48 protein-coding genes and 2 pseudogenes (1 of these 50 running past the window's edge) are annotated in these 57671 nt (G+C 71.4%); 30 read left to right on the forward strand and 20 right to left on the reverse strand.

Features of this window, described 5'->3' with window-relative positions; translation table 11 throughout:
* A pseudogene (locus tag FK529_RS17410) lies at nucleotides 1-431 on the reverse strand (penicillin-binding protein); the annotation flags it as partial.
* 74 nt (nucleotides 432-505) lie between these two features.
* Entirely contained in the window at nucleotides 506-904 is a 399-nt protein-coding gene (locus FK529_RS17415) for a DUF5318 family protein (RefSeq protein ID WP_146563582.1), read from the reverse strand.
* Between the two features lie 235 nt (nucleotides 905-1139).
* Here FK529_RS17415 and FK529_RS17420 point away from each other — a divergent pair, with 235 nt between their 5' ends.
* From FK529_RS17420 to FK529_RS17430, 3 genes are all read left to right on the forward strand, one after another.
* Nucleotides 1140-1688 carry a PadR family transcriptional regulator gene (locus FK529_RS17420; protein ID WP_146563584.1) on the forward strand — a complete coding sequence of 183 codons (549 nt, stop codon included), beginning with the start codon at nucleotides 1140-1142 and terminating at the stop codon, nucleotides 1686-1688.
* Between the two features lie 11 nt (nucleotides 1689-1699).
* Nucleotides 1700-2797, forward strand: coding sequence for an inositol-3-phosphate synthase (locus FK529_RS17425; protein WP_146563586.1), 1098 nt, complete (start codon nucleotides 1700-1702; stop codon nucleotides 2795-2797).
* A 168-nt stretch (nucleotides 2798-2965) separates the two neighbouring features.
* Nucleotides 2966-3715: a DUF1542 domain-containing protein gene (locus tag FK529_RS17430; protein ID WP_146563596.1), complete on the forward strand. Its 750-nt coding sequence runs from the start codon at nucleotides 2966-2968 to the stop codon at nucleotides 3713-3715.
* Between the two features lie 8 nt (nucleotides 3716-3723).
* On the opposite strand, the gene FK529_RS21055 is transcribed toward FK529_RS17430, so the two are convergent.
* Nucleotides 3724-4392 (reverse strand): TerD family protein, encoded by a 669-nt coding sequence (locus tag FK529_RS21055; protein ID WP_438947212.1) that lies wholly within the window; start codon nucleotides 4390-4392, stop codon nucleotides 3724-3726.
* A gap of 78 nt (nucleotides 4393-4470) precedes the next feature.
* Nucleotides 4471-5088 (reverse strand): annotated as a pseudogene (locus tag FK529_RS21060) (TerD family protein); the annotation flags it as partial.
* Nucleotides 5089-5107: 19 nt separating this feature from the next.
* Here FK529_RS21060 and FK529_RS17440 point away from each other — a divergent pair.
* The 8 genes from FK529_RS17440 (at nucleotide 5108) to FK529_RS17475 (ending at nucleotide 13911) form a co-directional block, all read left to right on the forward strand.
* Nucleotides 5108-5683: a TerD family protein gene (locus tag FK529_RS17440; RefSeq protein WP_146563600.1), complete on the forward strand. Its 576-nt coding sequence runs from the start codon at nucleotides 5108-5110 to the stop codon at nucleotides 5681-5683.
* Nucleotides 5684-5778: 95 nt separating this feature from the next.
* Nucleotides 5779-6924: a DUF475 domain-containing protein gene (locus tag FK529_RS17445; protein ID WP_146563602.1), complete on the forward strand. Its 1146-nt coding sequence runs from the start codon at nucleotides 5779-5781 to the stop codon at nucleotides 6922-6924.
* A 14-nt stretch (nucleotides 6925-6938) separates the two neighbouring features.
* Nucleotides 6939-8138, forward strand: coding sequence for a hypothetical protein (locus tag FK529_RS17450; protein ID WP_146563603.1), 1200 nt, complete (start codon nucleotides 6939-6941; stop codon nucleotides 8136-8138).
* Nucleotides 8135-9301: an HpcH/HpaI aldolase/citrate lyase family protein gene (locus FK529_RS17455; RefSeq protein WP_146563605.1), complete on the forward strand. Its 1167-nt coding sequence runs from the start codon at nucleotides 8135-8137 to the stop codon at nucleotides 9299-9301. The genes FK529_RS17450 and FK529_RS17455 overlap by 4 nt, the downstream gene beginning before the upstream one ends.
* A 77-nt stretch (nucleotides 9302-9378) precedes the next feature.
* Entirely contained in the window at nucleotides 9379-10584 is a 1206-nt protein-coding gene (locus FK529_RS17460; RefSeq protein WP_146563690.1) for a phosphoribosyltransferase family protein, read from the forward strand.
* A complete protein-coding gene (locus FK529_RS17465; protein ID WP_146563607.1) occupies nucleotides 10581-11705 on the forward strand; it encodes a cysteine protease StiP family protein in 1125 nt (374 codons plus the stop codon). The genes FK529_RS17460 and FK529_RS17465 overlap by 4 nt, the downstream gene beginning before the upstream one ends.
* Nucleotides 11702-12553, forward strand: a complete 852-nt coding sequence (locus FK529_RS17470) for an HAD family hydrolase (RefSeq protein WP_146563610.1) — start codon at nucleotides 11702-11704, stop codon at nucleotides 12551-12553. Before FK529_RS17465 ends, FK529_RS17470 begins: the two co-directional genes overlap by 4 nt.
* Entirely contained in the window at nucleotides 12550-13911 is a 1362-nt protein-coding gene (locus FK529_RS17475) for a TerD family protein (protein ID WP_146563612.1), read from the forward strand. The genes FK529_RS17470 and FK529_RS17475 overlap by 4 nt, the downstream gene beginning before the upstream one ends.
* A 64-nt stretch (nucleotides 13912-13975) precedes the next feature.
* Here FK529_RS17475 and FK529_RS17480 read toward each other — a convergent pair whose 3' ends face one another.
* Nucleotides 13976-15958 carry an OPT family oligopeptide transporter gene (locus FK529_RS17480; protein WP_146563613.1) on the reverse strand — a complete coding sequence of 661 codons (1983 nt, stop codon included), beginning with the start codon at nucleotides 15956-15958 and terminating at the stop codon, nucleotides 13976-13978.
* A 126-nt stretch (nucleotides 15959-16084) separates the two neighbouring features.
* On the opposite strand from FK529_RS17480, the gene FK529_RS17485 reads away from it, so the two are divergent.
* The 5 genes from FK529_RS17485 to FK529_RS17505 all read left to right on the forward strand — a co-directional run bounded on the left by FK529_RS17485 (nucleotide 16085) and on the right by FK529_RS17505 (nucleotide 21779).
* On the forward strand, nucleotides 16085-16960 hold the full coding sequence (locus tag FK529_RS17485) for an LLM class flavin-dependent oxidoreductase (RefSeq protein WP_146563615.1): 876 nt from the start codon (nucleotides 16085-16087) through the stop codon (nucleotides 16958-16960).
* 120 nt (nucleotides 16961-17080) lie between these two features.
* On the forward strand, nucleotides 17081-19144 hold the full coding sequence (locus FK529_RS17490) for a PhoX family protein (protein WP_146563617.1): 2064 nt from the start codon (nucleotides 17081-17083) through the stop codon (nucleotides 19142-19144).
* An 83-nt stretch (nucleotides 19145-19227) separates the two neighbouring features.
* Complete coding sequence (locus FK529_RS17495; RefSeq protein WP_146563619.1) at nucleotides 19228-19713, forward strand: MarR family winged helix-turn-helix transcriptional regulator; 486 nt, start codon at nucleotides 19228-19230, stop codon at nucleotides 19711-19713.
* 72 nt (nucleotides 19714-19785) lie between these two features.
* A complete protein-coding gene (locus tag FK529_RS17500; RefSeq protein WP_146563621.1) occupies nucleotides 19786-21057 on the forward strand; it encodes an MFS transporter in 1272 nt (423 codons plus the stop codon).
* 38 nt (nucleotides 21058-21095) lie between these two features.
* Nucleotides 21096-21779 carry an SDR family oxidoreductase gene (locus FK529_RS17505; protein WP_146563624.1) on the forward strand — a complete coding sequence of 228 codons (684 nt, stop codon included), beginning with the start codon at nucleotides 21096-21098 and terminating at the stop codon, nucleotides 21777-21779.
* Nucleotides 21780-21784: 5 nt separating this feature from the next.
* Here FK529_RS17505 and FK529_RS17510 read toward each other — a convergent pair whose 3' ends face one another.
* The gene (locus tag FK529_RS17510; protein WP_146563626.1) at nucleotides 21785-22993 is read right to left on the reverse strand and encodes a winged helix DNA-binding domain-containing protein; all 1209 of its coding nucleotides are present in this window, start codon (nucleotides 22991-22993) and stop codon (nucleotides 21785-21787) included.
* A gap of 123 nt (nucleotides 22994-23116) precedes the next feature.
* Between FK529_RS17510 and FK529_RS17515 the strand changes: the two genes are divergently transcribed.
* Nucleotides 23117-24754 carry an HNH endonuclease signature motif containing protein gene (locus tag FK529_RS17515; protein WP_146563628.1) on the forward strand — a complete coding sequence of 546 codons (1638 nt, stop codon included), beginning with the start codon at nucleotides 23117-23119 and terminating at the stop codon, nucleotides 24752-24754.
* A gap of 35 nt (nucleotides 24755-24789) precedes the next feature.
* Here the strand turns inward: FK529_RS17515 and leuS are convergent, their stop codons facing one another.
* Nucleotides 24790-27639, reverse strand: coding sequence for a leucine--tRNA ligase (gene leuS / locus FK529_RS17520; RefSeq protein ID WP_146563630.1), 2850 nt, complete (start codon nucleotides 27637-27639; stop codon nucleotides 24790-24792).
* Between the two features lie 61 nt (nucleotides 27640-27700).
* On the opposite strand from leuS, the gene FK529_RS17525 reads away from it, so the two are divergent.
* Together FK529_RS17525 and FK529_RS17530 are read left to right on the forward strand one after the other, a co-directional pair.
* Entirely contained in the window at nucleotides 27701-28171 is a 471-nt protein-coding gene (locus tag FK529_RS17525; protein ID WP_146563632.1) for an SdpI family protein, read from the forward strand.
* Nucleotides 28172-28174: 3 nt separating this feature from the next.
* Nucleotides 28175-29164 (forward strand): bile acid:sodium symporter family protein, encoded by a 990-nt coding sequence (locus FK529_RS17530; RefSeq protein ID WP_146563634.1) that lies wholly within the window; start codon nucleotides 28175-28177, stop codon nucleotides 29162-29164.
* Between the two features lie 49 nt (nucleotides 29165-29213).
* Here the strand turns inward: FK529_RS17530 and FK529_RS17535 are convergent, their stop codons facing one another.
* Both FK529_RS17535 and FK529_RS17540 read right to left on the reverse strand, forming a co-directional pair.
* Nucleotides 29214-29603, reverse strand: coding sequence for a hypothetical protein (locus FK529_RS17535; protein ID WP_146563636.1), 390 nt, complete (start codon nucleotides 29601-29603; stop codon nucleotides 29214-29216).
* 108 nt (nucleotides 29604-29711) lie between these two features.
* Nucleotides 29712-30341, reverse strand: a complete 630-nt coding sequence (locus FK529_RS17540; protein ID WP_146563638.1) for a YqgE/AlgH family protein — start codon at nucleotides 30339-30341, stop codon at nucleotides 29712-29714.
* A gap of 74 nt (nucleotides 30342-30415) precedes the next feature.
* Between FK529_RS17540 and FK529_RS17545 the strand changes: the two genes are divergently transcribed.
* A complete protein-coding gene (locus FK529_RS17545; RefSeq protein WP_193559725.1) occupies nucleotides 30416-31744 on the forward strand; it encodes an MFS transporter in 1329 nt (442 codons plus the stop codon).
* 1 nt (nucleotide 31745) lies between these two features.
* Nucleotides 31746-32264: a hypothetical protein gene (locus FK529_RS17550; protein WP_146563639.1), complete on the forward strand. Its 519-nt coding sequence runs from the start codon at nucleotides 31746-31748 to the stop codon at nucleotides 32262-32264.
* Between the two features lie 13 nt (nucleotides 32265-32277).
* On the opposite strand, the gene FK529_RS17555 is transcribed toward FK529_RS17550, so the two are convergent.
* Complete coding sequence (locus FK529_RS17555; protein ID WP_146563641.1) at nucleotides 32278-33747, reverse strand: CCA tRNA nucleotidyltransferase; 1470 nt, start codon at nucleotides 33745-33747, stop codon at nucleotides 32278-32280.
* Nucleotides 33748-33822: 75 nt separating this feature from the next.
* Here FK529_RS17555 and FK529_RS17560 point away from each other — a divergent pair, with 75 nt between their 5' ends.
* The 3 genes from FK529_RS17560 to FK529_RS17570 are packed head-to-tail and all read left to right on the forward strand — an operon-like array spanning nucleotide 33823 to nucleotide 40891.
* Nucleotides 33823-34731 carry an NUDIX hydrolase gene (locus tag FK529_RS17560; RefSeq protein WP_146563643.1) on the forward strand — a complete coding sequence of 303 codons (909 nt, stop codon included), beginning with the start codon at nucleotides 33823-33825 and terminating at the stop codon, nucleotides 34729-34731.
* A gap of 23 nt (nucleotides 34732-34754) precedes the next feature.
* Nucleotides 34755-37202: a glycoprotein gene (locus FK529_RS20655; RefSeq protein ID WP_158635144.1), complete on the forward strand. Its 2448-nt coding sequence runs from the start codon at nucleotides 34755-34757 to the stop codon at nucleotides 37200-37202.
* On the forward strand, nucleotides 37199-40891 hold the full coding sequence (locus tag FK529_RS17570) for a murein biosynthesis integral membrane protein MurJ (RefSeq protein WP_146563645.1): 3693 nt from the start codon (nucleotides 37199-37201) through the stop codon (nucleotides 40889-40891). Before FK529_RS20655 ends, FK529_RS17570 begins: the two co-directional genes overlap by 4 nt.
* Here the strand turns inward: FK529_RS17570 and FK529_RS17575 are convergent.
* Nucleotides 40863-41750, reverse strand: coding sequence for a hypothetical protein (locus FK529_RS17575; protein ID WP_146563647.1), 888 nt, complete (start codon nucleotides 41748-41750; stop codon nucleotides 40863-40865). The two genes, FK529_RS17570 and FK529_RS17575, sit on opposite strands and share 29 nt — an antisense overlap.
* 113 nt (nucleotides 41751-41863) lie before the next feature.
* On the opposite strand from FK529_RS17575, the gene FK529_RS17580 reads away from it, so the two are divergent.
* Nucleotides 41864-42466 (forward strand): DNA-3-methyladenine glycosylase I, encoded by a 603-nt coding sequence (locus FK529_RS17580; protein ID WP_438947211.1) that lies wholly within the window; start codon nucleotides 41864-41866, stop codon nucleotides 42464-42466.
* 21 nt (nucleotides 42467-42487) lie between these two features.
* Here FK529_RS17580 and FK529_RS17585 read toward each other — a convergent pair whose 3' ends face one another.
* Nucleotides 42488-45916 (reverse strand): bifunctional proline dehydrogenase/L-glutamate gamma-semialdehyde dehydrogenase, encoded by a 3429-nt coding sequence (locus FK529_RS17585; protein ID WP_146563649.1) that lies wholly within the window; start codon nucleotides 45914-45916, stop codon nucleotides 42488-42490.
* A gap of 268 nt (nucleotides 45917-46184) precedes the next feature.
* On the opposite strand from FK529_RS17585, the gene sigM reads away from it, so the two are divergent.
* The 5 genes from sigM (at nucleotide 46185) to FK529_RS17610 (ending at nucleotide 50284) form a co-directional block, all read left to right on the forward strand.
* A complete protein-coding gene (gene sigM / locus FK529_RS17590; RefSeq protein ID WP_146563650.1) occupies nucleotides 46185-46853 on the forward strand; it encodes an RNA polymerase sigma factor SigM in 669 nt (222 codons plus the stop codon).
* A gap of 105 nt (nucleotides 46854-46958) precedes the next feature.
* A complete protein-coding gene (locus tag FK529_RS17595) occupies nucleotides 46959-47576 on the forward strand; it encodes an RsmA family anti-sigma factor (RefSeq protein ID WP_146563652.1) in 618 nt (205 codons plus the stop codon).
* A 99-nt stretch (nucleotides 47577-47675) separates the two neighbouring features.
* A complete protein-coding gene (gene trxB, locus FK529_RS17600; RefSeq protein WP_146563654.1) occupies nucleotides 47676-48632 on the forward strand; it encodes a thioredoxin-disulfide reductase in 957 nt (318 codons plus the stop codon).
* A gap of 36 nt (nucleotides 48633-48668) precedes the next feature.
* Entirely contained in the window at nucleotides 48669-48992 is a 324-nt protein-coding gene (gene trxA, locus FK529_RS17605) for a thioredoxin (RefSeq protein ID WP_146563656.1), read from the forward strand.
* A gap of 98 nt (nucleotides 48993-49090) precedes the next feature.
* Complete coding sequence (locus tag FK529_RS17610) at nucleotides 49091-50284, forward strand: N-acetylmuramoyl-L-alanine amidase (protein ID WP_146563658.1); 1194 nt, start codon at nucleotides 49091-49093, stop codon at nucleotides 50282-50284.
* Between the two features lie 69 nt (nucleotides 50285-50353).
* On the opposite strand, the gene FK529_RS17615 is transcribed toward FK529_RS17610, so the two are convergent.
* From FK529_RS17615 to rnpA, 8 genes are all read right to left on the reverse strand, one after another.
* Nucleotides 50354-51076: a GNAT family N-acetyltransferase gene (locus tag FK529_RS17615; RefSeq protein ID WP_166436434.1), complete on the reverse strand. Its 723-nt coding sequence runs from the start codon at nucleotides 51074-51076 to the stop codon at nucleotides 50354-50356.
* A 6-nt stretch (nucleotides 51077-51082) separates the two neighbouring features.
* A complete protein-coding gene (locus tag FK529_RS17620; RefSeq protein ID WP_146563660.1) occupies nucleotides 51083-52108 on the reverse strand; it encodes a ParB/RepB/Spo0J family partition protein in 1026 nt (341 codons plus the stop codon).
* A gap of 2 nt (nucleotides 52109-52110) precedes the next feature.
* Nucleotides 52111-53025: a ParA family protein gene (locus FK529_RS17625; protein WP_146563662.1), complete on the reverse strand. Its 915-nt coding sequence runs from the start codon at nucleotides 53023-53025 to the stop codon at nucleotides 52111-52113.
* A 1334-nt stretch (nucleotides 53026-54359) separates the two neighbouring features.
* Entirely contained in the window at nucleotides 54360-55106 is a 747-nt protein-coding gene (gene rsmG, locus FK529_RS17630) for a 16S rRNA (guanine(527)-N(7))-methyltransferase RsmG (RefSeq protein ID WP_146563663.1), read from the reverse strand.
* A gap of 81 nt (nucleotides 55107-55187) precedes the next feature.
* Nucleotides 55188-55736: a Jag family protein gene (locus FK529_RS17635; RefSeq protein ID WP_146563665.1), complete on the reverse strand. Its 549-nt coding sequence runs from the start codon at nucleotides 55734-55736 to the stop codon at nucleotides 55188-55190.
* A 47-nt stretch (nucleotides 55737-55783) separates the two neighbouring features.
* On the reverse strand, nucleotides 55784-57022 hold the full coding sequence (gene yidC / locus FK529_RS17640) for a membrane protein insertase YidC (RefSeq protein ID WP_269432103.1): 1239 nt from the start codon (nucleotides 57020-57022) through the stop codon (nucleotides 55784-55786).
* An 88-nt stretch (nucleotides 57023-57110) separates the two neighbouring features.
* On the reverse strand, nucleotides 57111-57371 hold the full coding sequence (gene yidD / locus FK529_RS17645; protein WP_231703157.1) for a membrane protein insertion efficiency factor YidD: 261 nt from the start codon (nucleotides 57369-57371) through the stop codon (nucleotides 57111-57113).
* Nucleotides 57368-57671, reverse strand: the 3' portion of a protein-coding gene (gene rnpA, locus FK529_RS17650; protein WP_331456337.1) for a ribonuclease P protein component. It continues 140 nt past the right edge of the window; only the last 304 of its 444 coding nucleotides appear in the window; its start codon lies off the right edge, out of view — the gene reads right to left on this strand; its stop codon occupies nucleotides 57368-57370. Before rnpA ends, yidD begins: the two co-directional genes overlap by 4 nt.

The following is a 57671-nucleotide window of genomic DNA, read 5'->3' on the forward strand; positions in this document are numbered from 1 at the left end:
GGTGCCGGGGCGGGGGGGGCGGCCGTCTTGCGGATCCCGGCGGGCTGCTCGGCCGGGGCGGCCGGGCGGGCTGCGCCGCCCCGATCGGCCTCCGCAGCGAGCTCGGCATCGTCGACCGAGCGACCCGCGAGGGGCTGGTACGCGGGGCGCGGCGCGACCGGTTCCGACGGTCCGCGGCCCGCCGGGCCGGGGGCCGCCGGCGGGGTCGGGTTCGGGCCGGAGCGAGGAGCAGCGGTCGGATTCGGGCCGGAGCCCGGAGCCGGGGGCGGAGCCGACGGTCCCGCGCCGCTCGGCGGGACCACCGGGAACTGCGTGGTGGGCGCGGTCTCCGACGGCGCGGGACGCGGTGGAACCGGCGAGGCGGGGCCTCCGGCTCGCGGCGGCCCTCCGGCCGCCCCGTTCCGCTCGTCCTTGCCACCCGGATTCGTCACCGCTGGTTCTCCGCTCGTCTCTTCATCTTCTCGTACGTTCCGTGCCGGTCTCGGCCCTCGCCTGCCCGCGCCGCTCAGCCCGGGGCCGCGCGACGCCTGCGCCGCGGTCGCGGGGGGAGCCCCGCGACGTAGGACTGCACCAGATGATTCCAGTTGCACGACCTGCAGACTTCCACGACATGCACGGAGAACTCCACCCGCGTGGATTCCAGCTCGCTGAGCTCCGCATCCGTGCGGGCCGACCCCGAAGCGTCGCCCAGGGATTCGCCGAACACCCAGGACACCAGAGTCAGCTGCTCCTTCCGGCAGATCGGGCAGAGCACCTCGGACGGGCGGCCGTGGAACTTGGCCGCCCGCAGCAGGTACGGGTCGGCGTCGCACACCGCCTTGACGGCCGTGCGCCCGGCGTTGACCGACGCGAGCAGCGATCGCCGCTGCAGCGCGTAGTCCACCGTTTGCCTCTGCGTCCGCACGTATCCAATGTACGTGTCCGGGCAGGACGACGCCGCGACAAGGGCATACCGCCCATTGCCGTCCGCCCCCGGTCGCGAGCCCGGCGGCGGCCCCTCGCCGCCTGGCGTTCATCGCGGGTTCACCCTTGGGGTATGGTCCTATATATCGGCTCGATACAATTGCCGATCGATTGATGAGATAGATCCGCTCGCGTCGGCCGCCCGGCTCGGCGCCGTGCCAGGGAAGGAGGCGGCAGTGCTCGAACTCGCAGTTCTGGGACTGCTGCACGACTCCCCCATGCACGGCTACGAGATCCGCAAGCGTCTGACGGAACTGCTGGGCCCGTTCCGCGCGTTCTCCTACGGATCGCTGTACCCCGCCCTGCGCCGTGCGCAGGACGCCGGTTACATCGCCGAAGAAGAGGCCACCGGTCCCAGTGCAACCAACCGGAAGCGCCGCGCGCGCCGTGTCTACGGGCTGACCCCGGCGGGCAGGGAGCGGTTTTCCGCCCTGGTCGCCGATACCGGCCCGCAGAACTACACGGACGACGGGTTCGGCGTGCATCTCGCCTTCTTCACCGCCACTCCCGCCCAGGCTCGGCTGCGCATCCTCGAGGGTCGCCGCCGGCAGGTCGAGGAGCGTCGGGAGGAGCTTCGCCGGGCCCTCGCGGCCGGCGGGACCAGCGAGACGTACACGCGGCAGTTGCACGAGCTGGGACTGGAAACGACGGAGCGCGAGGTGCGGTGGCTCAATGAGCTGATCGCCGCCGAGTCCCGCTCCGACGTGAAGACCGACACCGACTGAAGGGAACAACGGTGACTGACAATTCCACCAAGGTGCGCGTCGCGATCGTCGGCGTGGGCAACTGCGCCTCGTCGCTCGTGCAGGGCGTGCACTACTACAAGGACGTGGCCGACGACGCAGAGGTGCCGGGCCTCATGCACGTGAAGTTCGGCCCGTACCACGTGCGCGACATCGAGTTCGTCGCCGCGTTCGACGTGGACGGCAAGAAGGTCGGCTTCGACCTCTCCGACGCGATCAACGCCTCCGAGAACAACACCATCAAGCTCGCCGACGTGCCGCCGAGCGGCGTCACCGTGCAGCGCGGCCACACCCTCGACGGCCTGGGCAAGTACTACCGCCTGACCATCGAGGAGGCGCCGGGCGAGGGTGTCGACGTCGTGCAGGCGCTCAAGGACAACGAGGTCGACGTCCTCGTCTCCTACCTGCCCGTGGGCTCCGAGGAGGCCGACAAGTTCTACGCGCAGTGCGCCATCGACGCGGGCGTGGCCTTCGTCAATGCGCTGCCCGTCTTCATCGCCTCCGACCCGGAGTGGGCCGCGAAGTTCCGCGACGCGGGCGTCCCGATCGTCGGCGACGACATCAAGAGCCAGGTCGGCGCCACCATCACCCACCGCGTGATGGCGAAGCTGTTCGAGGACCGCGGCGTCACGCTGGACCGTACGTACCAGCTCAACGTCGGCGGCAACATGGACTTCAAGAACATGCTCGAGCGCGATCGTCTCGAGTCCAAGAAGGTCTCCAAGACGCAGGCCGTCACGTCGAACCTCAACGGTCCGCTCTCGGGCAAGGTGCACGACAAGAACGTGCATATCGGCCCGTCGGACTACGTCGAGTGGCTCGACGACCGCAAGTGGGCGTACGTCCGCCTCGAGGGCCGCGCCTTCGGCGACGTGCCGCTGAACCTGGAGTACAAGCTCGAGGTCTGGGACTCCCCCAACTCGGCCGGCATCATCATCGACGCGGTGCGCGCCGCGAAGATCGCCAAGGACCGCGGCATCGGCGGCCCCGTGATCCCCGCTTCGGCGTACCTCATGAAGTCCCCGCCCGAGCAGATCGCCGACGACGTCGCGCGCAAGCAGCTCGAGGAGTTCATCATCGGCGCGGACTAGTTCCCGCCCGGCCGGCACGTCCGGCCACCGCACGAGGGGCCCGTCACCGCTCGGTGACGGGCCCCTCGTCGCGCCCGGGCCCGCTCGGGGACTACGCCCTGGGCGAAAAGTCCGAATCGCTCAGGTTTTCGTCAGCTTCGGCGAGGTCGTTCTCGGTACCGTCGGGTCATGGACCTCGTACTGATCCTCATCGTCGTCGCCGTCGTCGCGCTGGTCGTGATGCTGGTGGTCCGCGGGAACCGGAGCCGGTCGACCGCGCTCGCCGACGCTCAGGCCGACGCTCGTGCCACCATCGACCGGCTCGCGGGCCAGGTCAACAACCTCGTCGGCTCGAACGAGGCGGCGCGCCAGGCCATCGCCGACGCGGGCGAGCGGTACACCGCGGCCGGCTCCCAGGTCGGGAGTGCGAACACGCCCGCGCAGGCGCGACTCGCCAAGCAGACCGCGCTCGAAGGCCTCTACTACACGCGGGCCGCCCGCGTCGCGATGGACATGGATCCGGGCCCGCCCATCCCCGAGCTCGACGGCCAGCGCACCGCCGGCTCCGTCACCGAGAACCGGACCGTCGACGTCGACGGTCGCCCGCTCACGGCCTCGCCGTCGCCCTCCGACCAGACGCCGAACTACTACCCCGGCGGCACGGTGGCCGGGCGCCCGGTGCCCGCCGGCTGGTACAGCGAGCCCTGGTGGAAGCCCGCACTCGTCGCCGGCGCCTGGGGCGTGGGCAGCTACCTGCTGTTCAGCACGATGTTCGCCGGGATGGCCGGGGTCGGCCCCGCTGTCCTCGCCGATCCGGGGGCCGACGGTGCCGCCGACGCCGGTGGCGACGGGGGCTGGGATGGCGGCTCGGACGGCGGGGACTTCGGCGGCGGCGACTTCGGCGGCGGGGACTTCGGCGGGGGCGACTTCGGCTTCTGACCCGAGCGCTACTTCCGCCCCGGCGTGAAGTTCAGGCCCCAGTTGTAGGCCTCGGCCACGGCGCGCTGCGATCCGTGGATGTACTGCACCTCGCGCGTCACGGTGAGTTCCCCGTGCACCACGTGCAACTGCGCGATGGCGCAGGAGATGGCGCGCCGGTCCGGGTCGTCGAGCCGCACCTCCACCTCGGGCCCGCCGGGCGGGAACAGCGTGACGACACCGTTGGCGGACGCCCAATTCGGCGCACCCTCGTAGATGTAGGCGAAGATGAGGATCCGCACGAAGTCGTCGAGGTGCGCCAGGTTGATGCGCAGGTTCTCGCCACCCTGCGACTGTCCCGACCGGTCGTCGGCGTCCAGCTGGATGAACGGCGGCCGGTCGATGCTGCCGAAGGAGTTGCCCAGGGCCTGCACGCCGCCGCGGTCACCGTTGCGGAGCTCGTAGAAGCAGGCCAGGTCGAGGTCCACAGCGTTCCCGCCGCCGAAGAAGCCTTTCTTACCCTGCGTCCAGTTCAGGTTCACGCGCATCGTGCCGGTCGGCCGCTCGGAGGACTTGGCCAGCGAGACGGTGGGCGCGGACTTCGTCAGCGTGATCTTCGACAGGTTCACCTGCGGCTCCGTGGGCGCCGTGGGCGCCGGCGCGGCGGGGGGCTGCTGGTGAGCGGGCGGAGCCGGCAGGGGTGCGGGCGGCGCGACGGCGGGCGGCGCGACGGCGGGCGGCGGACCGTCGACGGTGACGCCGTGTTCGGTCAGCAGGGAGACGAGGCCGCGGTCCCACCCCGCGCTCACGTTGCGCACCTTCCACGCCCCACCCCGCCGGTAGACCTCGGCGAGCACGGCGGCGCGCTCGGACGTCAGTCCCGTGGCGGGGCAGTCGTCGCCGCCGACGCGGGCGCTGAGCCCCGGGATCGACGCGAGCGAGCCGGGGATCTGGTCGTCGAGCGCGACGGCGATCCGGACGGTGCTGATCGCGGCGGGGACCGCGCTCAACTCGACGGCGAGCGCGTCCGGTCCGGTGAGTCGCACCGCGCCCTCGGGCGACGTGGGACTGTTGAAGAAGACCAGGTCGGCGTCGCTGCGGACGCGGCCGTCCTCGGTCACTTGGAGGGCGAACAGGTCGACGGATCCGGGGGCGACCCCCGTGATCGAGATCGTGAGAGAGGTCTGGGGCAGGGCCGCGTTCTGACCGCGCGCGAGTGTTGTCACGGCCACGATTGTCGCAAGAATCGGGGCGTTCGGCGCGGGACGCCGCGAGACGTGAGTGACACGTCGTTCGGCCGGTTTCCGGGCGCCTGAACCCTGCGCCGAGCACCCCGCGTCGCGTACTGTGAAACCCGCCACCACGTCACCGGGCGGCGGTGCGCCGTTGCCCATTTTCTCGGGAGGAAATCACATGGGAGTCAGCCTCAGCAAGGGCGGAAACGTCTCGCTCACGAAGGAGGCCCCCGGACTCACGGCGGTCGCCGTCGGCCTCGGCTGGGACGCGCGCAGCACCACCGGCGTCGACTTCGACCTGGACGCCAGCGCGCTCGCGCTGGACACCGCCAAGCGCGTGCTCGACGACCGGCACTTCATCTTCTACAACAACCTGCGTTCGCCGGACGGCTCGATCGAGCACACCGGCGACAACCTCACGGGCGAGGGCGACGGCGACGACGAGGTCGTCAACGTCAACCTCGCGGGCGTGCCGCCGCAGATCGACGCCGTGGTCTTCCCCGTCTCGATCCACGACGCCGACAACCGCGGCCAGTCCTTCGGCCAGGTCCGCAACGCCTACATCCGCGTCGTGAACCAGGCCAACGGCCAGGAGATCGCGCGCTACGATCTGTCCGAGGACGCCTCCACCGAGACGGCCATGGTCTTCGGCGAGCTGTACCGCAGCGGCGCGGAGTGGAAGTTCCGGGCCGTCGGCCAGGGCTACGCCTCGGGCCTCGCGGGAATCGCCCGCGACTACGGCGTCAACATCTAGGACCCGTACCTCTCGAGCAGAGCGTGTAGACCCGGCGAGCGGATCCCCGCACGCCGGGTTCTCGCGCTCCGCACCTCCTCCATCGAAAGGTCGACGTGTTCCGCATCTTCGGACTGTCTTTCGTCGTCACGATCGCCGCCCTCGTGGCCGCGTTCCTCTACGGCGGCCCCGAGGCCCTGATCCTCACGATGATCCTCGGCATCCTCGAGGTCAGCCTCTCTTTCGACAACGCGGTCATCAACGCGACCGTGCTCCAGCGCATGAGCCGGTTCTGGGTGCGCATGTTCCTCACGGTGGGCATCCTGATCGCGGTCTTCGGCATGCGGCTGGTGTTCCCGCTGGCGATCGTGTGGGTCACCGCCGGCCTGAACCCGGGGCAGGCCCTCGATCTGGCGCTCAACCCGCCGGCCGACGGTGCCGCCACCTTCCCGGACGGCAGCCCCAGCTACCAGACGCTGATCGAAGCCGCGCACCCGCAGATCGCGGCCTTCGGCGGCATGTTCCTGCTCATGCTGTTCCTCGACTTCATCTTCGATCCCGAGCGGGAGATCACCTGGCTGAGCTGGATCGAGAAGCCGCTGCAGCGCATCGGCCAGCTCAACCGGTTCTCGATCATCGTGGCGCTGCTCGCGTTGCTGGCCACCGGCGTCTGGGCGACGCACACCCTCGAGGAGTCGAGGACGGTGTTCATCGCCGGCCTCCTCGGCCTGGTCACCTACATCGTGGTCAACGGCCTCGGCGAATTCTTCCACGTCGAGCAGCTCGAAGAAGAGGCGGAGAGCGCCCGGTCGGGCCCGTCGGAGCTGGCGAAGGCCACCGGCAAGGCCGGCTTCTTCCTGTTCCTCTACCTCGAGGTGCTCGACGCGTCGTTCTCCTTCGACGGTGTGATCGGCGCGTTCGCCATCACCGCGGACCCGATCATCATCGCTCTGGGCCTCGGCTTCATCGGCGCGATGTTCGTCCGCTCGCTCACCGTGTACCTCGTGGAGAAGGGCACGCTCGCCGAGTACGTGTACCTCGAGCACGGCGCGCACTGGGCGATCGGCGCGCTGGCGGGAATCCTGCTGTTCTCGATCTACACGCCGGTCCCCGAGCTCGTCACCGGCCTCGTGGGCGTGGTGTTGATCCTCGCGGCGCTCTTCTCGAGCATCGTCCGCAACCGGCGCGAGGGTGACGGCGACGACGCGGCACCGGTCGCGGACGGCCCCACCGCGTCCAGCTCGCAGACGATCACGTCCTGAGCGGACCCGAGGCCATGGCAGCGAATCCGTTCCGCAGACTGTTCGGCGGGGAGCCGGTCGGCTCCCCGCCGGGCCCGCCTGCGGGCAGCGGCGACGATCGCCTCACCAGCGCATTCCTCGATGCCGACCGCCGGTTCAGCAGTCTCGACGAGGACGTGCGCACGCTGTCGGCGCAGAACCCGGCCGCGGCCGCGGTGCAGCAGTGGCCCACGATCCGGGACCGCTTCGGCGGCGCCACGGAGCGGTACCTGTGGGCGAGTGGCAGCCAGTCCGGGCCGCGGCCGCCCACGCCCCAGGATCGGGAAGCCGCGTCCCGCGAGCTGACCGATCTGGTCACGGTGTTGGACCGGTTCCGCGCCGACCACGAGCGGGCGCTCACCACCGCCCGCGGTGCGCGCGCCAGCTCGGCGGCGCTGGAGCAGGCGGCCCGCGTGGCCGCGGAGCGCGCCACCGACCTGCTCGCGGCACCGGCGACGGGGCCCTACCTGACGCTGCGGCCCGTCGTCCGGGCGACCGATGCTCTGGTCGAGGCCGTGCGACAGTTGGATACCGCCCCTGACCTCGTCGCGCGGGACGCGGCCGCGCGGGCGGTGCAGGAGAAGGCCGCGGACCTCACGGCCGCGGTCGAGGCCGCGCCGCGGATGGGCGACGACGCCCGGCGTTCGCTCGCCGCTGCCGGCACCCGCCTGCAGGCCGTGCGGAACCGCGCCGCCGATCTCGCGGACACCCGGTCGGCACTGCTCCGCGAGTTCAACGCAGCCTGCTCCACCGACCTCGTCGACAACGACAAGGTCGCCGCACGCGAGTCCGCCGCCGCGGAGGCCGCCCTGTCGGCCGCGGAGCTCCGCCTCCGCGAGGGCACGCCGGACCTCGCCCTCGAGGGCGTGGCCCTGGCCCGCGACCACCTGGACACCGCCGATGCCGCGGTGAACGCCGTCGGCGAGCGGCTCCGCACTCTCCGCTCCGCCAAGGCCGACCCCGACGCGGTGGCCGCGCGCACCCGCTTCGCGCTCCGCGACGCGCAGCTGCTGGCGGTGCAGAAGCAGCAGGTGCACCGCTGGGGCACCGTCCTCGACGCGCAGCACGCCCGGATCGAGCGGGCCATCGCCGACCTCCAGCGGGTGCACCCCGACTACTGGCGGTACCTGCAGACCCTCGCCGATGTCGATCGCATGATCGCCGACGCCGTGGACCGGATGCGGGGGCGGGCGTGAGCGGCTCCCTGCACCACTTCCATCAGCTGCCGGAGGAGGTGCGCACACGCCTGTTCCACCGGCCGCCGCAGCCCTTCGACCGGAGCACGCCGCGCCCGGTCCTCGCGTACGCCCTCGGCGCCACCCTGTACATGCCCGCCACCCGCGCGGATCTCGCCTCGACCATCCGCCGCCGCCGCGACGAGGGTGTGCTCTCGATGGTCGCCGACCTCGAGGACGCCGTGGCCGACGATGCCGTCCACCACGCCGTCGACGCCGTCGCCGCCGCGCTGACCGAGCTCGCCGACGACGCGGATCCGTTGCCGCTGCTCTTCATCCGGCCGCGCACCACCGCCGACACCGTCGCGCTGCTGGACCGGCTGGGCGACGGTGCCCGCGCCCTCACCGGCGTCGTCCTGCCGAAGTTCACCGCCGCGGACGGCGGTGCGGCGCTCGACGCCCTCGCGGATCGTGCCTCGTCGCATCCCCTCTACGCGATGCCCGTGCTCGAGTCCGCTGAGATCGTCTACCGCGAGACGCGCGACGAGCAGTTGGCGAGCATCGCCGAGGTACTGCGCGCGCACCGGGATCGCGTGCTGGCGGTGCGGATCGGCGCGACGGACATGTCGGCGCTGTTCGGTATCCGCCGCGACCGCGACCTCACGATCTACGACGTGCACGTCGTGGCGGAGACGATCTCGGCGATCGTGAACCGCCTCGCGCGGTCGGACGGCACCGGCTACGTGGTCACCGGGCCGGTGTGGGAGTACTTCGCCGATCACGAGCGCATGTTCCGACCCCTGCTGCGCGCCACCCCCTTCGAGCGCAACCACGCCGCCCGGTTCCGCGAGCAACTCGTCGGCCGCGACCTCGACGGGCTGCTGCGGGAGACGGCGCTGGACCGGGCGAACGGCCTGCACGGCAAGTCCGTGATCCACCCGTCACACGTGGCGGCGGTGCACGCCCTGTCGGCAGTGACGCACGAGGAGTACGAGGACGCCCTTGCGATCGTAGGCGCCGACGCCGGCGGCGTCGAGGCCTCCAGCTACCGGAACAAGATGAACGAGATGAAGCCGCATCGCAATTGGGCGCGGCAGGTATTGATCCGCGCGGACGTCTTCGGAGTGACCCGGCCCGACGTGGGCTTCGTCGACGTGCTGACCGCGCTGGTGGAGGGCCGGTGATGACGCCGACGACCACAGGGCCCTGCGCGCAGGCGCCGGAGCCTGCGACGCCCGGGAAGCTGTGCGCGGAGCTCGGCATGCACGTGCGCGGCGACGCCGAGCTCCTCGAGCTCATCGTGCCGGGGCTGCGCCGCAATCCGCGGCGCGCGCACCTGCTGGTGTCGACGGTGCTCGGCAAGCACATTCCCGCCGACCCGGCGGCGGTGCGGGCGGCGGCCGACCGCCTCGCGGACCTCGTGGCGGAGCGCCTGGACGGGCCCTGCGTCGTCTTCGGTTTCGCCGAGACCGCGACCGGCCTGGGGCACTGCGTCGCCGCGCGGCTGCACGCCGCGGTCTACCTGCAGTCCACCCGCCGCCCGGGCGCAGTCGTGCACGGCGAGTTCACCGAGGGGCATTCGCACGCCACTGCGCACCTGCTGCAGCCCACCTCGCCGGACCTGCTGTCCGCCGCCGACACCCTGGTCCTCGTCGACGACGAGATCTCCACGGGTGCCACCGCACTCGACTCCATCCGCGCGCTGCACGGCCTCGCGCCGCACCGCCGCTACGTCGTCGCGTCGCTGGTCGACGTGCGGTCACCGGCGCACGTCGCGGAGGGCGAGCGCGCCGCCGCGGCAGCCGGACTCGACGTCGACTTCGTGGCCCTGGCGCACGGCACCGTCGATCTGCCCGACGGCCTGCCGGCCCGCGTGGCGGAACTGCCGGCGACCCCGTCGAACCCGCGGGCCCCGCGCCCCGGCACGGTGCGCGAGCTCCGCGCGACCTGGCCGCAGGACGTGCCCGACGGGGGCCGGCACGGCGTGCTCGCAGCGGATCAGCCGCGGCTGGAGGCGGCTGCCGCCGCGGTCGCGGCGGCGATCGCCCCCGGCCTCGACGACCGACCCGTGATCGTCGTGGGCCACGAGGAACTGATGTACCTGCCGCTGTGCATAGCGGAGGCATTGGCACGCAGCGGATTCCGCGTGCGCTTCCAGACCACGACGCGTTCCCCCGCGCTGGTGCGCGACGAGCCGGGCTATCCGCTGCGTCGCGGCTTCGAGTTCCTCTCCCCCGAGCCCGACGAGGAGGCGCCCCGCCGGCACCTCTACAACGCCGCGTGGCCGGCCGAGGACGCCCGGATCGTCTTCGTCGCGGATTCCCCCGCCGACACCGACCGGCTGCGCGCACCGGGCGGGCTGCTCGACGTGCTCGCCGCCGCGGGCCACGACGTGCTCGCCGTCATCGTGCCGGCGTCCGACCAGGGCGACCTCGCCTCGGCCCGTCGCGGGGCGAGGGCGCGATGACGGCCGCGACGCCACCGCTGCGCGGACCGGGCTTCGGCTCGTACCCGGCCGACGAGGTGACCTGGCTGCTCAAGGACCTCTCCGCGGTGGCGCTGGAGGCCGACATCGCCGAGCGGGAGCGCCGGATCCAGTCGGGCGAGGCGCATTACGCGGAGTCCCTGCCCGTCGAGTACCAGCCGAGCGCCGAGTACCGGGCCCTGTTCGACGCGGCGCTCGCCGCCTCCGCGCCGCGGCTGGCCGAGGCCGTGGGCACGCTGACGGAGCTGCTGCTCGCCGAGCGCGGCCGCGACCTCGTCCTCGTCTCGCTCGCCCGGGCGGGCACACCGATCGGGATCCTCCTGCGGCGCTGGGCGCAGCGTTTCCACGGGCTGGACCTGCCGCACTACGCCGTCTCCATCGTGCGCGGCCGCGGCATCGATCACGTCGCACTCGATCACCTGGTGGCCCATCATGATCCGGCGTCCATCGTCTTCGTCGACGGTTGGACGGGCAAGGGTGCCATCACGCGCGAGCTCGCGGAGGCCCTCGACGACTACGCCGCCGCGACCGGCACTCGGCTGAACCCGGACCTCGCCGTGCTCGCCGACCCGGGCCACTGCGTGCGCACCTTCGGCACGCGCGACGACTTCCTCATCGCCTCGGCGTGCCTCAATTCGACGGTGTCCGGCCTGGTCTCGCGGACCGTGCTCAACGCCGACCTCATCGGCCCGGCGGACTTCCACGGGGCCAAGTTCTACGCCGAGCTCGCGCCGCACGACGTCTCGGGCCTGCTGCTCGACACGGTCGCCGCCGCGTTCGCCGGTGCCGCCCCGGCGGCGCGTGCCGAATCCGCCCGGCTCGCCGCCGATCCCGCCGCGCGCGCACCGGACTGGTCGGGCTGGGCCACGGTGGAGCGGGTGCGCGAGGAGTACGGCGTCTCGACCGCGAACCTGGTGAAGCCGGGCATCGGCGAGACCACCCGGGTCCTGCTGCGCCGCGTCCCCTGGCGGGTGCTGCTGCGCGACGCCGACGATCCCGACCACCTGCACATCCGACGACTCGCGGCCGAGCGGGACGTGCCGGTGGAGATCGTGCCCGGCCTGGCCTACGCGTGCATAGGACTCATCAAGGAGGACTCGTGAACGCCTTCGTCACCAGCGATCTCGACCGCACCCTCATCTACTCGCAGGCCGCCTCCGGGCCTGCGTTCGCCACCGCCGACCCGGTGTGCGTGGAGATCTACCGCGACGCGCCCCTGTCCTTCATGGCACCCGCGTCCATCGACGCGCTGGCCGCGCTCAGCGCCGCGACACCGGTCGTGCCCACCACCACCCGCACCCCCGACCAGTACCTGCGGGTGCGGCTACCGGGGGGCCCGCACCGGTTCGCGATCTGCTCCAACGGGGGCGAGATCCTCGTCGACGGTGCGCCGGACCCGCAGTGGCAGGCGCACATCCGCGCCCTCCTCGGGGCTGTGCCCGCGGACCTCGACACGGTCGCGGCGCAGCTGGAATCCCGGCTCGACCCCGCGTGGGGCGCCCGCCTGCGGCTGGTGCCGGGGCTGTTCGCCTACGTCGTCTCCGACGTCCGGATCCCCGCCGAAGTGGTTGCCGAGTGGCGCGCGTACTGCGCCCCGCTGGGTTGGACGATCTCGCAGCAGGGACGCAAGCTCTACACGATCCCCGAGCCGGTGACCAAGTCCCGTGCGGCCCTGGAGGTCCGGCGACGCCTCGAGGCCACCGGCGCCCTCGACCCGCGCGCGCCCTGGCTCGCCGCCGGCGACGGCGCCCTCGACGCCGATCTGCTCGCGGCGGCCGACGCCGCGATCCGCCCGCGGCACGGCGAGCTCGAGGAACTGGGTTTCGCCCTGCCGCACCTCACGCTCACCGCCGGTAGCGGCATCGCCGCCGGCGTCGAGATCGTCCGCTGGCTCGCCGACCGCGCCACCGCCGCCGCTCCCGTCCCCGACCCGATCAAGGAGATCCGATGACCGCACTGTCCAAGGGCCAGAACGGGCCGCTGCCCGCCGGCCCCGTCACCGTCACCGTCGACTCGCCGGCGCCCGTCGACGTCTCCGCCCTGCTCGTGACCGACACCGGGAAGGTACGCTCCGACGCCGATTTCGTCTTCTTCAACCAGCCCACCGGGCCCGGGGTGAGCCTGACGAACGGGGCCTTGCGCATCGACGGTGCGGCCGTGCCCGCCGACATCGCCCAGGTGCGCGTCGCGATCACCCTTGACGACGCCTCGGCCTCCTTCGGGCGGTTCAGTGCTCCGGTGGCCCGCGTCGCCGGCAGCACCGGCGCCCCGCTGTACGAGTACCCGATCGACGGCCTCAGCAGCGAGTCGGTGGTGATCGCGGTGGAGATCTACCGGCGCGGCGCCGACTGGAAGGTCCGCGCCGTGGGCCAGGGCTACGCGGGCGGCTTCGCCGACCTGGTGCGCGATCACGGCGTCAGCGTCGACGACGCCCCCGCACCGCCCCCGGCCGCCCCCGCCCCCGCACCCGCACCCGCACCCGCACCCGCACCCGCACAGAATCCGCCGCCCGCACCGTCGGGGCAGCCGATCGACTACTTCGCGAGCGGGACGGCACCGTCGGCCGCGGCGGGCAGCGCGCCGATCGACTACTTCAACACCCCCGCGCCGCAGCAGGCCCCGCAGCCGCCGGCGCAGCCGACGCCGGCGGCGCAGCAGCCCTTCACCCCCACTGCGCAGCTCGCCGGTCAGCAGCAGGCCGCCGGGACGGGCGAGGTCAGCCTCACGAAGAACAAGCGGGTCGACCTCACCAAGGGCCAGAAGGTGGTGCTGCGCAAGGACGGCGGTGTCCAGCTGACGCAGATCGCCATGGGCCTCGGTTGGGATCCGGTGCGTAAGCAGGGCTTCTTCGGCTCGAAGGCCAAGGACATCGACCTCGACGCCTCGGTCGTGCTCTTCGCGGGGCAGCAGCCCGTGGACGTGGTCTACTACGGCCAGCTGCAGTCGAAGGACGGCTCGATCCGGCACCAGGGCGACAACCTCACCGGCGCGGGCGACGGCGACGACGAGGTGGTGAACGTGAACCTGCCGGCCGTGGCACCGCAGGTCACCTCCCTGGTGTTCATCGTGAGCTCGTACCAGGGGCAGCGCTTCGACCAGGTCGACAACGCCTACACCCGGCTCGTGGACTCGACCACGGGCGTCGAACTGGCGCGGTTCGCGCTGGCGGGCGGCATGCCCTACACCGGGATCGTCATGTGCACCATCGCCCGCCAGGGCGGGGAGTGGAAGCTGCAGGCGATCGGCGAGTGCATCAACGCCAAGACGCCGCGGGACGCGATCCCGCAGCTCGCGCCCTTCCTCGGCTGAGCGGCCCGTGTCGGACGGTGCCGACTGAGCGGGCACCGTCCGACACGGATCGGGAGCGCAGCGGCTACGCGGGTTCGGCCGCCACCTTCTTGGTGCGGAGGTACAGCCAAGCGCAGATCGCGGCGAACAGCACCACGCCGAGCGCCTCGCCCCAGTGCAGCCAGCCCTCACCGATGAACGGCAGCGCCAGCGGCTCGGCCATGTCGGTGCCGACGACGATGCCCGCGTAGATCACTCCGAACAGCGATTCGCCCACGATGAGGCCGGTCGCGAGGAGCGTGCCGAGCCGCTTGCGGCCTTCGGCCACCTCGCCGCTCGCCGAGCGGTCCGCCCAGCGGTTGTAGAAGAAGCCGAGCAGGGCGCCGACGGGGATCATCAGCGTCACGCTCATCGGCAGGTACATGCCCATGCCCACGGCCAGCGGCGGGAGCCGGAACTTCGAGGTGCGGGAGAGCACCTCGTCGATCAGGATGACGACCGCACCGATGATCGCGCCGAGGCCGATGAGGCCCCAGTCGAGGTCGCCGCCGAAGACGCCCTTCGACAGGCTCGCCAGCAGCGAGGCCTGCGGCGCCGGGAGCGCGTTCTCGCCCGCGCCGGGCGCGCCCACGAAGCCGAAGCCCTCCTGCAGCAGGTCGAGCACCGGGGGGATGATCGCCGAGCCGAAGGCGACGCCGATGATCAACGCCACCTGCTGCTTCCACGGCGTCGCGCCGACGAGCTGGCCCGTCTTGAGGTCCTGCAGATTGTCGTTGGAGATGGTGGCGATGCTGAAGATGATCGCGGCGGTGAACAGCGTGTACGCGACCAGCGCCAGGGACGTGTCGCCCTCCGACGGGCCCCAGACCGCGCGGATCAGGAGCGCCGCGGACAGCACCACGAGGATGCCGACGCCCGAGACGGGACTGTTGGAGGCGCCGATCAGACCCGCCATGTAGCCGCACACGGAGGCGACGACGAGGCCGAGGACCAGGACGTAGACGATGCTCAGCGTGATGATGCCGCCCGCCTGGCCCTCGAGTGCGGTCCCGCTGGTGAACATCCACAGCAGCACGCCGATCGGCACGAGCGAGGCGATGACGATGCCCACGACGTACGGGAAGGGCATGTCGCGCTCGGTGATGTCCACGAGCTTGCCCTCGCGGCGTTGCCGGGACGAGGCGATCGAGTCGGCGATGCCGCGCAGTACGGGGCCGAGGATCTTGATCAGGGTCCACACGGCGGCCACGGCGATCGCGCCGGCGCCGATGAGGCGGACCTCGGTGCTGAACGCGGTCGAGATGACCTTGGTGATGCTGCCGGTCTCGGGGAGGTCGCCGGCCGTCCACATCGGCAGCAGCACGAAGTAGGAGATGACGAGGCCGACGATCATCGCGAAGCCGACGGCGACGCCCACGAGGTGGCCGACGCCGATGAGCGCGAAGGACAGACCCGGCACGAACAGGGTGCCGCCGTTGCCGATCCGCAGCGTGGTCGACAGACCCTCGGCCACGATCTTCATCTTCGCCAGGAGCGCATAGCCCGCGGCGGCCAGGGAGCCGACCACGATGAGACGCAGGCCGCGCTTGTTCTCGGTCGCACCCTCCGCGGTGTCCCCCACCTTGAGCACCTCCGCGGCCGCGACGCCCTCGGGGAAGGGCAGGTCGGATCCGGTGACGAGGGCTCGTCGGAGCGGGATCGAGTACATGACGCCCAACACGCCGCCGATCAGGCAGACCAGGGTGGTGGTCCAGTATGGGAAGTTCGCCCACCAGCCGATCATCACCAGGCCGGGCAGGATGAACACGATCGCCGAGAGGGTGCCCGCGGCCGACGCGATCGTCTGCACGATGTTGTTCTCGATGATGGAGTGATTGGCGAAGTAGCGCAGCAGGGCCATCGAGATCACGGCCGCGGGAATCGACGTGGCGAAGGTCAGGCCGACCTTCAGGCCCAGGTAGGCGTTGGCCGCGGTGAAGACGAGCGTGATGAGGCCGCCGAGGATGACGGCGCGGCTCGTGAACTCGCGCATGCCGGGTCTCGGCGCGGCGGGTGCCGGTGTTGACATTGGGGTAACCCTTCTCAAGGACGTGGCCGGTTAGGCCGAACGTGAAGACCCTAGGTCTAAGCAGGCGATCGTACGACGAGAATGCGCGAGGTCGTGCGGCGAGGTCACGAGTCGTAGGGTGGACGGGTGCGATTCGGAGTGGTGATCCTGCCCCAGTACCCGTGGCCCGAGGCGCGTCGGCGCTGGCGCAAGGCTGAGGAGCTCGGCTTCGACCACGCCTGGACCTACGACCACCTGTCGTGGCGCACGCTGGCCGATCAGCCCTGGGGCGCGACGGTCCCGCTCCTCACGGCTGCGGCCACCGCCACCGAGCGGATCCGGCTGGGCACCTTCGTCACCTCGCCGAACTTCCGGCACCCCGTCCCCTTCGCCAAGGACCTGGCCGGCGTCGACGAGATCGCCGGCGGCCGCTTCCTCCTGGGCATCGGTTCCGGCGGTACCGGATTCGACGCCTTCGTGCTCGGGCAGCCCGAGCTCACCCCGCGGGAGCGGCACGACCGCTTCGTCGAGTTCACCCGCGACCTCGACGTGCTGCTGCGGTTCGAGCAGCAGGGCCCCATCTCCTTCGACGGTCCGCTCTACCGCGCCGTCGACGCGCGCATGGTCGGCGCGCCCGCGCAGTCGCCGCGCATGCCCTTCGTGCTCGCGGCGAACGGCCCCAAGGGGCTGCGGCTCGTCGCCGAGCAGGGGCAGGGCTGGGTCACCACCGGGCCCGACGGTGACGGCGGCGAGGCCTGGTGGTCCCGCGTCGCCGGTCTGTCCCAGCGGCTGGACGACGCACTCGACGCGGCCGGGCGCGACCACGGCACCGTCGACCGGTACCTCTCGATCGACTCGGGCGGCACCTACTCCCTGAGCTCACCCGGCGCTGCCGACGACGCGGTGGGCCGCGCCGCCGAGCTCGGCTTCACCGACGTGATCCTGCACTGGCCCCGCCCCGACGAGCCGTACCGGGGCACCGAGGACTCCCTCGACGCCTTCGCCGCGCGCCACCTGCGCTGAACGCGGCAGCGAACTCCCGGTCGCCCGTTTACCCGGTCTTTCCCTACTGATCACGTTGCGCTTCTACTTTGGCGTAGTTACAGCCCACACGACAGCCCAGTTCAGCCCAGGGAGACCCTCATGCGCATGCCCAACCTGCGCCTGCTCACCGATCACGACGGTAAGTCGGCCCGCTCGCACACGACCTGCAAGTACAAGTGCGGAAACCAGTGCTTCCGCGAGCACGACAACCAGTCCGACAACGAGTACTTCGGCGACATCACCCGGCGCACCGTGCTCCGGGGCGCCGGCGTCGCGGCGCTCGGCGCGGGTGCGGTAACCGTACTCGCGGCGTGCGGTGACAGCGGTTCCACGAGCGCTGGCTCCTCCTCGAGCGCGGCGGCGGGCAACGGGGCACCGTCGGAGAACGTGAACGCCCCCGGCCTGAACTTCACCGCGATCACCCCGAACAAGGCCGACGCCGTGACCGTCCCCGACGGGTACGAGCAGGCCGTCGTGATCCGCTGGGGCGATCCGGTGCTGCCGGGCGCGCCGCAGTTCGACTTCGACAACCAGACGCCGGAGGCGCAGGCGCAGCAGTTCGGCTTCAACAACGACTTCACCGATCTCATCCCGGTGGACGGCAAGCCGGACACGTTCCTCATGGTGTGCAACCAGGAGTACACGACCGGCACCGCGATGTTCAAGGGCTACAAGGAGGGCGACCCCACCGAGAACCAGGTGCGGGTCGAGATGGCCGCGCACGGTATTTCCGTGGTCGAGGTCAAGGGCGAGTCCGGCTCGGGCAAGCTGACTCCCGTTCTCGGCGAGTACAACCGGCGCATCACCGCATCGACTCCGTTCGAGCTGCGCGGACCCGCCGCCGGCTTCTTCACCCGCACCGCCGCGGACCCCACCGGCACCCGGGTGCTGGGCACCATCGCCAACTGCTCGGGCGGCATCACGCCGTGGGGCACCCTGATCTCCGGCGAGGAGAACTACACCAACTACTTCTCCGGCACCGACAAGCCGCCGCTCCCCGGCCTCGCCGAGGGCTGGAAGCGCTACGGCGTGGGCAAGGACGAGGACTACCACCACTGGATGAAGTTCGAGTCCCGGTTCGATCTGTCGAAGGAGCCCAACGAGATCAACCGCTTCGGCTACCTCGTCGAGGTCAACCCGAACGACCCGAATTCGACCCCGATCAAGCACTCCGCACTCGGTCGCATGAAGCGCGAGGGCGGCAACATCTACGTCACCCCCGCCGGCGACGTGGTCACCTACTGCGGCGACGACTCGAAGTTCGAGTACATCTACAAGTTCGTCAGCTCGCGGAAGATCCAGCCGGGCAAGGGCGCCGCGGCCATGGAGTCGAACATGCGGATCCTCGACGAGGGCACGCTGTACGTCGCCAAGTTCGAGGGCCAGCAGGTCGAGAACGGCAAGGTCCCGGACGGCGGCTACAAGGGAGCCGGTAAGTGGATCCCGTTGCTCACCACCAGGGCCGACGGCAGCGCCGAGTCGCACGTCGAGGGCATGCCGGCGGAGAACGTGGCCCTGTGGACCCGCGTCGCGGGCGACAAGGTGGGCGCCACCAAGATGGACCGCCCCGAGGACATCGAGCCGAACCCCAAGACCGGCAAGATCTACTGCGCGCTGACCAACAACAGCGACCGCGGCACCGAGGGCAAGGCCGGCATCGACACGCCGAACCCGCGCGTGAAGAACAAGAGCGGCCAGCTCCTGGAGATCACCGACAACCACACGGGCACCGACTTCACCTGGGACCTGCTGCTGGTGTGCGGCGATCCCGCCGCCGCCGACACCTACTACGGCGGCTTCGATAAGAGCAAGGTCTCGCGGATCAGCTGCCCCGACAACGTCGCCTTCGACTCGCACGGCAACCTGTGGATCTCGACGGACGGCACCAACTCCACCTACGACAGCAACGACGGCCTGTTCGGTGTCGTCCTGGAGGGCAAGGACCGCGGCCTGACCAAGCAGTTCCTCACGGTGCCTTTCGGCGCCGAGACCTGCGGCCCCGTCATCCGCGACAACCGCGTGCTCGTAGCCGTGCAGCACCCGGGCGAGACCGACGACGCCACCGCCGACAAGCCCACCTCGCACTGGCCCGACGGCGGCTCCTCGCAGCCCCGCCCATCGGTGGTCGCGGTGTGGAAGAAGTCGGGGAACATCGGGGTCTGATCCCACGGTTCCTCCGGTCGACGGTGCCGAGCACGCCTGCGGGCGCGCTCGGCACCGCCCGTTCTACCCTTAGTATCGAGGTCATGACCTCCGCGTCCGAAGCACCCGACGCCCCGTCGGCCCCGGTGGCCGACGCCGCGATCGATGATCTCGCCGCGCGCCTGCGGTCGCCGCTGCTCCAGCTGCACTTCCTGGTGCGACGCAACACGCCGGGGCCCGACCTGACGCCCGCACAGCAGGCGGCGCTCCAGAGCCTGCTGCTCCTGGGACCCGTACGCATGGGCGAGCTCGCCCGCTACCTGCGGATCCGTCTGCCCTCCGCGACGAGCGCCATCGACGGCCTCGAACGGCTCGGCCTCGCCGAACGCAGCCCCGACCCGGACGACGGCCGGGCCGTGGTGGTGCGGCTCTCCGAGCACGGGCAGCAGCTCACGTCCGAACTGGTGGCGGCGCGCAACGCGGTACTGGCCGAGCACCTGGGCGAGCTGAGCGACGAGGACCGCGCGAATCTGGACCGCGCGATCCCCGCGTTGCACAAGCTCATGGATCGCTACCGGGACGACCTCTGAGGAACCAGTCACATCAGCTTGCCTTTCGCACGGAGCAATATTTAGGCTTTCGTAGTATCGAAAGGAGCTGCGATGCCGACCACCGCCGACCGAACCCCGAACGCCTCCGCACACCCGAGCCTGCGCGAAACGCTCTCCCACCAGCCCAAGGCGGTGTGGGTCACCGCCTTCGCCGCCGTGATCGCGTTCATGGGGATCGGTCTCGTCGACCCGATCCTGGTGTCGATCGCGGAGTCACTGCACGCGACGCCCAGCCAGACCACGCTGCTGTTCTCCTCCTACCTGGGCGTGCAGGTCGTGGCGATGCTCTTCATCGGGTGGTTCACTTCCAGGTTCGGGGCCAAGCGCACCGTCATCGCCGGACTCCTGCTCATCGTGATCGCCGCCGCGGCGTGCGCCCTGGCGAACTCGATCGGCGTGCTCGTGGCCTGGCGCGCGGTCTGGGGCCTGGGCAACGCGTTGTTCATCGCTACCGCCCTCGCAGTCATCGTCTCCGCCGCCACCGGCGGACAGCAGGGCGCGATTCTGCTCTACGAGGCCGCCCTGGGCCTCGGCCTGGCTGTGGGCCCCCTCCTCGGCGCCGTGCTCGGCGGCATCTCCTGGCGCGGCCCGTTCGCCGGCACCGCGGTCCTCATGTTCATCGGCGCGGTCCTGTGCGCCACCATGCTCGCCCCGGATGCCGACGCGGCCAGGGAGAAGCGGCAGCGCGAGGGCACCGTCTCCCCGCTCGCTCCCCTGCGCGCCCTGCGCCAGCGCGGCCTGTTCCTCACCGGCCTCGGCTCCGCCTTCTACACCGCGGCCTTCTTCACGATCCTCGCCTGGTCGCCGTTCGTGCTGCACCGCAGCGCCTACTTCGTGGGTGCCGTCTTCGTCGGTTGGGGCCTGTTGGTCGCCGTGAGCGGCGTGTGGCTGGCACCGAAGGTCGCCGCCGCAGTCGGCGAGCGCGCAGGCTCCATCGCGGCGGTGCTCGTCTACGGCGCGCTGCTGGTGGTCGCCGCGATCGGGCACGAGAACGTCGCTGTCGTGGTCACCGTGGTGGTGCTCTCCGGCATCCCGTCGGGCGTGTTGAACACCTTGTTCACCGGGACCGCGATGTCGATCGCCGACGCGCCGCGCCCTGTCGCCAGCGCCGGCTACAACTTCCTCCGCTGGGCGGGCGGCGCCCTCGCCGCGACCCTCGTCGCACATTTCGCGACCTGGTTCGGCAGCCCGGCAGCGCCCTTCTACATCGGCGCCGGTGCCTGTGTCGTCGCCGCGGTGATCCTCACCCGGGTCCGCGGGTCGGAGGCCGACTCCCGCGCCGTCCCCGCCGAGGCCGCCCTGGTGGGCGACGCCGAGTTCTGATCGTCGCCACGTCGAGAAGGTTCGTCTACGGTGAGGCCATGACCGCCGACACCCGTCCCCTTGCCCTCGTCACCGGCGCCTCCCGCGGGCTCGGCCTCGCGATCGCGCGGGAGTTGGCCCCGTCGCACCGCCTCCTGCTGGGCGGCCGCCCCTCCCCCGAGCTGGACGCCGTCGTCGCCGGGTTCGACGGTGCCACGGCCTTTCCGGCCGATCTCACCGATCACGCCGAGGTCTGCGAGCTCGCGGCCCCGATCGACCGGCTCGACGTCCTGGTGCACAACGCCGGCCTCGGCCGGATCGGGCGCATCGAGGACACGCCCGCCGTCGACTGGCGCGACATGTTCGAGGTCAACCTGCTCTCCGTGGTGGAACTGACGAAGAGCCTGCTGCCCGCGTTGCGCGCAGCGGGCGGCCATGTCGTACTGATCAACTCCGGTGCCGGCAAACGTGCGAACCCCGGCTGGGCCGCCTACGCGGCGAGCAAGTTCGGGCTGAGCGCGTTCGCCGAGGCGCTCCGGGCCGAGGAGCCGGAGCTGCGGGTAACCAGTGTCTTCCCGGGACGTATCGACACCGAGATGCAGCGGGACATCTTCGCCGCCGAGGGCCGCGACTACTCCACCGAGGGGCTCCTGCGTCCGGAGACGGTGGCGGCCGCCGTCGCCCACGCCGTCGCAACCCCGGGCGACGCGCACCCGACGGAGGTCGTGCTCCGGCCCCGCTGAAGGGCTCAGCCGCGATCGGCGTCGCGCGCTGCTCCGTCTCCGTACGCGGGCAGCGTGATCGGGGACTTGTACAGGGAGTTCACCCGCTCCCCCGCCAGCCACTCCTGCAGCCGTGCGGCCTCGGCGTCGAGGGCCTTCCGCGCCGCGCGCGGGGTACCGGGCGGAAGCACCAGGGCGACGGTGCCGTCGTCCTCCTGCGTGTAGGCGCCGACGATACGGCCGTCCCACCACGCGGTCGTCCCGGCGTTGCCCGCGCTGTCGTAGATCGCGGTGGCGAAGGCGGGGTCGAGGTAGAAGGCGCGCTCCTTCCAACCCATCGGCGTGGGATCGAGCGCGGGGAGCAGTGCGGCCCACGGCTCTACCGGGTCCTCCGGGTCGACGTCGTCGGGCAGCACCCAGCCGGTGCCGCCCCGCTCCAATGCCACCGGCACCGCGCCGATCTCGGCGAGCGCGGCGCGGATCGCCGTCTTGGTGGCGCCGAACCACCACACCACGTCGGTCTCCGTGACGGGCCCGAAGGCGCGCAGGTACTCGCGTACCAGAATCGCGTAGGCCGCTGCGGCATCGGTGCGGGCGGCCTCCTCCCCGAACCAGTCGTCCGCGCGGGCCCACAGGTTCCGGTTCACCCGCCAATGACTCGCGTTGTGCCCACGCACCAGCTCCCCCGCCGCACCGAGCCAGGTGAGAACCCTGGGCGCCAAGTGCATCTCGCCGCCGTACTTCTTACCCTCGAACCGGGTGACCCGGCCGACGATTTCGGGCACCGTCTCCCTGAGGTCTTGCGCACTGAGCTCGCGCCCGCGAAGGGCCTCGAGCACTGCGTCCCGCGCCCGCGCGAGCCACGCGGCACCGTCGGCAGCGATGCCCGCGGCTTCGACGTCCTTGACGATCTTGGCGTGCTCCTGGGCCGCGACGCGATCCGACGGGCCGCTCAGCGCCGGGCCGTACAGCGCACGCGGGAAGACGAACATGGTGCGGCGCATCGCGAGTTGCTTGACGAGCGAACGCTCCTCCCAGAGCTCGCGCTCGTAGTCGTCGCGGGCGACGTCGCGCATCCGCGCGTGCACGGAGAGATAAGGCGTGGCCGGTTCCGTCGCGTGCAGCACGCCGACCGCCCGCACCGCGTCGAGCACGGAACCGGTGCGGTGCTCCGGCGCGAGCGCCTGGCGGCGTGCCAGGCGGGCGCGGCGCTCCGCATCGTCGATCAGGCGCATCCGGCGCTCCCCTCTGCCCAGGACTCCAGGCTAAGGCATCATCACTTGATCGAAATGGTATTCGATCTTGTTGTGTTATCTCGTACACGAGCGTAGAATCGGAGTAGCGAGAGGAGGTGCGATATGACGGAAAAGCACACTGCAGCCCAGTATCTCGATGCGTTGGACTTCTTCGAACGTGCCGCCGACCGCTTGGCCTCGATGAACCCCGTGATGCTGTCGTCGCAGGAAGTCCTCAGTAGTCTCCGGCGCCTCGAGCGCGCCGCACGCACCGTCCCCAGCAGCCAGCACTGGCTCACCGAGGTGGCCGTCGAACAGGACCTGCCCGCGCAGCTCGGATACACGGGCGCCAAGGAGCTCCTGGTCGATCAGCTGTCCCTCGCGGGCGTCGAGGCCCGGGATCGGATCCGCGGCGCCCGCTCCCGCGCGCCGCGGCAGGAACGCGGGTACGCGCCCGAGCCGAAATTCCCTTGGCTGGCCTCCGCCCAACGCGCGGGAGACGTGTCCGAGCGGCACGCCATCGCCATCGAGAAGGCGCTCGACGCCTGCTCCCCCAAGCTCTCCCATCCCGGCCTGCACGAACTGGAGGACATGCTGGTCACCGCCGCGGTGGGCGGGTGCACCCCGGAGGACGTGGTCATCCTCGGCCGGCGCGCGTACGAGCTCCTCGATCCCGACGGCGCCGAGCCGTCCGCCGAAGGGATCGCCCGCAAGCGCGAGCTGACCGTCGGCAAGCAGGGCGACGACCTCATGTCCGCGCTCAGCGGCGTGCTGTCGCCCGAAGCCCGCGCGCTCCTGGACACGGTGCTGGAGAAGCTCGCCCGACCGGGTGTGAACAACCCGGACGACGCGGAGCACCCCGTCGACACCGACGACGCCGAGGCGGTCGCCGCAGCCGCGAAGCGGGACCGGCGGAGCGCGGGGCAAAGGAACCACGACGCGCTCGTCGCGGCACTCCGGATCGCGATCGGGTCGGGTGCGCTCGGGCAGCACCGCGGGTTGCCGTGCATTCCGATCGTCACACTCGCGATCGATCAACTCGAGTCCGAGACCGGCATCGCCACCACGGCCACCGGTGGGCGGCTGCCGGTCGAGGATGCGCTCCGGATGATGGGCGCCAACCCCAAATACGTTCTGCTGTTGGATGTCACTTCGCGGCCGCTGTACCTCGGCCGGGAGAAGCGACTCGCGTCTGCGGATCAGCGGATTGCGCTGTACGGGTCGGAGAAGGGCTGCAGCGCGCCCCGGTGCGATGCGCCGGCCACCCGCTGCCAGGTGCATCACACGAAGGAATGGCGGGACGGGGGCGCCACCGACATCACGGTGCTGACCCTCGCCTGCGATGCCCACCACGGCAAGGTCGTCCCCAGCGACGACGTGGTGCGCCGCGGATTCGAGACCATCACCCTGCCCGCCGACGACGAGCACGCCGGCCGCGTCGGCTGGCGCCGGACCGGAGACCCCACCGGCGAGTACCGGGTGAACCACACGCACCACGCGCAGGAGCTCTACCGGCTGGCCCAGGAACATCATCGGCGGCGGCACCAGCAGTACGCGGACGCGTGGCGCGCCGAGGACGAGCGTGCGCTCTATCGGGACTTCGTCGGAACCATCCACGACGACATCGCCGCGATACTCGACGGGCCGCACGGCCCGCCGCTGCTGGAGGACCTGCTCTCCGAACACGACGCCGACAACCACTGGCGCGAGGATCCGCCGTGGCCCGCGCACGCGGCCCCCGGCTGGTCGAGCGCCGCGTAGCGGTGCGTCCAAGGACTAACGACCGGACTCCCCTGCTACGGAACGATGTTGACGAGCTTGCCGGAGACGACGATCACCTTGCGCGGAGCACCGTCGAGCAGCTCGGCGATCTTCGGGTCCGCCAACGCCGCAGCTTCGAGGGCCTCGTCGGAGGCGTCGGCGCCCACGGTGATGCGGGTGCGGACCTTGCCCTTCACCTGCACCGGGATCTCGATGATGTCCTGCACCAGCCACTGCTCCTCGGCCACGGGGAAGGGCCCGTGCGCAAGCGATTCGGCGTGGCCGAGCCGGCTCCACAGCTCCTCCGCGATGTGCGGGGCGACGGGCGCCAGCATGAGCGCGAGCGGTTCCGCGAGGGCCCGCGGCGCGCCGGCGGGGTACTCCTTGGTGAGGTGGTTGGTCAGCTCGATCAGCTTGGCGATGGCGGTGTTGTCGCGCATCTCCGCGTAGTCCTCGCGGACCCCGGCGATCGTCTTGTGCAGCACGCGCATCGACTCGTCGGACGGGGTCTCGTCGGTAACGCGGACGGCGCCGGTCTCCTCGTCGACCACAGCGCGCCAGGCGCGCTGCAGGAATCGCTGCGCGCCGACCACATCCTTGGTCGCCCACGCCCGGTCCTGATCCAACGGACCCATGGACATCTCGTAGACGCGCAGGGTGTCGGCGCCGTAGTCGCGCGCGATGTCGTCCGGCGCGACGGAGTTTTTCAGCGACTTGCCCATCTTGCCGTACTCGCGGTTGACCTCCTGCTCGCCCAGGAAGTACTTGCCGTCGCGCTCGACGACCTCGTCGGCCTGGACGTACACGCCTCGCGCATCGGTGTAGGCGTAGGCCTGGATCATGCCCTGGTTGAACAGCTTCCGGTACGGCTCGCGGGAGGTGACGTAGCCCAGGTCGAAGAGCACCTTGTGCCAGAAGCGGGCGTACAGCAGGTGCAGTACGGCGTGCTCGACGCCGCCGACGTACAGGTCGACGCCGCCGGGATCGCCCGCGCCGTTGACCTCGGGCCGCGGGCCCATCCAATAGGCCTCGTTCTCCTTGGCGCAGAACGCCTCAGAGTTCGTGGGATCGACGTACCGCAGCTGGTACCAGGAGCTGCCCGCCCACTGCGGCATGACGTTCGCGTCCCGTGTGTAGTCCTGGAGGCCGTCACCCAGGTCCAGCTCGACGTGCAGCCAGTCGGTGGCCTTCGCCAGCGGGGGAGAGGGCTGCGAGTCCGCATCCTCCGGGTCGAAGGCCACGGGCGCGTAGTCCTGCACCTCCGGAAGCAACACGGCCAGCTCGGATTCCGGCAGCGCGTACGGCGCACCGTCGGCGTCGAAGACGATGGGGAAGGGCTCGCCCCAGTACCGCTGCCGCGCGAACAGCCAGTCGCGCAGCTTGTACTGCACGGTGCCGTGACCCGCACCGGTCCTCTCCAGGTAGGCGATGACCGCGGCCTTCGCGTCGGCGATGGGGAGCCCGTTGATGTCCAGCTCCGCGTTCGCGGAGTTCACCGCGGGGCCCTCGCCGATGTACGGCTCATCGGCGACGCCGTCCTCGCTGCCGACCACCTCGACGATGGGCAGGCCGAACTTCGTGGCGAACTCGTGATCGCGCACGTCGTGACCCGGCACGGCCATGATGGCGCCGGTGCCGTAGCCCATGAGCACGTAGTCGCCGATGAACACCGGCACCTGCTCCCCGTTCACCGGGTTCGTCGCGGTGGTGCCGAGGAAGACACCCGTCTTCTCCTTGCCCTCCTGGCGCTCCAGGTCGGACTTCGCGGCGATCGACGCGCGGTACGCGGCGACGGCCTCGGCGGGGTTCGCAGCACCTCCCGTCCAGCGCTCGTCCACGCCCGCCGGCCAGGCGTCGGCGGTCAGCTCTTCGACCAGCGGGTGCTCGGGGGAGAGCACCATGTACGTCGCGCCGAACAGGGTGTCGGGCCTGGTGGTGAAGACCTCGATCCGCTCGCCGCCGGCGACGAAGGTCACCCGCGCGCCGCGGCTGCGGCCGATCCAATTGCGCTGCATCGACTTGACCTTCTCCGGCCAGTCCAGCACGTCCAGGTCGTCGATGAGGCGGTCCGAGTAGGCGGTGATCCGCATCATCCACTGCCGCAGCTGCTTGCGGTAGACGGGGAAGTTCCCTCGCTCGCTGCGGCCGTCGGCGGTGACCTCCTCGTTGGCGAGCACGGTGCCCAGGCCAGGGCACCAGTTCACGAGCGAGTTGCTCTCGTAGACCAGGCGGTGATCGTCGAGCACGGCGCGACGTTCGGCCACCGTCAGGCCCGACCAGTCGCGGCCGTCCTCGAGGGCGCGAGCGCCGGAGGCGAACTCGGCCTCGAGTTCCGCGATGGGTCGCGCGCGGTCCTGGGCGGCGTCGTACCAGGCGTTGTAGATCTGCAGGAAGATCCACTGGGTCCAGTGGTAGAACTCCGGATCGGTGGTGGACACCCGGCGGCGCTCGTCGTGGGCCAGGCCCAGCGAGCCGATCTGCTCCAGGTAGCGCTGGATGTTCTTATCCGTGGTCACGCGGGGATGCGTGCCGGTCTGCACCGCGTACTGCTCGGCGGGCAGGCCGAAGGCGTCGAAGCCCATCGTGTGCAGGACGTTGGCGCCGTTCATGCGGTGGTAGCGGCCGAAGACGTCGGTCGCGATGAAGCCCAGCGGGTGGCCGACGTGCAGGCCCGCGCCCGACGGGTACGGGAACATGTCGAGGATGAACAGCTTCTCCGTGGGGAGAGCACCGTCGCCCCGGAGGGGGCCGACGGGGTTCGGGGCGTTGAAGACGCCACCGTCGCGCCACCGATCGCGCCACCGCTGCTCGATGGCGCCCGCGAGCTCGGCCGTGTACCGGTGGGCGGGGCCGGCCGAGGGGGACTGTTCAACGTTCTGGGTCACCCCACCAGCCTAAATCGTGCCCCTGGTCGGACGAAATTCGCGCCGAACCTACACTGGAGGGGTGTTCGTGCTGGTTGTGATCCTCGCCCTGGCCGCTGTGGCGGCCGTCGTCGTGGGCGGCGCCGGGCTCGCCGGCCGCCTCCCGGAGAACGGTGTCGTGGGAGTCCGCACCGAGCAGACCCTCTCGGATCCACTTCTCTGGCGCACGGCGAACCGCGTCGCCGGACCCAGCTTGGTGGCCGCGGGCGTCATCTTCGGCGGCGGCGCGCTCGTCGGCCTCGCGATGGACGCCCCGTGGTCGTACGTGGCCGTCGGCGTCGCGGCGGTCGCGGGCCTGTTCCTCGCGGGCTTCGGTGCCCTGCAGGGGTCGCGCGCGGCGTCGATCCAGGCGCGCCTGCAGATGCCCGAGGCCACCTGCTGCAGCGCCGACGAGGCACCGTCGGACGTCCCTGCGGCGGACTGCGGCGTGACCGGCGGCTGCGGCGCGTGTGCCCTCAAGGGCATGTGTGACCACGAGGCGCGCCCCGCTTAGGCGATGCGGACTCTTCTCGGCAAGCTCTCCATCGACGGCTTCATCCTCGCGATCTTCGCCGCCGTGGGCGTCGCGGCGCTGTTCCCCGCGGAGGGCCGCGCGGTGCCTGTGGTCGACGGTGCCGTCACCGTCGCCATTGCGATCCTGTTCTTCCTGTACGGAGCGCGGATCCAGCCGAAGGAGGCCCTGGCCGGCCTCAAGCACTGGCGCCTGCACGCGGTGATCCTGGGCTTCACCTTCGTGGTCTTCCCGATCATCGGGGTGCTGCTGCGGTTCGCGCCGGAGGTGCTGCTGCGGCCCGAGCTGTACGCGGGAGTGCTCTTCCTGACGCTGCTGCCGTCCACGGTGCAGTCGTCGATCGCCTTCACCTCGATCGCGGGCGGCAACGTACCCGGTGCGATCGTCAGCGCCTCGCTGTCCAACCTCCTCGGCGTCTTCATCACGCCGCTGCTGGTGCTGGCGCTCATGGCGACCACCGGCGAGGTGCAGTTCCACAGCAGCTCGATCGTGGACCTGTGCCTGCAGCTGCTCCTGCCCTTCCTCCTCGGCCAGTTGCTGCGACCGTGGGTGGGGGAGTTCGTCGCGAAGCACGCCGCGGCGCTGAAGTACGTGGACCGCGGTTCGATCGTGCTCGTGGTCTACGCGGCCTTCTCCGCCGGCATGCGCGAGCACATCTGGAGCCAGGTCTCCTGGGTGGGTGTGGTGCAGCTGATCGTGCTGTCCGTCGCGCTCGTGGCGGTGATGCTGGTACTCACTCGGACGACGGCGGAAAAGCTCGGCTTCGACCGCGCGGACATGATCGCCGTGCAGTTCTGCGGGACCAAGAAGTCCATGGCCACGGGGCTACCGATGGCGGCCGTCCTGTTCGCCGGGCAGCCCGTCGGACTGCTCGTGCTGCCGCTGATGATCTTCCACCAGATCCAGCTGATGATGTGCGCCTGGCTCGCCGCGAAGTACGGGCGCGAGCTCGAATCCGAGCCCGTATCGACGTAGGGCCGCGTCCACCCCCGTCAGAGAATCGCCGCTCGGGTCTACCGGGCCCTCAATCGCGGGAAGGCTCCGATTCCCGGCGGCGGCGAGCACCGGTGGCGGTTCGCCACAGCACGAATATCGCGACCGGGACGACGAGGAGGTCTACCACCGGATCCATCGCGTCGATCGGATTGCTGTAGTACATGAACGCCTGGTAGTCGCCGAGGAGTTGCCCGATCAGCGGGACGATCGCCGCGCCGAGATACGCCCACCGCTCACCGAGGATCACCGCGAGGGCGAGTATCGGGTAGACGACCGCGAGACCGGCGCTGGCGGCCGCGGCCGCGGGGGGCAGTGAGCCTATACGGGCGACGTGCACCAGCGCCGACAACGTGAGGAGAGCCCCGACGAGGTGTCTGGCCCGGGGAGGCCCGCTGAGCACACTGGCGACGGTGGTCATCTCGCAGCTCCGTAGTCCGTCTTGCGCCTCCTACGTTACGACAGCACACGTCCACCCATGATCGATGTGTGATCCAGATCACACTGACGCACGGGTCGGCCGCGAAGGTCAGTTGAGGGAGACGTCCACCGGGTGGGTGGCGAGCAACGCGGTCGGGAGTCCCTGACGGCGCAGAACCCTGCCCCACAGGTCCACGCGCGCGGGCACGAGCACGTCGGTGTGCAGCGAACCGCAAGTGATCCAGTCTTTGCGCTCCAGCTCGTCGTCGAGCTGACCCATGCCCCAGCCGCTGTACCCGGCGAAGACGCGGACGCCGTCGAGCAGCTCGTCCATCATGTCCACATCCGAGTCCAGGTCCACCAGGACCACGCGGTCGGTCACCGGCTGCAGGCCGCGGATGCCGCTCGCGTCCATACCTGCCTTGACCACGCCCAGGCACAGCGCCGCGGACTGGTTCACGGGTCCACCGACGAAGACGGCCTTCGGCTTGGCCGCCAGATCGTGCCACCGGGGGAGCACCCCGTGCACCGCGGACTCGCTGGGGCGGTTGAGCACCACGCCGAGACTGCCCGACTCGTTGTGCTCGATGAGGTAGACGACGGTCCGCGCGAAGGTCGGCTCGATCAGCTCGGGGGCGGCCACCAGGAGGGTTCCGGAAGACACCTCGGAGCCTCCGCCCGCGGGCTCGCCGGAGGACGCGCCGTCCTGCGTCGGCTCATTCGAACGATCGGGACCCACCCGCCCATCATCGCACGCGCACCACCGTCGGGGTCCGCCGACGCGGAAGCCTTCGCGCCGATACGCTCTAGCGCGTGACAACCAGCCGGCGGGATGCCCCTATAGCCGCCGCGAAACCCGGGTGGCGAACCTTCCGCGACCTGCCCGACCTGCTGCGTCTGCTCGGCGTCCGACTCCTGAGCCAGTACGCGGAAGGTCTGTTCCAGGCGGGGCTCGGCACAGCCATCGTGTTCAACCCCGAGCGCAACGCCACGCCCGCCGCCATCGCCACCGGCCTCGCGGTACTGCTGGTTCCCTACTCGGTGATCGGGCCCTTCGCCGGCGCCCTGCTCGACCGCTGGGACCGGCGCCGCGTCTTCATCGTCGCCAACCTCGTCCGCGCGGTCCTCATCGCCGCGTGCGCTGCCGTGCTCGCGTCGGGGGCGGGGGAGACGGCGATCTTCATCGTCGCGCTGGCCGTCGGGGGCGCGGGCCGCTTCGTGGCCTCTGGACTCTCGGCCGCGCTGCCGCACGTCGTCGACCGGCCGCACCTCGTCGCGGTCAATTCGCTCACGACGACTCTAGGCGCGGGAGCGACCGCCCTGGGCGCCAGCACGGCCGTCGGGCTGCGGGCGCTCTTCGGCTCCGACGACGTGGGCGGCGCCGGCGTGCTCGCGGGCGCCGTGCTCGTCGCGATCCTCGGTGCGTTGCTCGCCACCCGGTTCCGCGCGGGGGTGCTCGGCCCCGATCATGACGTCTCGGGCAAGCACGAGAAGCCCGAGACCGCTCTCAGCGACGTGGCCACCGGCCTCGCGCACGGCGCGCTCGCCGCGTGGCGCGCACCGTCGGTCACGGCGGCCCTGACCGGTATGGGGGCACACCGCATCGTCTTCGGGTTCAACACCCTGATGCTGCTCCTGCTCACGCGGCACCACTTCACGGACGGGACGCTGGGCCTCGCGGGCTTCGGTGCGATCGCCGGCGCGGTGGCGGCGGGCATGTTCGTCGCCGCCGTGCTCACGCCCCTCGCGGTGGCCCGCTGGGGCCGCCGCAACACCGTGGTGGGCGCGCTGGTCGCGGCCTGCCTCACGCAGCTCACCGTGCTCACCCTGAATTTCCCGGTGCTGGTGGCCGCCGCGGCGCTACTCGGCCTCGCCGGGCAGGTCGTCAAGCTCTCGGGCGACGCCGCGATGCAACTGGACGTACCCGACGAACGCCGCGGGCAGGTCTTCGCCTTCCAGGACGCCCTGTTCAACGTGACCTTCGTGGGCGCGGTCGCGTTCGCCGCCGCAGTGGTCCCGTTCGACGGGGTCTGCCGGCCCCTCGCCGGCCTCGGCGTGCTCCTCTACGCCGTCGCGGTGGGCCTCGTCGTCCTCCTGTACCGCCGCACGGGAACCCCGGAGGCCGCCGGCGCGTCCAATTGATATGGGGGACGAACTGCTCGAGTACTGGTTCGGCGACGGGGCGGGCCACGTCACTCGCTGGACCTCGCCCGCGGTGCACGGGGCCGTGCTGCTCGATTTCGACGGGGACGGCCGGCTCGACGACGCGATGCTCGACCTGGACGGGGACGGCCGCGCGGACGTGGCAGCGCTCGATCTCGATGACGACGGAGCCCGCGAGGCCGCCTTCCGCGACGACGGCTCCGGCCGCTGGGCGCAGCCCACGACGGCCCCCGCCGCGGGATCGGGGTCGACGGAGCCGGGCAGCGCGGGCACCCCGGCGCGCGCGGCACCGTCGGCCTGCCCGATCCCGGGGGTCACGGGCGCGCGGGGCCCCGAGCCCGAGAAGTCCGTGCAGGTCACGCCGGTCCCCGTGGAGCCCGGTCAGCCGGCCCGGCAGGCCGTCGCGGACGCGGACGCCGACGGTGCGCCCGACGTCCTGGTCTTCGACTCCGACGGAGACGGGGCCGCGGACGGCGCGACCAATCTGCGCGCGCGGTGACCGGGACGCCCACTCAGCTCTGCCGCGCGGCCCACCATCTCGTCAGCTCCGCCTCGGCCTCGTCGCGGTCGAGGGGGCCGCGGTCCAGCCGCAGCTCCTTAAGGAACTTCCACGCCGCGCCGACCTCGGGGCCGGGCTCCAGCCCCAGCAGCTCCATGATCGCGTTCCCGTCGAGATCGGGCCGGACGCGGGCGAGGTCCTCCTTGGCGGCGATGGCGTCGATGCGCCGCTCGAGCCCGTCGTAGGTGGCCTGCAGCCGCGCGGCGCGCCGCTTGTTGCGGGTCGTGCAATCCGCGCGGACCAGCTTGTGCAGCCGGGGGAGCAGGGGTCCGGCGTCGGTGACGTAGCGGCGCACCGCGGAATCGGTCCACTGCCCGTCGCCGTAGCCGTGGAAGCGCAGGTGCAGGAACACCAGCTTCGCGACGTCCTCGATCACGGCCTTCGGGTAGGCGAGCTCCCGCATGCGCTTGCGCACCATCTTCGCGCCCACCACCTCGTGGTGATGGAAGGAGACGCCGCCGTTCGGCTCGTGCCGGCGGGTGGCGGGCTTGCCGATGTCGTGCAGCAGCGCCGCCCAGCGCAGCACCAGGTCGGGGTCGGATTCCTCCAGGTCGATGGCCTGCTGCAGCACCGTCATCGAGTGCCAGAACACGTCCTTGTGCTGGTGGTGCTCGTCGATCGCGAGCTTCATGCCGGGGATCTCCGGGATCACACGCTCGGCGAGCCCGGTGTCCACGAGCAGCACGATCCCGTCGACGGGATGCGCGCCCAGGATCAGCTTGTCCAGCTCCGCCCGGACCCGCTCGGCCGTGATCCGGTCGATCTCCGGCGCCATGTCCGTCATCGCGGCTGATACGCGCGGAGCCACCGTGAAGCCGAGCTGGGAGACGAACCGGGCCGCGCGGAGCATCCGCAGCGGATCGTCGGTGAAGGACTCCTCCGGCGTCGCGGGCGTGTCGATCTCGCCGGCGAGCAGCGCGTCGAGCCCGTTCAGGGGGTCCTGGAAGTCCTCGGCGCCCTCGCGACCGATGCGCACGGCCATCGCGTTGATGGTGAAATCGCGCCGCACCAGGTCGTCGCGCAGGTTGTCGCCGAACTGCACGACGGGATTGCGGGTGACGCGGTCGTACGCCTCGGCGCGATAGGTGGTGACCTCGATCTGCTGGTCGGCGAACGCGGCGCTCACCGTGCCGAACTCGATGCCGGTGTCCCACATCGCGTCGGCCCAGCCGCGCAGGAGGGCCTGCACCTCCTCGGGGCGGGCGTCGGTGGTGAAGTCCAGATCGCTCGTCAGCCGGCCGAGCAGCGCGTCGCGGACGGAGCCGCCCACGAGGTACAGCTCGTGGCCCGCATCGGCGAACCGGGCGCCCAGCGGGGCCAAGACGTCGGACAATCCGCGCAGCGAGATCTGCGCCGCCGCCAACAGGCGGGTCCGGCGTTCGGCGCGCGGGTCCGCCGGGCCGGCGGGGGGGCTTTCGGTCACGACCGACCAGTCTACTGCCGGAGGGAAAACACGACGGTGGCGTATAGGAGCGCAACCGGCCAGTAGCATCGGGGGGTGACCTCCGCCGAATCCGCCGACTCCTCGGGCCGCCCGCAGCGCCCGGGTCCCGTCGGCGACTCCGCTGGCGGGACGCCCTCCCGGCCGCGGCGACGCCGCCGGCGCGGGGGCCGCGGACGCGGGCGCGGCCAGCTGTCGGCCGTCACCGAGCAGCAGACGGCACCGGAGACCGACGGCGCACCGTCGGAGCCCGCCCCGGCCGCGAAGCCCGCACGCAAACAGGGCACCCCCACCTCGAAGGCGAAGCGCCCGGCCCCCGGCCGCGCCCGCCCCGATCCGCGCATCCGAACGGTCCGTGAGACCTCCGCCGGCGGGCTCGTCGTCGCGGGCCTCGACGGTGACGACGAGTTGCGGGCCGCGCTCATCGGGCGGATCGACCGCCGCGGCCGCACCCTGTGGTCCCTGCCGAAGGGGCACATCGAGGAGGGCGAGACCGCCGAGCTGACCGCGATCCGCGAGGTCGCGGAGGAGACGGGCCTCACCGGCTCCGTGCTCGCGCCGATCGGCAAGATCGATTACTGGTTCGCCGTCGAGGGGCGCCGTGTGCACAAGACGGTGCACCATTTCCTGCTCTCCTGGCAGAGCGGCGACCTGTCGACCGAGGATTACGAGGTCTCCGAGGTGGCGTGGGTGCCGCTGGCCGAGCTCGCAACCCGCCTCACCTACTCCGACGAGCGCAAACTCGTCGCCGCCGCGCGCACCGTCATCGACGACCTCTCGTCCGACCCGGACGAACTGGCCGCCCGGGTGGCGGCCGCCCCGCGCAGCGAGCCCTCGGCGTACGAGCGCGCCGCGGCCGAGCGCAACGCCGTGCGCAACGATCCGCCCAAGCCCCGGCGGCGCCGGGGCGGACGGCGTGCGCGCGGGCGGCGCGCCGGTGGGAGCGGCGGGGGCGGTCAGACGTGACCCGGTCGGCTCGCCTGCTGTGCGTGCTGACGCTCCTGATCGCGATCACCGGCCTGCCCGCTCCCAGCGGGGCGGGACTCCCGGACGCGCAGTTCGTGCGGATCAACGTCGACGAGGTCACCTCGCGGATCACCGACACCTCACCGAACGAAGTCGTCCTGCGCGGCACCGTCGAGAACTTCGGCGACCGCGACGTGAGCGACCTCGACCTACGGATCCAGCGGGCCCCCGCGGTGTCGACGTCCGCACAGCTGCGCTCCGACCTCGTCGCCGACAACAACGTCTACGACACCCTGGGCCGGTTCGAGCCCGTCTCGACGGTGCTCAAGCCGGGGCAGCGGACGTCCTTCCGCGTCGCCATCCCCGTGCGGCCCACGCCGACGACGCGCGGCGCCACCCTCGGCATCGACCGGCCCGGCGTGTACCCGCTGCTGCTCAACCTCAACGGCAAGCCCGCGTACGGCGGCGCCGCGCGGCTCGACGACTCCCGCACCCTCGTGCCGGTGTTCGGCCTGCCCGGCGGGGGCGCCGACACCGCGGGGGCCGTCAATAGGCCGGTCACGACCTCGCCCGCGCAGGTCACCCTGCTGTGGCCGCTGGCCGACAACCCGAAGCTCGCCGGCGGCGTCCCCGGCAGCGGCGGCGACACCCCGGTTCGGCTGGTCGACGATGCGCTCGCCGGATCTCTGGCCGAGGGCGGCCGCCTCGACGGCCTGTTGTCGGCGTACGAGGAGGCCACGCGCGGCCCCGATCCGCGGCGCACCGCGCTGCGCACCGCGGCCTGCCTCGCCGTCGATCCCGACCTCCTGGTCACCGTCCAGGCGATGACCGCGCCGTACCGCGTGGCCCGCAACCCCGCCGATCCGCGCGGCCCCACCTCCGCCGGCACCGGCAGCGACGCAGCGAGCGCATGGCTGGACAAGCTCAAGCGGGTCGCCGCCGACTCGTGCGTCGTCGCGCTGCCCTTCGGCCAGGTCGACCTCGAGGCGCTCGGCCGCTCCGCCGAGCCCTCGCTCCAGCGCGCAGCGCTCGACACTCCGTCCGATGTCATCGACTCGATCCTCGGCGTGCAGTCGGTGCGGGGCATCGCGATCCCGGCCTCGGGGATGCTCCTGTCCGACGGTGCGCGGCAACTCCGAGCCTCCGACGTCTCGGCCACCGTCGTCGCGGCCACCGCGGTCCGCGCCCCCGACCGGGGCGCCGGCACCCCGTCGGGCATCGTCCCGGTGGGCCAGGGCATCGGCGCGGCCGTGTTCGACCCGAGCATCTCCGCGGCGCTCGCCGCGATGGGCGGCGTCCCGGACGGGGCGGAGCGCGGCGTCGCGCCCGGCCCCACGGGCACCGTGCCCACGGCGTCGACCTTCACGATCTCCGAGGAGTCCGCGGTGATGCGGCGGCAGGCGGCCGTCGGCGCGGTGACCGCCGCGGCGCTCGACCCGACCCAGCGCTATACGCCGGACGGCGGGTGGGCGGCGAGCACCGCCGACGACCCCGTCGCGCAGGTGACCGGGCGCTCGACGCTGATCGTGCCGCCCCAGGTCTGGGCCGCGGGACCCGAGGACGCCCGCGCCGTGCTCGACGCCGTCTCGACCCAGTTCAGCGCGGGCATCGCCGACCCGCGCACGTTCCGCGACGTGGCCGCTTCGGCCCAGTCGACGGGGCGCGACCCCGCGCGCAACGCCGCGCCGTGGGCGCTGCGGCAGCCGTCCGGGACCGCGGCCTCGCGGGTCCCCGACCACATCGTCACGGCGGCCGCGGCGCATGTGCGCCAGGTCGACCAGCTCGGGGCGTCCCTGCTCCCGCTGCCGAAGACGCCACTGACGCCCCGGATGTACACCTCGCCGCTGCGGGAGGACGCGGTGCGCGCGCTGCGCTGGGCACCCTCCCGGCAGGCGGTCGACGGGGACGCCTCGATCCGGCTCACGGCCACGCGGGCGTCGCTCGGAGCTCAGCTCGAATCGGTGCGCTTCGTCAACCCCGGCGGCGCGTACACGCTGGCCTCGGACAAGTCGCCGCTGCTCATCGTCGCGCGCAACGACCTACCGCTCCCGATCCGCACGGTGATCGACTGGTCCGCGCCGCAGGGCGTGACGATCGACGCCTCCGAGGTCCAGGAGCTGCCGGCCCGCGGCACCCGGCAGATCGAGCTGCCGACGACCGTCGACTACTCGCGCCAGATCTCGGTGCAGCTCACGCTCCGGTCGAGCAGCAATATCGCGCTGGGCGATCCGATCTCCGTTTCCGTGCATTCCAATGCGTACGGCAAATCACTGTTCTGGATCACGTGCGGCGCCGGAATCCTGCTGGTCCTGCTCGCGGGGCGGCGATTGTGGCGCCGGTTCCGCGGCCGGCCGGACCCCGCGGACGCGGACCGTCCCCCCGCGGACGAGCGCGAGAAGCGGATCGCGAACAGTTACGCTGCACATCGACCTACCGCACCGCACGAGAATCCGGACCCGAAGGACACATGAGCCGCGCCGAGCCCCGGCACATCCCGCCGAGCAGCCTTCCCGCCGCCGGCGGCGGGAAGGGCGGTGGCGGCACCGCGGGCCTGCTGCGCTCCACCGGCTCGGTCGCGGTCGCCACGCTCACCTCGCGCATCACGGGCTTCCTGCGCACCGTCCTCCTCGCGGCGATCCTCGGCCCCGCCGTCGCCTCGGCCTTCAGCATCGCCAACACGATGCCGCAGCAGGTCTCCGAGCTCGTCCTGGGCCAGGTCCTCACCGCGCTGGTGATCCCCGTCCTGGTCCGGGCGGAGATGGAGGACAAAGATCGGGGCCAGGCGTTCTTCGAGCGCCTTTTCACGATCTCCCTGACCATCCTGGGCATCGCCCTCGTCGTCTCGCTGGTGCTGTCCCCGCTGCTGGTGGGGCTGCTGGTCGGCGGCTCCAAGGTCGACGAAGGCCTGACGCAGGCGCTGGTCATCATGTTCCTGCCGCAGCTGATGTTCTACGGGCTCTCGGCGCTGTTCACGGCGATGCTCAACACCCGCGACGAGTTCAAGACCGGCGCCTGGGCACCCGTCGCCTGCAACGCGGTGCAGATCGCCACGCTGGTGACCTTCTACCTCATGCCCGGCGAGCTGACGCTGGACCCGACCGCGATGGGGCAGCCGAAGCTCCTCGTCCTGGGCATCGGCAGCACGCTCGGCGTGGTGCTGCAGGCCCTCATCCAGATCCCCGCCATGCGCCGCTCGGGGATCAAGCTGCGCCTGCGCTGGGGCGTCGACGACCGGCTCAAGCACTTCGGCAGCATGGGCATCGCGATCGTCGCCTACGTCTTCATCCTGCAGATCGGCTGGTACGCGGTCACGCCGATCCTGTCCCACGCCTCCGACGGCGGTCCCGCGATCTACCAGTACGCGTGGATGGTCCTCCAGCTGCCGTACGGCGTGATCGGCGTGGCCCTGCTGACGGCGGTGATGCCGCGCCTGTCCCGCAACGCCGCGGAGGGCAACCGGAACGCGGTCCTCGACGATCTCTCGGTGGCCACCCGCCTGACGATGGTGGCGCTGGTCCCGGTCGTGGCCTTCCTGACCGTCTTCGGTCCGTCGATCGGCCGCGCCCTGTTCAATTTCGGGCAGTTCTCCCAGGACGACGCGAACTTCCTGGGCACCGCGATCTCGTTCTCCGCGTTCGTCCTGATCCCGTACGCGATGGTGCTCATCCAACTGCGCGTCTTCTACGCCCAGGAGCGGGCCTGGATCCCCACCGGGATCGTCATCGCAATCGTCGCCGTGCAGATCGCGCTGTCGTACGCGGTACCGGCCCTCGTGGACGACGACCACCGGATCGTCGAACTGGTCGGCACCGCACGCGGGCTGGCCTACACCGCGGGCGCGATCATGGGCTGGTTCCTGCTCCGGCGGATCCTCGGGCCCCTGCACCTGACGAACGTCGCCCGCACGCTCCTCCAGACGACGACCGTCTCGATCCTGGTGACGGTGACCGTCTACCTGATCATGCGCATCGACGGGCTGCAGCGCATGGACAAGAGCGGCTCCCTGGGCGCCCTGGTCTTCCTCGCCATCGCCGGCGTGCTGTGCATGACGTTGATCTACGCGCTGCTGGCCCTATGGCGGGTTCCCGACGTGCTGGCGATCCTGGCCCCGCTGCGCCGCGTCGCGGCCCGGTTCGTCCCGGCGCTTCGTCCGGAGGCACCGTCGGAACCGGAGCGCGCGGCCTCCCGCGCACCCGACACCCGGGAACTGCGGCTCGACGAGATCGAGGCCTACGCGAGCCTGCGCCGCGAGGAGATCACCGCCCAGCTGCCGCGGATCGCCGACGACATCGGCCTCCCGTATGCTGGCAAAAGCCATGTTCCCCGGCGTCCGCGGGCGAGCGCAGAACAATCGACCACGGGCCTTCGATACCGCAGAAGAGGAGCATTCGCAGTGACCGAGGACGACTCCGCACGCAGGTCCGGCAACGAGGCACCCAGCACCGGTCAGATGCGACTGCCGTCCCCGCCGCCGGCGCACCGGGCGGACCTCCCCGCGGCGCCCGACTCCGGCGGCGCCGCCGCGTGGGGCGAGGATGCGCCGCGCGGCCCCGAGCTCATCCCGGGCGCCGTCGTCGCGGGCGGCCGCTACCGGCTGATCGAGCATTACGGCGGCATCCGCGGCCTCCAGTTCTGGCAGGCGCGCGATATCAACCTCGACCGCGACGTCGCCCTGACCTTCGTCGACTCGGAGCAAACGGCCCCCGTCCCCGAGCGCGGCGCGCAGATCAGTCTGCGCGGCGAGGGCCCGCAGTCCATCCTGTCCCGCACCCTGCGCCTGGGTCGCGTGCACTCGAACGGCCTGGCCCGCGTGCTCGACGTGGTGCGTGGCAGCTCGGGCGGCATCGTGGTGGCCGAGTGGATCCCCAGCAGCTCCCTCGCCGACGTGGCCGGCACGCGTCCGTCGGCGATCGGCGCGGCGAAGGCCGTGCGCGCGCTGGCCGGCGCGGCGGAGGGCGCGCATCGCGCCGGCGCCGCCCTCTCGATCGATCATCCGGATCGGGTGCGCATCTCGCAGGACGGCCACGCCTTCCTCGCTTTCCCCGGCACCCTGGCGGACGCCTCGAAGGAGTCGGACGTCCGCGGCCTCGGCGCCGTGCTCTACGCCCTGCTGCTCGAGCGGTGGCCGCTCGACGACGCGACCGGTCGCATCGTCACCACCGGGACGGGGACCGTCGCCGGTATCCGGCAGGCGGACGCCGACGCGAACGGCAACCCCGTGGAGCCGCGGGACGCCAAGCGCGACATCCCGTTCGAGATCTCGGCGGTCGCCACCCGCACGCTGGAGGGCGGCCAGGGCATCCGCACCGCGGCCACCGTGCAACAGCTTCTGGACCAGGCCTCCGTGGTCGACGTCAAGACCGACCTCCTCTCTCCGGTGCGCGAGGAAGCGCCCCTGCAGGCCCCGCGCCACGCACCGAAGGCCGCAGCGGATACCGCTACGCCGGCGGTGTCGCTGGACCAGCAGCCCACGCCGGCCAAGCGGATCCAGTCGAAGCAGACCCTGCTGCAGCGCATCTCGGGCGGGAAGAAGAACGTGCCGCTCCTCGTCATCGCGGCGTGCGCCCTGGCGCTGCTCGTGATCATCGGGCTCGCGCTGGTGATCACCAGCCTGACGGGCGGCAAGGATCCCCAATCGGGCGTCGGCTCGCTCTACACCTCCAGTTCGAGGTCGGACCAGAGCGCCGCGCCGGCGCCGGCGCCGGGCGTCGGAGTGCCGGTGAGGTCGACCGACGTGGCGCTGGTGGATTTCGCCTCGTCGAAGGACTCGGCAACGAACCTGTCGAACGTACTCACCGGAAGGAACCCGGCGTGGAAGACGGACACGTACCGCGCCGGGCCCGCCTTCGGCAACCTCAAGAACGGCGTCGGCTTCCTGGTGACGCTGGAAAGGCCGGTCTCGCTGACGCGCGGCACCATCACCTCGCCGAGCGCCGGCAGCACCGTCGAGGTGCGGACCGCGACGAAGGACGAGGTGAAGTCGCTCGACGAGACCTCGCTGGTGTGGTCCGGGTCGCTGCGCCAGGGCGCCAACGACTTCCACGTGAGCACCGTGGCGCCCCGCACGCGCTACGTGATGGTGTGGATCACCGGCCTGACCAAGCAGTCGGGCAACGACTGGTACACCACGATCAACCAGGTGTCGTTCCAGGGTTCCTGACATCGCCCGCCCCTGCGGTGCCGGCCTCGACGAGCGGCGGTCCGTCATCGGGCACCGAGATCACCAGCGGCCGCGCTGTTCCGACGTCCCGATAGTCGAGAAAGCGCACCCGCCATCCGGATCGAGTGCGCATCCCCGCCTCCACCCGCACCTCCTCGGGGATCTGTAGGCCGCAGGCGCGCGCATGGTCGGCCGCCGCGGCTCGCGCCTCCTCCGGGGTGCGCCCGTCCACCCCGTCGTACCTGGGACCCCCGCCGGTCCACTGGGTGAGCCCCTGATCTCTGAGCTGGGACCAGGATTCGTCCACCACCCGCTCCGGGGCGAGAGTGCCGAAGGCCGCCCACCACGATCCCGCGTCGATCCACTCGTACTCGCACATCCGTACCAGGTGGTGCAGGCCCTCGCCGCCCACCAGCCGGCCCCCGAGCGCGGCCGCGACCTCGGCGGAGCCCCCGACCGGCGGGAGCGGTGCGCCCGGCAACGGGTCCTCGTCCGCCGCGAAGGTACCGCCGTCCCAGACGCCGACCCACGAGTACCGGCCCCCGCGGACCCGGTGATCGAGGACCGCGACGTGCTCCATCCACGACGGGCCGCGCACGATCCGCTCCGCCGGGCCCGCGCCGCCGGGTACGCGCCAGCCGAGGTCTCCGCAGGACAGGACGGCGCGGTCGGGACCGAACCAGGCCAGGGTGGCGCCGGCCGTCGACGAGGCGTCGTACCTGGCGACTCCTCGGTCGCCCCCGTCGACCGCGACCCGGAAGGGCAACGGCGCGCCCGCGGCGGCCAGCACGGGCTGCGCCGCCGCGAGCAGGCACCATCGGGCGCGGATCAGCCGGAGCGGTACGAGACGGTCGGACACGAGCGGATCTTCTCCCGACGTGCTGAACACCGGCTTATCGCGGACTTGTCGGTGCGGTGCTCTACGGTGCGGGGGACGGCGCCCGCCGGGCGCCCTCGATCGGGGGGAACGAGATGATGGAGCCGGACGACGGTGTGGTGATCGGCGAGGACGGGCTGGCCCGCCCGGCGTGGGCGGCGGCCGGGCTGCTGCGCGAGTACTACGACACCGAGTGGGGCATGCCGATCCGCGACGAGCGCGGGCTGTTCGAGCGGATCGCGCTCGAGGGCTTCCAGGCGGGCCTGTCGTGGGCGACGGTGCTGCGCAAGCGCCCCGCGTTCCGCGCCGGCTTCGCGGACTTCGATCCCGACGCGGTCGCGGCCTTCGACGAGGGGGACGTCGAGCGCCTCATGACCGACGCGGGGATCATCCGCAACCGGCAGAAGATCGAGGCCACCATCGGCAACGCACGCGCCGTCCAGGACCTGCGGTCGGACGGCGGCCTGGTCGACCTGGTGTGGTCCTTCCGGCCGGAACGCACCCCCGCGCCGCGCACGATGGCGGAGGTGGCCACCACGTCACCGGAGTCGGTGGCGCTGTCGAAGGAGCTGCGCCGCCGCGGCTTCCGGTTCGTGGGGCCCACCACCATGTACGCGCTGATGCAGGCCGTCGGCATCGTCGACGACCACCTCGTGGACAGTCACCGCCGCGGCAGCTCCGGGGTGTGGACGCAGTGACCGCGGCGGCGCGGCCCGCGCCTAGTGGCCCGTGCCGCCGGCGAGGTGCCCGTACCGGTGCCGGGTGGTGCTCACGGCCTGCTCGCGCAGGACGCTGAGCAGCTCGCGGCGCCCGGAGAGCAGCACCGGCCCGCGGAGCAGGCTGTGGCCCTGGCGGGCCGCCGCGGCCGCGACCTCCGACTCCGGCTCGCCCAGCACGCGGATGCGGGCGGGCTCGGAGCGGCGGGCGAGCCCGTCCGCGTACGCCTGGGCGGTGCGCACCGGGGCGTCGAAGGGCATCGACGGGGCCTCGGGGCTCACCGTGATGTCCAGGCGGGTGCCGGTGCGCGCGGCGGCGAGCTGCAGCCGCACGAGGTCGCGCGGGCGGGCCCCGGCGCCGACGCGCACCTCGAGCTGAGGGAGCGGACGGTACCGGAAGACGTTGGTCTCGCTGGCCAGGCCCGTGGGGTCGTGCTCGACGCCGAACTCGGCGTCCCACGCGCGGGCGTCGGACGCGGCGGCGGCGTGCAGCCAGCGCACGTCCTCCTCGCCCAGGCCCTGTGCCGCGGTGATGATGCGCTCGCCGAAGACGGTGGGCGCGACCTCGGGCGCGGTCGGCGCGGTCGTGTCGGACCAGCGGCCGAACTGCGCCACGTAATTGGGGCCGCCGGCCTTGGCTCCGGGACCGATCGACGAACGCTTCCACCCGCCGAAGGACTGGCGCTGCACGATGGCGCCGGTCATGTGTCGGTTGATGTAGAGGTTGCCGGCCTCCACCTTCTCGCGCCAGTGGGCGATCTCGTCGGGGTCGAGGCTGTGCAGGCCCGCCGTGAGGCCGTAGCCGGTCGAGTTCTGCAGGCGCAGCGCCTCGTCGAGCGTCGCGGCCCGCATGATGCCGAGCACCGGACCGAAGAGCTCGGTGGTGTGGAACCAGCTGCCCTCGGCGACGCCGTCGAGCACACCGGGCGAGTAGAGGCGGCCCGCCTCGTCGAGCCGGCGGGGCTCCACCAGCCAGCGTTCGCCCGCCGCGGGCTCGGTGAGGCCGCGCAGCAGCTTGCCGGAGGCCGGTTCGATCAGCGGGCCGACCGTGGTCCCCAGGTCGTACCCCTCGCCCACGACGAGGGTGCGGACGGCGTCCTGCAGCTGCCCGAGGAACCGCTGCGAGGAGCCGACGCTACCCACGAGGATCGCCAGCGATGCGGCGGAGCACTTCTGTCCGGCGTGGCCGAAGGCGCTGCGCACCAGGTCGTTCACCGCGAGATCCGGATCGGCCGCGGGGGTCACGACCATCGCGTTCTTGCCCGAGGTCTCCGCGAGCAGGTCGAGCTCGGGCCGCCACCCGCGGAACAGAGCGGCCGTCTCGCTCGCGCCGGTGAGAACCACCGCGTCGGCGTCCGGGTGCGTCACCAGCCGGCGGCCGGCGTCGGCCTCGTCGGCGTTGACGAGCTGCACGAGGTCCGCGGGCACGCCGGCGGCGTGCAGCGCGTCGATCGCCGCCGTCCCGCACCGGATCACCTGCGGCGCGGGCTTGATGATCACCGATGCGCCGGCCGCGAGAGCCGCGAGGACGCCACCGAGGGGGATCGCGACGGGGAAGTTCCACGGCGGGGTCACCACGACGAGGCGGTGCGGGGTGAACGCGGCCTCGTCGTCGTGCAGATCAAGCGCGCTCTGCGCGTAGTAGCGGGCGAAGTCGATGGCCTCGGAGATCTCCGGGTCGGCCTCGGCGACGGTCTTGCCCGCCTCGTAGGCCATGACGGTGAGCAGTTCGCCGCGGCGGCGGGCCAGCTCGTCGGCGACGCGGTGCAGCAGCGCGGCACGGTCGGTCGCGGAGAGCTCGGCCCAGGCGCGCTGCGCCGTCAGCGCGGCGGCGACGGCCCCGTTAACGACCGTCGGATCCGTCACGCGCGCAGCCGGTTCGACGGTGTCGGGCGCCGCGAGGGCGGCGCGCGCCCAAGCGCGGTTCGCCGGCGTCGACGGGTCGGTGTCGGGCTCGCCGGTGAACGGCCCGTCGTGCGCGGTGATCTCCTCCACCGAGCGGTCCTGCACCCGGTTGGGCCCGTCCTGCACGGCGTGACGTCGGGCCAGAGCGGTGCGGAAGCGCTGCTCCTCCAGCGGGATCGCGCCGGGCTCGGGGCTGAACATGGAGTACAGGAAGTTGTCGCTCGACGCGTTCTCCTCGAGCCGGCGCACGAGGTAGCTGACGGCCACATCGAAGTCGCCGGAGTGGACCACCGGGGTGTAGAGGATGAGCGAGCCCACGTCGGCACGCACGGCGGCGGCCTCCATCGGCGCCATGCCCTGCAGCATTTCGATGTCCAACTGGCGCTGGACGTCCCGCTGCTCCGCGAGCTCGACGGCGTAGGCGACGGAGAAGAGGTTCTGGGAGGCGACGCCGATGCGGAGGGCGTCGGCGTTCTCCGGGCGCAGCGCGGTATCGACCATGCGCAGGTAGTTCGCGTCGACGTCGGCCTTGCTGCCATAGGTGGCGAGCGGCCAGTCGTGCACCTCGGCGTCCACCCGCTCCATCGCGAGGTTGGCACCCTTGACCAGGCGCACCTTGATCGGTGCGCCGCCGGCGGCGACGCGACGGCGCGCGAACCCGGTGAGTCGGTCCAGCGCTCCCATCGCATCGGGGAGATAGGCCTGCAGCACGATTCCCGCTGTGAGGGAGTGGAACTCGGGCTCGTCGAGAAGCGTCGTGAAGACGTCGAGCGTCAGATCCAGATCCTTGTACTCCTCCATGTCGAGGTTGACGAACTTCCCGCCGTCGCGGGCCGTCCGGTACAGCGGACGGAGGCGCTCGACGATCCGGTCCCGGTTGCCCTCGAGATCCCACGGGACGAGCTGGGCGACCACGGAGGAGACCTTGATGGAGACGTAATCCACCGAGGGGTTGGCGAGCAGCTCGTGCGTGCGGGCGAGGCGGTTGTCGGCCTCACCCTGGCCGAGTACGGCCTCGCCGAGCAGATTGAGGTTCAGCTGGACCCCCGTCTCGCGGGCGCGCTGGAGGCGACGCTGCAGATGATCGCCGTCGGCGTCGAAGACCAAGTGCCCCACCAGCTGCCGCAGGCGCAATCGCGCGATGGGCATGGCGATCGACGGTGCGATTCCCGCGGCGACGGTGCCGGCGCGGAGCAGCGCCGCGTCGACGGGACTCATGAAGGCCCGCCCGGGCGCCCCGCCGCCGGCGGCGGGGGAGACGAGGCGGCGCAGCGCCTTGGCGGCGACACGGTCGTCCTCGGGGCGGGCCACCTCGTCGACGAAGCCCATGGTGAACGCGACGCCGCTCGGATCGTGCAGCAGCGCTGCGAGACTGGAGGTGGCGGCGGCCTCACGGCGGCCGACCTCGGCGGGGCGGGGCCCGCGGCTGGTGCGTAGCCAGCGCTCGGCGCGGGCGACGGCCGCATCCGCGACGCGGTTGTCGTCGGCGGTCGGCAGGGGAGTGGACGGACGTGACGAATCGACCATGAAGGCCTCCTGAGTAGCTCGCGCGGTGAAATGGAGAATCCACAGCGACGGGTGCGCCACCTGGCCTGCGTATGAGTGTAAGTCACCTCACAGCGAATCGCCGAATAGTTTACGATCAATAATCGGCGACACGATTCCGTGTCGAAGATCAAATAGAGCGGAAGTGGTCTCCAAGCTGTAGGTGCTCCCTTTACTATCCCGTGCATGATTGAGCGGGGGAAAACCATCTCGTGGTCGGTCGGGTCGGGGGACCCGGTGACCGATGCGCATGCCACACCCGAGAATCCGTCGGGCCCCGGGAGCGGCGCGGCCGCCACCGAGCGGCTCGCCACCCGGGCGCCGGGCCGATGACCCCGACTCCGACGACCCCGAGTCAGACGACCCCGACTCGGACGTCTGGGCGTCCGACTCGCTGGTGTCCGACGAGCGGCTCCTCGACGCTGCCGCGCGCGGTGACGGCGACGCGTTCGCGGAGCTCTTCGAGCGGCACGCCCGGCAGCTCCGCGCGACCGCCCTGCGCACCATCCGCGACTACTCGGACGCCGAGGACTGCCTCCAGGACGCGATGCTGCGCGCCTTCCAGCTCTCGCCGACGTTCCGCGGGGATTGCAAGGTGGGGAGCTGGCTGCACCGCATCGTCGTGAACGCGTGCCTGGACCGGGCACGACGCAACCAGGTGCGCACGTCGCTGCCGATGCCCGACGACCTCGGTGGCCTGGCCTCCGACGAGGGCCGCGGCGCGGAGGAACTCGATCGGCGACTCTCGGTGGAGGCAGCGCTGCGAATGCTGCCCGAGGACCAGCGGGCCGCGGTGATCGCGGTGGACATGTACGGGATGTCGGTGACGCAGGCCGCGGAGCAGCTCGGCGTCGCGCCGGGCACCGTGAAGAGCCGACGGGCTCGCGCCCGCGTCCGCCTCGAGCGCCTCCTGCGCTGACACCGCGGCGGACGCCCCGACGGATCTTTCGCGAACCGCACAACCGAAATCGAGTGGGAACCGATCGGTGCGCTGATGCGTCCAATTCATGAGAGGAGGTTTCCGATGCGAAGGACAGGACCGCGGGCGGGCGGAGCGGACGAGGATCCGCCGCTGAACCGCGCGCAGGAGGCGCGGCTCGACGCCGCCCTGGCCGCGTATCGCGATCGCACCTTCGAGAACTGGTCCGCACCGGAGGGCTTCACCGCCGAGTCCCCGATCGGCGACCGCCGCATCGCGGACGCGATCCGCGCCGCCGCGCCCCCCGTCCTGCCCCGCCGCAGGTTGCGGTACTCCCTCGCGGTCGCGGCGGCCGCCGTTGGCGTGCTGGCGGTCACCGTCGGGGTGAGAACCGTGCAGGAGACATCGCCCGCGGAGCCGGATACCGGAGTCCTGCTCGCGGCTGCGGCGCCGGGCGGCGACCGGGGACCGTTCGCCGACGGCTCCGCGCTCACCCGCTGCCTGGATGCGGCGGAGGTTCCGGTCCGCCAGCGCACGTTGCTCGGCGCGGGACCCCTGCACCTGCGGGGCGACCACGCGACGGTGCTGCTGCTGCCGGGCGGTCGACTCGGGGACCTCCGGCTGCTCGCGGTCGGGCCGTCGTGCGCCCGGGGTGACGCCTCGTCGGTGCTCGTGGACCGCGTGCTGGCCGGCGGCGCGAGTGCTCGCACGGCAACGCCGTAACCTGGAAGGCGGCGTCGCGGGAACATTGTCGGGCCCGGCGCCGTTGGCACACATGTCGGCCCGGATCACCGGGCGGCTCTTCAACAGGTTGGGTGGGTAATGACTGCAGCGGGCACCGATATCGCGGACGTGATCATCATCGGATCGGGTCCTGCCGGATACACGGCGGGCGTGTACGCCGGCCGCGCCGAGCTGACCACCATCCTGTTCGAGGGCACCAACTTCGGCGGCGCCCTGATGACGACCACCGAGGTCGAGAACTACCCCGGTTTCCACGAGGGCATCATGGGCCCGCAGCTCATGGAGGAGATGCGCGAGCAGGCCATCCGCTTCGGCGCCGATCTGCGCATGGAGGACGTCGAGTCCGTGCAGCTCGATGGCGAGGTCAAGGAGGTCGTCACGGCCGAGGGCAGCTACCGCGCACGCGCCGTGATCCTCGCGATGGGCGCGGCCGCCCGCTACCTGGGCATCCCCGGCGAAGAGGCGCTGCTCGGCCGGGGCGTGAGCGCGTGCGCCACCTGCGACGGCTTCTTCTTCCGCGACCAGGACATCGCCGTGGTCGGCGGCGGTGATTCGGCGATGGAGGAGGCGATCTTCCTCACCAAGTTCGCCAAGTCCGTCACCCTGATCCACCGAAGCGAGAACTTCCGCGCGTCGAAGATCATGCTCGATCGCGCCCGCGCCAACGAGAAGATCCGCTTCCTCACCGACACCAAGGTCAACGCCGTGCAGGGCGAGAAGTCCGTCGAGTCGCTGCTCGTCGAGAACACCGTGACGGGCGCCGTCGACACCCTCGAGGTCACCGGCCTGTTCGTCGCCATCGGCCACGACCCCCGGTCCGGGCTCGTCGCCGGCCAGGTCACCATCGACGACGAGGGTTACGTGCAGGTCGAGGGGCGGAGCACCGCCACCGGCGTGCCGGGCGTGTTCGCCGCGGGCGACCTCGTCGACCACACCTACCGTCAGGCCATCACCGCGGCCGGCAGCGGCTGCAGCGCCGCGATCGATGCCGAGCGTTGGCTCGCGCACCACCGCGAAGCCGCCGTCGCCCAGTAATCCCCGCCCCGAAGAACCGCACCGAGGAGTTCAGCCATGGCCGAGATCGTCACCCTCACCGACGACACCTTCGTCGAGCAGGTCCTGCAGTCCGACAAGCCCGTGCTGGTCGACTTCTGGGCCACCTGGTGCGGCCCGTGCAAGGTGGTCGCGCCGGTACTCGAGCAGCTCGCCGCGGAGCACGGCGACAAGGTCACTTTCGCCAAGATCGAGGTCGATCAGAATCCGACCACGCCCCGCGACTACCAGGTGCTGAGCATCCCGACCCTGCTCCTCTTCCAGGGCGGCAAGCCGACCGCCAAGTTGGTGGGAACGAAAAGCAAGTCCGCTATCCTCAAGGAGCTCGACGGCCTGGTGTGATTCGCCCGCGTTGGACGGGAGGCCCCGAGGCCGTATCGTGTACTCGATTTCCCGTCCTGCGGGCCGCCGGCCCGGAGGAAGCTAGCGAAGGGTGCTTCATGCCACGCATCAGCCTCGGTGATCACGGTGGCGCCGTGGCGGAGATCCGCGGAATCCTCGCGGATCAGGGCTTCTTCCGCGACTACGTGCCACCCACCGATCTGGTGGTCGGCGGGTGGACCGTCCCCGAGGCGGTCTTCGACCGCCGTCTGGACCGTGCCACGCGTGCCTTCCAGCAGCAACGCGGCCTCCTGGTCGACGGCGTCGTCGGCCCCGCTACCTACCGGGCGCTCCGCGAATCCACCTACCAGCTGGGCGCGCGCACCCTCAGTTACATCGCCTCCGCGCCCCCCTCGGGTGACGACGTGGCGGCCCTGCAGGCGCGCCTGCAGAACCTCGGCTTCTACGCCGGCATGATCGACGGCCACTTCGGCCCGCAGACCCACCTCGGCCTCTCCGCCTACCAGCGCGAGTTCGGCCTCGTCGCCGACGGCATCTGCGGCCCGGCAACACTGCGTTCCCTGACCTTCCTCGGCTCCCGCGTGACCGGCGGTTCGCCGCACGCCATCCGCGAGGAGGAGCACGTCCGCAGCTCCGGCCCGCGCCTGTCGGGCAAGCGCATCGTCATCGACCCGGGCCTGGGCGGGCCCGATCGCGGCATCGCGGTGCGCGGCCCCGACGGCCGGCCCATCACCGAGGAGGAGATCCTCTGGGACCTGGGCTCCCGCCTCGAGGGCCGGATGGCCGCCGCCGGCATGGAGACCTACCTGTCCCGCCCGCGCGGCATGGACGCCGACGACAGCACTCGCGCGTACACGGCCAACACCTTCGACGCCGACATGATGATCGCGCTGCGCACCGCGCACTACCGCAACCCCAACGCCCACGGCGTCGCCTCGTTCCACTTCGGCAACACGCACGGCGCCAGCTCGAACATCGGCCGCAACCTCGCCGGCTTCATCCAGCGCGAGATCGTCGCGCGGACGCCGCTCACCGACTGCCACTACCACGGCCGTACCTGGGACATCGTGCGCCTCACGCGGATGCCCACGGTGCAGATCGACATCGGCTACACGACCAACCCGCACGACGCGGAGGTCCTTGCATCGCCACAGATGCGCGACACCATCGCGGAGGCCATTCTCGTGGCGGTCAAGCGGCTGTACCTGCTGGGTGAGAACGACCGCCCCACCGGCACCTACACCTTCGCCGAGCTCCTGGAGCTCGAGGAGAACGCCGAGAAACGGGCCTGACGGTTCGCGGAACCCCGCGCCCGGAGCGGGGGAGCGGCACCGTCGGTGCCTGAGCGGCGCCGTGCGGCGTCAGAGCTCCCCGGCCCTCCCGACAGGCGCGGCAGCGTCTCCCGTGCCCTCCAGCGCCGTCCTGAGGGCCGCTTCGGCGGCCCCCGCCGCGAGGAGTTGCTCCAGGGCGTGTTCGACGCCCGCCTTCCAGCCGAGGCCCTCGGAGAGCTCGAGGCGCAGCCGCGGGAAGCGGTGGTGGGGCGCGACCGTCTCGAAGCCCATCTGCTCGAGGAAGTCGGCATCGATCAGGGGCGGCGTCGCACACCCGCACGGACCGCAATCCAATTGTGCGACAACGTCTTCCGTTCGCATTCCAACAGGAGTGAGCAGCGCGAATGCCTCCACTGCACGGACGCCTCGGCGCACCAGGTCGGTGCACACCGCGGTCACCAGCTCCTCCGTGACCCGCAGCTCCACGTCCGGCTCCGCGCCGGCCCAGGTGAGGAGCACCGCGTCGGGGCTCACGGGGGCCGTCGGGAAGACGCCGGCGCGGGGCACGCTCCGCGGCGGGGCGTAGAAGGCTACGCCCACCACGCGTTCGGTGCCATCCGCGGCGTGATCGATCGCGACCTGCCCGCAGGATCCCCACTCCAGCATGAGCATCGACAGCCACGCCTCTTTGTCGAACTCCGTGTCGGTGAGGGTCTCGCCGTCGGGCGCGACCTCCCAGTAGACGCAGCGCCGGATGTGGCGTGGGAGGTCGTCGAAGCCACCCAGGGTCAGCGGGACGATCGTCAGAGCCATGACGCGCTACTTCTCGGCGAGCAGGGCGACGATCCGCTCGAGGTCGTCGGCGGAGCCGACCTCCACGACGATCTTGCCCTTACGCTTGCCCATCGACACGGTGACCTTGGTGTCGAGGCGGTCGGCGATCCGGTCCGCGACCTCGCGCAGGCTCGGATCGGCCGGCTGCCGGGGCTTGGCCGCCGCGGGCACGCCGGTGCCGTCGCCCCGGTTCGCCACGGTGACGGCCTCCTCGGTGGCCCGCACCGACAGGCCCTCCGCGACGATCCGGGCCGCGAGCGCGTCCTGGGCCTCGGTGCCCGCCTCCAGCGCGAGGAGAGCCCGGGCGTGGCCCGCCGAGAGGACTCCCGCGGCGACCCGGCGCTGCACCACCACGGGCAGCCGCAGCAGCCGGATGGTGTTGGTCACGACGGGCCGCGAGCGACCGAGGCGGGCCGCGAGCTCGTCGTGCGTGACCCCGAACTCCTCGAGCAGCTGCGCGTAGGCGGCCGCCTCCTCGAGCGGGTTGAGCTGCACGCGGTGGATGTTCTCCAGGAGCGCGTCGCGGAGCATGTCACCGTCGGCGGTCTCCCGCACGATCGCGGGGATCGCCGTGAGCCCGGCCTCCTGGCTGGCCCGCCAGCGACGCTCGCCCATGACGAGCTGATAGCGCACCTCGCCCTGCGGCCGGGGGAGCGGTCGCACCACGATCGGCTGCATGAGACCGAACTCGCGGATCGAGTGGATGAGCTCGGCGAGCCCCTCCTCGTCGAAGACGGTCCGCGGCTGCTGGGGGTTCGGCTCGATCGCCGACGGGGCGATCTCCCGGTACACGGCGCCCGACGCCGCGAGGTCCGACGGTTCCTCGGGCCGATCCTTCGGCGAGGACTGCCGGGCCGGCGGCTGCTCGGCCTGCCGTCGCGACGGGGTGTCGGGGCGCGCGCCGATGATGACGTCCGCGGCGTCGCTACCGAGCCGCGGGCCCTCGTCGGGTCCGGTGGGGATGAGGGCGGCGAGCCCGCGGCCGAGGCCGCCCTTCTTCTGACCGGCCACGGCTACACCGCCTGCCCGGCGCCGCGGAAGGCGAGCTCTCGGCCCGCGTCGAGATAGCTCATCGCGCCACGGGAGCCCGGGTCGTAGTCGAGGACGGTGGTCCCGTAACCGGGTGCCTCCGAGACCTTCACGCTGCGCGGGATCGTCGCGCCGAGGACGCGGCCACCGAAGTGATTGCGGACCTCCGCGGCCACCTGGTCCGCGAGCTTGGTCCGCGCGTCGTACATCGTGAGGAGCACGGTGGAGACGTGAAGGTCCTTGTTGAGGTGCGACTGCACGAGCTCGATGTTGCGGAGCAGCTGCCCGACACCCTCGAGCGCGTAGTACTCGCACTGGATGGGGATGAGGACCTCTTTGGCGGCGACGAGCGCGTTCACCGTGAGCAGGCCCAGCGAGGGCGGGCAGTCGATGAAGATGTAGTCCAGGTCCTCCGCCGCCGCGCTCCCGAGCGCGTTCTTGAGCCGCGTCTCGCGAGCCACCATGCTGACGAGCTCGATCTCGGCGCCGGCGAGATCGATCGTCGCAGGCACGCAGTAGAGGTTGGGGGAGTGCGGGCTCTGGGCCATGGCCTCCTCCAGGGTCGTCTCCCCGAGGAGGAGCTCGTACGTCGAGGGGACGCCCGATCGGTGATCGATGCCGAGCGCCGTGCTGGCATTGCCCTGCGGGTCGAGGTCGATGACCAGAACCCGGAGTCCCTGTAGCGCGAGCGCGGCGGCCAGGTTCACCGCCGTCGTCGTCTTACCGACGCCGCCCTTCTGATTGGCGATCGTCAGGACCCGACGCTCCAGGGGCTTGGGCAGGGTGCCCGCCGCTCCGGGGGTCAGGACCTGACTGGCGCGGCGGGCGGCCGCGGCGATCGGGGTGTCGTCTTCAGTGGTTCCACGTGAAACGTCGAAGCCGGATTCGTGATCAGTCACGCGCTCTCCTCAGCTGTTGGCCCCATCCTAGTTTCTCCGTCGATGCGCGTCAGCCTCGCCTCCCCCCTCGCGTGCCTCCGCTCGGTTGCGCATCACCTCGTCGACGGGTTCCACGTGAAACAGATCGCCCTTGCACCCACACGATCGACGCCCGCCTCGCTCGCCGTGGGGGAAGGCATAGTTCCGGCGCACCCGGCCCGGGCGCCGTCGCTCCTTCACCTGTGCGCTGCCCCCGTGCGCCCGTCGACGCTGAGGGCAGGAGCGAGCGGCGTCGCGTCGCGAGTTGGCATCGCGCTGCCCGCTCGACATCCTGGTGCCTGCGCTCGCCTGTCATCGGCAGGACGGCTGGGACCCGTGTCCCGGGTCCTTGCGCACGCGCCGCGACGCCCGGGCGCGCGCTCCGCGAGGCACCGAGCGCCGGGCCGCGGCGCCGCTGTTTCACGGGAAACATTGCGGTTCGAGCGCCCGAGAAATGCTGCGTTGCGACCGGTGGCGAGCGGACCGAAGGTACCTTGATCCCGCACTGCCGGCACGCGGGCGTCGGCGCGCGAGCGGGCGGACTGGCCGTCGGCACGTCATCGGCGATCCGCCCATCCGTGACCATCCGGGTGCCGCAACGACCATGCTGTCGCGCGGGATGCCGGAGGGGGGAGCGGCGTGGCGCGTCGACCAATCTCCCGCGAGGGTCGTCTGGCCCGACTGTGCGCTCCCTCGTCTCACGGCCTTCGCGCCTCTGCCTCGGGACCACGACCGCACGGAACATACTCCGCTTCCGCAGCGGTCGATCGTCGCTGGCGCAGCTCCACGCGGACGGAGTCTCAGCCCGGGGTGTTTCACGTGGAACGCGTCGCGTGGCACCTGGCAGTCGACCACACACTCCTCCGGGGACCACCGCGTAGGCGCCGCGCCGCGGTCCAAGCCTTTCGCTGACTACGCCCCATCACTGATCACTCAGCGCTCGCCCCGAGGCGCGATTTCGGGAGCGTGGCGCACCGGTTCCACATCCGACGGTCACGGCTCGGTGCGGGGCGAGGAGAGCGCCGGGCTGAGACATCTGCGGGGGCGCCCGCGCGTCGGCACCGACTGATCCGGGTCGACAGGTACTGCGCAAGGATGGTCCTCGGCGACGCTCGACCCGGGTCCGTCCCACCGGCCCGCACCGTTCCACGGCGGAGGCAGCGCGCCTGGGTGACCGATTTCCTGGACGATCGTCCTAATCTCGCCGGGCTCCCGGCCGCGCTCAGCGCCTGCCAATTCGAATAACTGTCACGTGTCGAAACGGCCCGTGGGTAGTCAGGTGCGGCACGATCGAGCCGGAATTGTCCAATTCGTACCTAGCGTCGAACCCTCGCTCGCTTCTGCTTCGCCGGCGCACGGCGGACAGCGCGCACTACTGTCGTCGCCGGATCGACGATGCCGACGCCGCACAATACGACCTCGGGGTCGTGCAGGCCGGCCTTCGTGAGGATCGCGCCGTGCTCCTCGATCTCCTCGGCGGCGCGCGAGCCCTTGAGGGCGAGCAGCCGGCCGCCGTCGCGGAGCAGGGGAGCCGACCACGGAGCAAGATTGGGGAAGCCGGAGACCGCCCGCGACGTGACGGCATCCGCGCCGCTGACCGCCTCGATGACCGCACGCTCCTCGGCACGCCCCCGGACGACTCGGACGTTGGGCAGCCGCGGCCCGCAGAACTCTTCGAGGAACACCGCGCGACGCAACAACGGCTCGACGAGGATCACCTCGACGTCGGGCCGCGCGATCGCGACCGGCACGCCGGGGAGTCCCGCGCCGCTTCCGATGTCGACGAGGGTCTCACCGGATTCGAGCAGCTCTCCGAGCACGGCGCAGTTCAACACGTGCCGCTCCCAGAGCCGCGGCACCTCCCGCGGGCCGATCAAGCCGCGGACAACGCCGTCGGTCGCCAGGACGCGGGCGTACTCCTCCGCGAGCTCGAGCCGATCACCGAAGACCTGGCGCACGATCGGGGGGGTGGCGGGCAGCGCGTGGGCACTCGCCTCGCCGTCATCGGCTCTCTCTGCCACCTGGTCGCGCCGTTCCACGTGAAACTCTCCTGTCACACACATCGCCCGCGGGCCGGTCCGGCCCGGAAACGACGATGGGCCCCAGGCGCACGGCCCGGGACCCATCGTTCACCTATCTACAGTCTAGACGTTGGGCAGAACCACGACCCGACGGTTCGGCTCCGCGCCCTCGCTCTCGGAATGCACACCGTCGACCTTGGCGACGGCATCGTGGACGATCTTGCGCTCGAACGGCGTCATCGGCTTGAGCGATTCCTTCTCGCCGGACTCCGCGACTCGCTGCGCGACCTCGGCCCCCAGGCTCGAGAGGCGGGTGCGGCGGCTTGCACGCCACCCGGCGATATCGAGCATCAGGCGGCTACGGTCGCCGGTCGACTGCTGCACCGCGAGGCGGGTCAGCTCCTGTAGCGCGTCGAGGACCTCGCCGCGCTGACCCACCAGCTTGGCGAGGTCCTCACCACCGTCGATCGCGACGATGGCGCGGCCACCCTCCACGTCGAGGTCGATATCGCCGTCGAAGTCGAGGATGTCGAGCAGCTGCTCGAGGTAATCGCCGGCGATCTCGCCCTCCTCGACCAGCTCGTCGTCCTCGTCCGCGGGGCTCTCCGCCGGAGCCTCGGCGGGCGCCTCGGTCACGGTCTGCTCCTCCTCGACGGTCACGTCGTCAGGCATGGGTACTCCTTGGGAATTCGATCATCAGGGGTTCGTGGGCACCGAGCTCAGCGTTTGCGCTTCCGGTTCCGGTTGCGGTTGCGCTGCTGCTGGTTGCGCTGCTGCTGGCGGGCGTTGGCAGCAGGGTGCTGGGGCTTCGGCTTGGCGCCGGGGGTGGGCTTCGACGGTGCCTTCGCCGCTGTCGTCTCCTCGGCGTCGCCGGCCTTGGTGTCCTCGGCCTTGCTCTCGTCGGCCTTACTGTCCACAGCCTTACTGTCCACGGCCGTGCTGTCGGCGGCCTTGGCCAGGGACGTCGCCGCGCCGCGCCGCTTGGGCTTCACGCCCGGCTTGGGGGCGTTCTCCGCGCGCTTCTCCTGGGCGAGGCGCTTCTTCTCCTCGTCCTCCTTATCGAGCTTGCCGAAGACGATGTGCTGCTGGAAGTACGTCCAGATGTTCTGGGTGACCCAGTAGATCAGGATGGCGACGGGCAGGAAGAAGCCACCGACCAGCACGCCGATGGGGAACACCCACAGCATGAGGCGGTTCATGATCGCCGTCTGCGGGTTGTCCAGCGAGGCGACGGGCTGGCGCGCGATAGAGGCACGCGAGTTGAAGTGCGTCGCCAGCGCCGCGATGATCATCAGCGGCAGCGACAGGGCAACGATCCACCACTTCTCGAAGTTCGGCTCGATGTAGGCGATCACACCGTTCGCGTCCGGCGGGCTCACCGGCATGAAGGCCTGGAACTGCGCGACGGGTTCCTGGACGTACGAGGAGAGCGGTACCCCGAACAGGCGCGCGTCGAGGAAGCTTTCGACGTCGGTGGCGGAGAAGAAGTAGTTCGCAGTATGGCGCGTCTCGTAGGCACTCATGTCCGGCGAACCGAACAACTGCGTAGCACCGCCACTCATCCGGTTGAACGAGCGGAGGACGTGGAACAGGCCGATGAAGACGGGTACCTGGAGGAGCGCCGGGAGGCAGCCGAGGAGCGGGTTGAAGCCGTGCTCCTTCTGCAGCTTCTGCATCTCCAGGGCCAGCTTCTGCCGGTCCTTGCCGTACTTCTTCCGCAGTGCCTGCATCTGCGGCTGGAATTCCTGCATCTGCCTGGTCGTCTTGATCTGCCGGACGAAGGGCCTGTACAGGATGGCGCGCAACGTGAGCACCAGGAAGATCACGGAGAGGGCCCACGTGATCCCGCTGTCGGGGCTGAGGCCGGGCACGAAGGAGAAGACCTTGTGCCAGACCCACATGATGCCCGACACCGGGTAGTACACGTAGTCCAAGGACAACGGATTGAAACTTGACACGGGGCGGTGCTCCTTGCCGATCTGGTTCGAACAGGTTCTCAGGAAGCGTCATTCGCGCTTCGGGTGGTGGAAGCCGATGGCAGAAGGGCTATTCGGGGACAGGGTCCCAGCCGCCGCGGTGCCATGGCCCGCACTTCAGCAAGCGAATGGTACTGAGGTACACGCCCCGTACGGCACCGTGCACCGAAAGCGCTTCCACCGCATACTCGCTGCAGGTCGGGGTGAATCGGCAGGTGGGAGGGCGGACGGGAGAGATCCACGTCCGGTACACCTGCACCAGAGAGATCAATGCCCGCCGGGGCAGCGCTCGCAGCCTGCTCCCGGCACTCGGCGCCTGCTCCTCGATCACAACGCGCCGAGTTTCGTCAGGCCCGACCGCAACTGCGTCGTCAGCTCGTTCGCATCGTCGTCCGCCGCGGAACGCAGGGCGCGGATCACGACCAGCGCGCCGTCGTCCAGCTCGCCGGCCACGGCGGCGGCGGCGGCCCGGAGGCGGCGCGCGACGGTATGCCGGATCACGGCGTTGCCGACGGCTTTAGACACCACCAGACCCACGCGCGGCGCCGGCGTCACGGGGTCGTCCACGGACACGACGAGGCCCGGCCCCTCCTCGGAAGCAGGGACCGGGCTCGGATTCGTCGTCGTCGCC

It is taken from the genome of Tsukamurella asaccharolytica, from assembly GCF_007858435.1.
GTDB lineage: Bacteria > Actinomycetota > Actinomycetes > Mycobacteriales > Mycobacteriaceae > Tsukamurella > Tsukamurella asaccharolytica.

Bases quoted from the DNA above. Each gene is read 5' to 3' on its own strand.
- FK529_RS17430 (WP_146563596.1), top strand. From the start codon at position 2,966: ATGGACCTCGTACTGATCCTCATCGTCGTCGCCGTCGTCGCGCTGGTC.
- FK529_RS17440 (WP_146563600.1), top strand. From the start codon at position 5,108: ATGGGAGTCAGCCTCAGCAAGGGCGGAAACGTCTCGCTCACGAAGGAG.
- FK529_RS17450 (WP_146563603.1), top strand. From the start codon at position 6,939: ATGGCAGCGAATCCGTTCCGCAGACTGTTCGGCGGGGAGCCGGTCGGC.
- FK529_RS17460 (WP_146563690.1), top strand. From the start codon at position 9,379: ATGCACGTGCGCGGCGACGCCGAGCTCCTCGAGCTCATCGTGCCGGGG.
- FK529_RS17465 (WP_146563607.1), top strand. From the start codon at position 10,581: ATGACGGCCGCGACGCCACCGCTGCGCGGACCGGGCTTCGGCTCGTAC.
- FK529_RS17475 (WP_146563612.1), top strand. From the start codon at position 12,550: ATGACCGCACTGTCCAAGGGCCAGAACGGGCCGCTGCCCGCCGGCCCC.
- FK529_RS17480 (WP_146563613.1), bottom strand. From the start codon at position 15,958: ATGTCAACACCGGCACCCGCCGCGCCGAGACCCGGCATGCGCGAGTTC.
- FK529_RS17490 (WP_146563617.1), top strand. From the start codon at position 17,081: ATGCGCATGCCCAACCTGCGCCTGCTCACCGATCACGACGGTAAGTCG.
- FK529_RS17495 (WP_146563619.1), top strand. From the start codon at position 19,228: ATGACCTCCGCGTCCGAAGCACCCGACGCCCCGTCGGCCCCGGTGGCC.
- FK529_RS17500 (WP_146563621.1), top strand. From the start codon at position 19,786: ATGCCGACCACCGCCGACCGAACCCCGAACGCCTCCGCACACCCGAGC.
- FK529_RS17505 (WP_146563624.1), top strand. From the start codon at position 21,096: ATGACCGCCGACACCCGTCCCCTTGCCCTCGTCACCGGCGCCTCCCGC.
- FK529_RS17510 (WP_146563626.1), bottom strand. From the start codon at position 22,993: ATGCGCCTGATCGACGATGCGGAGCGCCGCGCCCGCCTGGCACGCCGC.
- FK529_RS17515 (WP_146563628.1), top strand. From the start codon at position 23,117: ATGACGGAAAAGCACACTGCAGCCCAGTATCTCGATGCGTTGGACTTC.
- FK529_RS17530 (WP_146563634.1), top strand. From the start codon at position 28,175: ATGCGGACTCTTCTCGGCAAGCTCTCCATCGACGGCTTCATCCTCGCG.
- FK529_RS17535 (WP_146563636.1), bottom strand. From the start codon at position 29,603: ATGACCACCGTCGCCAGTGTGCTCAGCGGGCCTCCCCGGGCCAGACAC.
- FK529_RS17550 (WP_146563639.1), top strand. From the start codon at position 31,746: ATGGGGGACGAACTGCTCGAGTACTGGTTCGGCGACGGGGCGGGCCAC.
- FK529_RS17570 (WP_146563645.1), top strand. From the start codon at position 37,199: ATGAGCCGCGCCGAGCCCCGGCACATCCCGCCGAGCAGCCTTCCCGCC.
- FK529_RS17580 (WP_438947211.1), top strand. From the start codon at position 41,864: ATGATGGAGCCGGACGACGGTGTGGTGATCGGCGAGGACGGGCTGGCC.
- FK529_RS17585 (WP_146563649.1), bottom strand. From the start codon at position 45,916: ATGGTCGATTCGTCACGTCCGTCCACTCCCCTGCCGACCGCCGACGAC.
- sigM (WP_146563650.1), top strand. From the start codon at position 46,185: ATGCCACACCCGAGAATCCGTCGGGCCCCGGGAGCGGCGCGGCCGCCA.
- FK529_RS17595 (WP_146563652.1), top strand. From the start codon at position 46,959: ATGCGAAGGACAGGACCGCGGGCGGGCGGAGCGGACGAGGATCCGCCG.
- trxB (WP_146563654.1), top strand. From the start codon at position 47,676: ATGACTGCAGCGGGCACCGATATCGCGGACGTGATCATCATCGGATCG.
- trxA (WP_146563656.1), top strand. From the start codon at position 48,669: ATGGCCGAGATCGTCACCCTCACCGACGACACCTTCGTCGAGCAGGTC.
- FK529_RS17610 (WP_146563658.1), top strand. From the start codon at position 49,091: ATGCCACGCATCAGCCTCGGTGATCACGGTGGCGCCGTGGCGGAGATC.
- FK529_RS17615 (WP_166436434.1), bottom strand. From the start codon at position 51,076: ATGGCTCTGACGATCGTCCCGCTGACCCTGGGTGGCTTCGACGACCTC.
- rsmG (WP_146563663.1), bottom strand. From the start codon at position 55,106: ATGTGTGTGACAGGAGAGTTTCACGTGGAACGGCGCGACCAGGTGGCA.
- FK529_RS17635 (WP_146563665.1), bottom strand. From the start codon at position 55,736: ATGCCTGACGACGTGACCGTCGAGGAGGAGCAGACCGTGACCGAGGCG.